General features: G+C 71.9%; 55 protein-coding genes (2 of these 55 only partly in view). 27 read left to right on the plus strand and 28 right to left on the minus strand.

The window, feature by feature from the left end:
* Window positions 1-1,256, plus strand: partial view of a GH3 family acyl-acid amido synthetase gene (locus J5Y09_RS11890; RefSeq protein ID WP_209352006.1) — the 3' portion only. It extends 322 nt beyond the left edge of the window; 1,256 of the gene's 1,578 nt are visible here — the last part of the coding sequence; its start codon lies off the left edge, out of view; its stop codon occupies window positions 1,254-1,256.
* Between the two features lie 39 nt (window positions 1,257-1,295).
* On the opposite strand, the gene J5Y09_RS11895 is transcribed toward J5Y09_RS11890, so the two are convergent.
* The 5 genes from J5Y09_RS11895 to J5Y09_RS11915 all read right to left on the minus strand — a co-directional run bounded on the left by J5Y09_RS11895 (window position 1,296) and on the right by J5Y09_RS11915 (window position 6,145).
* Window positions 1,296-1,478, minus strand: coding sequence for a (2Fe-2S)-binding protein (locus J5Y09_RS11895; protein WP_209352007.1), 183 nt, complete (start codon window positions 1,476-1,478; stop codon window positions 1,296-1,298).
* A 4-nt stretch (window positions 1,479-1,482) separates the two neighbouring features.
* Window positions 1,483-2,517 (minus strand): extracellular solute-binding protein, encoded by a 1,035-nt coding sequence (locus J5Y09_RS11900; RefSeq protein ID WP_209352008.1) that lies wholly within the window; start codon window positions 2,515-2,517, stop codon window positions 1,483-1,485.
* Between the two features lie 150 nt (window positions 2,518-2,667).
* Complete coding sequence (locus J5Y09_RS11905; protein ID WP_209352009.1) at window positions 2,668-3,453, minus strand: HpcH/HpaI aldolase family protein; 786 nt, start codon at window positions 3,451-3,453, stop codon at window positions 2,668-2,670.
* Window positions 3,454-3,509: 56 nt separating this feature from the next.
* On the minus strand, window positions 3,510-5,102 hold the full coding sequence (locus tag J5Y09_RS11910; RefSeq protein WP_245217068.1) for a cisplatin damage response ATP-dependent DNA ligase: 1,593 nt from the start codon (window positions 5,100-5,102) through the stop codon (window positions 3,510-3,512).
* A complete protein-coding gene (locus J5Y09_RS11915; RefSeq protein ID WP_342451462.1) occupies window positions 5,099-6,145 on the minus strand; it encodes a ligase-associated DNA damage response exonuclease in 1,047 nt (348 codons plus the stop codon). Before J5Y09_RS11915 ends, J5Y09_RS11910 begins: the two co-directional genes overlap by 4 nt.
* A 56-nt stretch (window positions 6,146-6,201) precedes the next feature.
* Between J5Y09_RS11915 and J5Y09_RS11920 the strand changes: the two genes are divergently transcribed.
* Together J5Y09_RS11920 and pdeM are read left to right on the plus strand one after the other, a co-directional pair.
* The gene (locus J5Y09_RS11920; RefSeq protein ID WP_209352011.1) at window positions 6,202-8,730 is read left to right on the plus strand and encodes a ligase-associated DNA damage response DEXH box helicase; all 2,529 of its coding nucleotides are present in this window, start codon (window positions 6,202-6,204) and stop codon (window positions 8,728-8,730) included.
* Complete coding sequence (pdeM, locus tag J5Y09_RS11925; protein WP_209352012.1) at window positions 8,730-9,419, plus strand: ligase-associated DNA damage response endonuclease PdeM; 690 nt, start codon at window positions 8,730-8,732, stop codon at window positions 9,417-9,419. The genes J5Y09_RS11920 and pdeM overlap by 1 nt, the downstream gene beginning before the upstream one ends.
* A gap of 69 nt (window positions 9,420-9,488) precedes the next feature.
* Here the strand turns inward: pdeM and J5Y09_RS11930 are convergent, their stop codons facing one another.
* Window positions 9,489-10,691 carry a Zn-dependent hydrolase gene (locus J5Y09_RS11930; RefSeq protein WP_209352013.1) on the minus strand — a complete coding sequence of 401 codons (1,203 nt, stop codon included), beginning with the start codon at window positions 10,689-10,691 and terminating at the stop codon, window positions 9,489-9,491.
* Between the two features lie 141 nt (window positions 10,692-10,832).
* Between J5Y09_RS11930 and J5Y09_RS11935 the strand changes: the two genes are divergently transcribed.
* Window positions 10,833-11,063: a hypothetical protein gene (locus J5Y09_RS11935; protein WP_209352014.1), complete on the plus strand. Its 231-nt coding sequence runs from the start codon at window positions 10,833-10,835 to the stop codon at window positions 11,061-11,063.
* Between the two features lie 44 nt (window positions 11,064-11,107).
* Window positions 11,108-12,043, plus strand: a complete 936-nt coding sequence (locus J5Y09_RS11940) for a Bug family tripartite tricarboxylate transporter substrate binding protein (RefSeq protein WP_209352015.1) — start codon at window positions 11,108-11,110, stop codon at window positions 12,041-12,043.
* Between the two features lies 1 nt (window position 12,044).
* Here the strand turns inward: J5Y09_RS11940 and J5Y09_RS11945 are convergent, their stop codons facing one another.
* Genes J5Y09_RS11945 through J5Y09_RS11975 form a run of 7 tightly spaced genes read right to left on the minus strand, consistent with a single transcriptional unit; the run spans window position 12,045 to window position 19,851 of the window.
* Window positions 12,045-12,578 (minus strand): carboxymuconolactone decarboxylase family protein, encoded by a 534-nt coding sequence (locus J5Y09_RS11945; RefSeq protein WP_209352016.1) that lies wholly within the window; start codon window positions 12,576-12,578, stop codon window positions 12,045-12,047.
* A gap of 14 nt (window positions 12,579-12,592) precedes the next feature.
* Window positions 12,593-13,072 (minus strand): MaoC family dehydratase, encoded by a 480-nt coding sequence (locus tag J5Y09_RS11950; RefSeq protein WP_209352017.1) that lies wholly within the window; start codon window positions 13,070-13,072, stop codon window positions 12,593-12,595.
* Window positions 13,069-14,694, minus strand: a complete 1,626-nt coding sequence (locus J5Y09_RS11955) for a hydantoinase B/oxoprolinase family protein (protein WP_209352018.1) — start codon at window positions 14,692-14,694, stop codon at window positions 13,069-13,071. The genes J5Y09_RS11950 and J5Y09_RS11955 overlap by 4 nt, the downstream gene beginning before the upstream one ends.
* On the minus strand, window positions 14,691-16,760 hold the full coding sequence (locus J5Y09_RS11960) for a hydantoinase/oxoprolinase family protein (RefSeq protein ID WP_342451464.1): 2,070 nt from the start codon (window positions 16,758-16,760) through the stop codon (window positions 14,691-14,693). The genes J5Y09_RS11955 and J5Y09_RS11960 overlap by 4 nt, the downstream gene beginning before the upstream one ends.
* Window positions 16,761-16,781: 21 nt before the next feature.
* Window positions 16,782-18,146 (minus strand): TRAP transporter large permease, encoded by a 1,365-nt coding sequence (locus J5Y09_RS11965; protein WP_209352019.1) that lies wholly within the window; start codon window positions 18,144-18,146, stop codon window positions 16,782-16,784.
* Window positions 18,143-18,784, minus strand: a complete 642-nt coding sequence (locus tag J5Y09_RS11970) for a TRAP transporter small permease subunit (protein WP_209352020.1) — start codon at window positions 18,782-18,784, stop codon at window positions 18,143-18,145. Before J5Y09_RS11970 ends, J5Y09_RS11965 begins: the two co-directional genes overlap by 4 nt.
* Window positions 18,781-19,851 (minus strand): TRAP transporter substrate-binding protein, encoded by a 1,071-nt coding sequence (locus J5Y09_RS11975; RefSeq protein WP_209352021.1) that lies wholly within the window; start codon window positions 19,849-19,851, stop codon window positions 18,781-18,783. Before J5Y09_RS11975 ends, J5Y09_RS11970 begins: the two co-directional genes overlap by 4 nt.
* Before the next feature lie 246 nt (window positions 19,852-20,097).
* Between J5Y09_RS11975 and J5Y09_RS11980 the strand changes: the two genes are divergently transcribed.
* The 8 genes from J5Y09_RS11980 to J5Y09_RS12015 all read left to right on the plus strand — a co-directional run bounded on the left by J5Y09_RS11980 (window position 20,098) and on the right by J5Y09_RS12015 (window position 26,163).
* A complete protein-coding gene (locus J5Y09_RS11980; RefSeq protein WP_209352022.1) occupies window positions 20,098-20,457 on the plus strand; it encodes a hypothetical protein in 360 nt (119 codons plus the stop codon).
* Window positions 20,458-20,503: 46 nt separating this feature from the next.
* Window positions 20,504-21,556 carry a tRNA preQ1(34) S-adenosylmethionine ribosyltransferase-isomerase QueA gene (gene queA / locus J5Y09_RS11985; protein WP_209352023.1) on the plus strand — a complete coding sequence of 351 codons (1,053 nt, stop codon included), beginning with the start codon at window positions 20,504-20,506 and terminating at the stop codon, window positions 21,554-21,556.
* Window positions 21,553-22,680 carry a tRNA guanosine(34) transglycosylase Tgt gene (gene tgt / locus J5Y09_RS11990; RefSeq protein WP_209352024.1) on the plus strand — a complete coding sequence of 376 codons (1,128 nt, stop codon included), beginning with the start codon at window positions 21,553-21,555 and terminating at the stop codon, window positions 22,678-22,680. The genes queA and tgt overlap by 4 nt, the downstream gene beginning before the upstream one ends.
* Window positions 22,677-23,150, plus strand: coding sequence for a preQ(1) synthase (gene queF / locus J5Y09_RS11995; protein ID WP_209352025.1), 474 nt, complete (start codon window positions 22,677-22,679; stop codon window positions 23,148-23,150). The genes tgt and queF overlap by 4 nt, the downstream gene beginning before the upstream one ends.
* A gap of 82 nt (window positions 23,151-23,232) precedes the next feature.
* Window positions 23,233-24,252: a tRNA epoxyqueuosine(34) reductase QueG gene (queG, locus tag J5Y09_RS12000; RefSeq protein WP_209352074.1), complete on the plus strand. Its 1,020-nt coding sequence runs from the start codon at window positions 23,233-23,235 to the stop codon at window positions 24,250-24,252.
* A complete protein-coding gene (gene queC / locus J5Y09_RS12005) occupies window positions 24,249-24,953 on the plus strand; it encodes a 7-cyano-7-deazaguanine synthase QueC (protein WP_209352026.1) in 705 nt (234 codons plus the stop codon). The genes queG and queC overlap by 4 nt, the downstream gene beginning before the upstream one ends.
* Window positions 24,950-25,507 (plus strand): VUT family protein, encoded by a 558-nt coding sequence (locus J5Y09_RS12010; RefSeq protein WP_209352027.1) that lies wholly within the window; start codon window positions 24,950-24,952, stop codon window positions 25,505-25,507. The genes queC and J5Y09_RS12010 overlap by 4 nt, the downstream gene beginning before the upstream one ends.
* Entirely contained in the window at window positions 25,504-26,163 is a 660-nt protein-coding gene (locus J5Y09_RS12015) for a type 1 glutamine amidotransferase (protein ID WP_209352028.1), read from the plus strand. Before J5Y09_RS12010 ends, J5Y09_RS12015 begins: the two co-directional genes overlap by 4 nt.
* Before the next feature lie 4 nt (window positions 26,164-26,167).
* Here J5Y09_RS12015 and J5Y09_RS12020 read toward each other — a convergent pair whose 3' ends face one another.
* From J5Y09_RS12020 to J5Y09_RS12055, 8 genes are all read right to left on the minus strand, one after another.
* The gene (locus tag J5Y09_RS12020; RefSeq protein ID WP_209352029.1) at window positions 26,168-27,133 is read right to left on the minus strand and encodes a tripartite tricarboxylate transporter substrate binding protein; all 966 of its coding nucleotides are present in this window, start codon (window positions 27,131-27,133) and stop codon (window positions 26,168-26,170) included.
* A gap of 63 nt (window positions 27,134-27,196) precedes the next feature.
* Window positions 27,197-28,159, minus strand: a complete 963-nt coding sequence (locus tag J5Y09_RS12025) for a substrate-binding domain-containing protein (protein WP_209352030.1) — start codon at window positions 28,157-28,159, stop codon at window positions 27,197-27,199.
* Window positions 28,156-30,291 (minus strand): xanthine dehydrogenase family protein molybdopterin-binding subunit, encoded by a 2,136-nt coding sequence (locus J5Y09_RS12030; protein WP_209352031.1) that lies wholly within the window; start codon window positions 30,289-30,291, stop codon window positions 28,156-28,158. The genes J5Y09_RS12025 and J5Y09_RS12030 overlap by 4 nt, the downstream gene beginning before the upstream one ends.
* Window positions 30,288-30,755, minus strand: a complete 468-nt coding sequence (locus J5Y09_RS12035) for a (2Fe-2S)-binding protein (RefSeq protein WP_209352032.1) — start codon at window positions 30,753-30,755, stop codon at window positions 30,288-30,290. Before J5Y09_RS12035 ends, J5Y09_RS12030 begins: the two co-directional genes overlap by 4 nt.
* A 7-nt stretch (window positions 30,756-30,762) precedes the next feature.
* Entirely contained in the window at window positions 30,763-31,728 is a 966-nt protein-coding gene (locus tag J5Y09_RS12040; protein WP_209352033.1) for a tripartite tricarboxylate transporter substrate binding protein, read from the minus strand.
* A 61-nt stretch (window positions 31,729-31,789) separates the two neighbouring features.
* Window positions 31,790-32,527, minus strand: a complete 738-nt coding sequence (locus J5Y09_RS12045) for a proteasome-type protease (RefSeq protein WP_209352034.1) — start codon at window positions 32,525-32,527, stop codon at window positions 31,790-31,792.
* A gap of 18 nt (window positions 32,528-32,545) precedes the next feature.
* On the minus strand, window positions 32,546-33,487 hold the full coding sequence (locus J5Y09_RS12050) for an alpha-E domain-containing protein (protein ID WP_209352035.1): 942 nt from the start codon (window positions 33,485-33,487) through the stop codon (window positions 32,546-32,548).
* Entirely contained in the window at window positions 33,487-34,938 is a 1,452-nt protein-coding gene (locus J5Y09_RS12055; protein ID WP_209352075.1) for a circularly permuted type 2 ATP-grasp protein, read from the minus strand. The genes J5Y09_RS12050 and J5Y09_RS12055 overlap by 1 nt, the downstream gene beginning before the upstream one ends.
* A gap of 185 nt (window positions 34,939-35,123) precedes the next feature.
* Here J5Y09_RS12055 and J5Y09_RS12060 point away from each other — a divergent pair, with 185 nt between their 5' ends.
* Window positions 35,124-36,749: a thiamine pyrophosphate-dependent enzyme gene (locus J5Y09_RS12060; protein WP_209352036.1), complete on the plus strand. Its 1,626-nt coding sequence runs from the start codon at window positions 35,124-35,126 to the stop codon at window positions 36,747-36,749.
* A 3-nt stretch (window positions 36,750-36,752) separates the two neighbouring features.
* On the opposite strand, the gene J5Y09_RS12065 is transcribed toward J5Y09_RS12060, so the two are convergent.
* On the minus strand, window positions 36,753-38,165 hold the full coding sequence (locus J5Y09_RS12065; protein ID WP_209352037.1) for an amidase: 1,413 nt from the start codon (window positions 38,163-38,165) through the stop codon (window positions 36,753-36,755).
* Window positions 38,162-38,368: a hypothetical protein gene (locus J5Y09_RS12070; RefSeq protein WP_209352038.1), complete on the minus strand. Its 207-nt coding sequence runs from the start codon at window positions 38,366-38,368 to the stop codon at window positions 38,162-38,164. The genes J5Y09_RS12065 and J5Y09_RS12070 overlap by 4 nt, the downstream gene beginning before the upstream one ends.
* A 106-nt stretch (window positions 38,369-38,474) precedes the next feature.
* Between J5Y09_RS12070 and J5Y09_RS12075 the strand changes: the two genes are divergently transcribed.
* Window positions 38,475-39,611, plus strand: coding sequence for a mandelate racemase/muconate lactonizing enzyme family protein (locus tag J5Y09_RS12075; protein WP_209352039.1), 1,137 nt, complete (start codon window positions 38,475-38,477; stop codon window positions 39,609-39,611).
* Here J5Y09_RS12075 and J5Y09_RS12080 read toward each other — a convergent pair.
* The 4 genes from J5Y09_RS12080 to J5Y09_RS12095 are packed head-to-tail and all read right to left on the minus strand — an operon-like array spanning window position 39,602 to window position 43,125.
* On the minus strand, window positions 39,602-40,009 hold the full coding sequence (locus J5Y09_RS12080; RefSeq protein WP_209352040.1) for a carboxymuconolactone decarboxylase family protein: 408 nt from the start codon (window positions 40,007-40,009) through the stop codon (window positions 39,602-39,604). The two genes, J5Y09_RS12075 and J5Y09_RS12080, sit on opposite strands and share 10 nt — an antisense overlap.
* A gap of 47 nt (window positions 40,010-40,056) precedes the next feature.
* On the minus strand, window positions 40,057-40,659 hold the full coding sequence (locus J5Y09_RS12085) for a histidine phosphatase family protein (protein ID WP_209352041.1): 603 nt from the start codon (window positions 40,657-40,659) through the stop codon (window positions 40,057-40,059).
* A complete protein-coding gene (locus J5Y09_RS12090) occupies window positions 40,646-41,368 on the minus strand; it encodes a DUF1194 domain-containing protein (RefSeq protein ID WP_209352042.1) in 723 nt (240 codons plus the stop codon). The genes J5Y09_RS12085 and J5Y09_RS12090 overlap by 14 nt, the downstream gene beginning before the upstream one ends.
* Before the next feature lie 53 nt (window positions 41,369-41,421).
* The gene (locus J5Y09_RS12095) at window positions 41,422-43,125 is read right to left on the minus strand and encodes a gamma-glutamyltransferase family protein (RefSeq protein ID WP_209352043.1); all 1,704 of its coding nucleotides are present in this window, start codon (window positions 43,123-43,125) and stop codon (window positions 41,422-41,424) included.
* A gap of 117 nt (window positions 43,126-43,242) precedes the next feature.
* Between J5Y09_RS12095 and J5Y09_RS12100 the strand changes: the two genes are divergently transcribed.
* From J5Y09_RS12100 to phoB, 7 genes are all read left to right on the plus strand, one after another.
* Entirely contained in the window at window positions 43,243-44,028 is a 786-nt protein-coding gene (locus J5Y09_RS12100) for an enoyl-CoA hydratase-related protein (RefSeq protein WP_209352044.1), read from the plus strand.
* Between the two features lie 133 nt (window positions 44,029-44,161).
* Window positions 44,162-45,196 (plus strand): phosphate ABC transporter substrate-binding protein PstS, encoded by a 1,035-nt coding sequence (gene pstS / locus J5Y09_RS12105; RefSeq protein WP_408904056.1) that lies wholly within the window; start codon window positions 44,162-44,164, stop codon window positions 45,194-45,196.
* 67 nt (window positions 45,197-45,263) lie between these two features.
* The gene (pstC, locus tag J5Y09_RS12110; protein ID WP_209352046.1) at window positions 45,264-46,235 is read left to right on the plus strand and encodes a phosphate ABC transporter permease subunit PstC; all 972 of its coding nucleotides are present in this window, start codon (window positions 45,264-45,266) and stop codon (window positions 46,233-46,235) included.
* Between the two features lie 4 nt (window positions 46,236-46,239).
* Window positions 46,240-47,133, plus strand: coding sequence for a phosphate ABC transporter permease PstA (gene pstA / locus J5Y09_RS12115; RefSeq protein ID WP_209352047.1), 894 nt, complete (start codon window positions 46,240-46,242; stop codon window positions 47,131-47,133).
* A 17-nt stretch (window positions 47,134-47,150) separates the two neighbouring features.
* Complete coding sequence (gene pstB, locus J5Y09_RS12120; RefSeq protein ID WP_209352048.1) at window positions 47,151-47,990, plus strand: phosphate ABC transporter ATP-binding protein PstB; 840 nt, start codon at window positions 47,151-47,153, stop codon at window positions 47,988-47,990.
* 20 nt (window positions 47,991-48,010) lie between these two features.
* A complete protein-coding gene (phoU, locus tag J5Y09_RS12125; RefSeq protein ID WP_209352049.1) occupies window positions 48,011-48,727 on the plus strand; it encodes a phosphate signaling complex protein PhoU in 717 nt (238 codons plus the stop codon).
* 17 nt (window positions 48,728-48,744) lie between these two features.
* Window positions 48,745-49,461 carry a phosphate regulon transcriptional regulator PhoB gene (gene phoB / locus J5Y09_RS12130; RefSeq protein WP_209352050.1) on the plus strand — a complete coding sequence of 239 codons (717 nt, stop codon included), beginning with the start codon at window positions 48,745-48,747 and terminating at the stop codon, window positions 49,459-49,461.
* Between the two features lie 146 nt (window positions 49,462-49,607).
* Here phoB and J5Y09_RS12135 read toward each other — a convergent pair whose 3' ends face one another.
* Window positions 49,608-50,162 carry a nucleoside 2-deoxyribosyltransferase gene (locus J5Y09_RS12135; RefSeq protein ID WP_209352051.1) on the minus strand — a complete coding sequence of 185 codons (555 nt, stop codon included), beginning with the start codon at window positions 50,160-50,162 and terminating at the stop codon, window positions 49,608-49,610.
* A 50-nt stretch (window positions 50,163-50,212) separates the two neighbouring features.
* Here J5Y09_RS12135 and J5Y09_RS12140 point away from each other — a divergent pair, with 50 nt between their 5' ends.
* The 5 genes in view from J5Y09_RS12140 to J5Y09_RS12160 are tightly spaced (at most 49 nt apart) and all read left to right on the plus strand, a layout consistent with a single transcriptional unit that may run on beyond the window.
* The gene (locus J5Y09_RS12140; protein ID WP_209352052.1) at window positions 50,213-51,028 is read left to right on the plus strand and encodes an alpha/beta hydrolase; all 816 of its coding nucleotides are present in this window, start codon (window positions 50,213-50,215) and stop codon (window positions 51,026-51,028) included.
* Window positions 51,029-51,077: 49 nt separating this feature from the next.
* A complete protein-coding gene (locus J5Y09_RS12145) occupies window positions 51,078-52,259 on the plus strand; it encodes an ABC transporter substrate-binding protein (protein ID WP_209352053.1) in 1,182 nt (393 codons plus the stop codon).
* A gap of 25 nt (window positions 52,260-52,284) precedes the next feature.
* The gene (locus tag J5Y09_RS12150; RefSeq protein ID WP_342451466.1) at window positions 52,285-53,208 is read left to right on the plus strand and encodes a branched-chain amino acid ABC transporter permease; all 924 of its coding nucleotides are present in this window, start codon (window positions 52,285-52,287) and stop codon (window positions 53,206-53,208) included.
* A 5-nt stretch (window positions 53,209-53,213) separates the two neighbouring features.
* Window positions 53,214-54,140: a branched-chain amino acid ABC transporter permease gene (locus J5Y09_RS12155; RefSeq protein ID WP_245217069.1), complete on the plus strand. Its 927-nt coding sequence runs from the start codon at window positions 53,214-53,216 to the stop codon at window positions 54,138-54,140.
* Window positions 54,133-54,422, plus strand: the 5' portion of a protein-coding gene (locus J5Y09_RS12160; protein ID WP_209352055.1) for an ABC transporter ATP-binding protein. It continues 463 nt past the right edge of the window; 290 of the gene's 753 nt are visible here — the first part of the coding sequence; it begins with the start codon at window positions 54,133-54,135; its stop codon lies beyond the right edge, outside the window. Before J5Y09_RS12155 ends, J5Y09_RS12160 begins: the two co-directional genes overlap by 8 nt.

Below are 54,422 nucleotides of genomic sequence, written 5' to 3' on the forward strand. Positions count from 1 at the left end.
CCACGAAGCGCATCCCGGTGACGCGGGAGATGGTGCGCGCCAATCGCGGCGCGGCGCTGGACACGCTGGCCTGGCACCTGGCAGCGAACCCGCGCGCGCGGCCCTTCGGCGGGCTGTCCTTCATGCTCGGCGGATCGACGGATCTGCGCGAGGTCGCGCCGGGCGTGCGGGAGGGCGACCTGTCGGGCATCGCGGCGCATGAGGTGCCCTCCGCCCTACGCCGCTGGTCCTGGCCGCCGGAAGACCTCGCGCTGCTGGCCGATTGGGACGCGAAGCTCGCGCGGCTCGCGGCCGAGGCGCCGGCGCGGGAGATCCGCATGGTCTCGGGCACGCCATCCTGGCTGCTGCTGCTGTTCGAGCGGCTCGCCGCGCGGCACGGCATGGCGCCGCTGCCCGCGCTCGAATTGCTGATCCATGGCGGGATCGCCTGGGGGCCCTATCGCGACCGGCTCGCGCCCTTCCTGCCTTCCGGCTGCGCGACGCGGGAGGTCTATCCGGCGAGCGAGGGCTTCGTCGCCATCGCCGACCGGGGCGAGGGCGAGGGCATGCGCCTCAACCTCGACCGTGGCTGCTTCTTCGAATTCGTGCCCGTGGAGGAACTCGACGCCGCGACGCCCGCGCGCCACTGGGCGGCGACGGTCGAGACGGGCGTGGAGTACGCCGTGGTGGTGTCCTCCTGCGCAGGGCTGTTCGGCTACGTGCTGGGCGACACGGTGCGCTTCGTCGATCGCGCGCCGCCGCGGCTGCTGGTGACGGGGCGGACCTCCTGGACGCTGTCGGCCTTCGGCGAACACCTGGCGGGGGAGGAGATCGAGGCGGCGATCATGCAGGCGGCGCGGGGGATCGGCCTCGCCGTCGCGGAATACATGGTCGGGCCGGAATTCGTGGGCAGCCTCGGGCGGCATCGCTGGTGCGTCGAGGCCGCGGGCGCGGTGCCGTCCGACGCCGCGCCGCGGCTTTCCGCCGCGATCGATGCCGCGCTGCGCGCCGCAAACGACGACTACGCGGTGCACCGGGACGGCGCGCAGATGGCCCCGCCCGAGGTCGCGATCCTGCCGCCCGGCGCCTTCGCCGCCTGGATGCGCGCGCAGGGCAAGCTGGGCGGGCAGCACAAGGTGCCGCGCGTGATCGCCGACCCGGCGCGCTTCGCCGCCGCGGCGGCCGCGCTCATACCGCCTGGCCAAAGGTCTGACCTTTGGCCGGGCGGTATGGCGCGCGGGGTTGGTGGGGCGGCCGCGCGCGAAACCAATGACTGATGCCCGGCCGACAAAGGTCCCACCTTTGTCGGCCGGGCATCAGCGCCGCGCCGCCGCCAGCATCGCCCGGATGACGTCGAGGCAGCGGCCGCATTGCGCGGCGCGGCCGCAGCCTTCGTAGACCTCGGTCGGGCGGCGCGCGCCGGCGGCGATGGCGCGCGCGATGTCCGCGCGCGTCAGCCGGTTGCAGTCGCAGACGATCTCCTCCGCCTGCGCCGTCACGCGTTCAGCGCCAGCCGGCGCGCTGCATGATCTGCAGCGCCTGCGGCGCGAGCGCGCCGTAGCGCTGTGCGTTCAGCACATCGGCGCGGAAGGTGCCGAGTGCTGCGAGTGCGGGATGCGGCGCGACGTCGGCGACGACCGGGTATTCGAAATTGCCGTTGGCGAACATCTCCTGCGCACGCGGACCGGTCAGGTATTCGATGAACTTCAGCGCGACCTCGCGGCGGGAGGAATTGCGCACCACGCCGGCGCCGGAGACGTTCTCATGCGTGCCGCGGTCGCCCGCGCCCTGGTTGGGGAAGATCACGCCGATCCGGTCGTAGAGCGCCTTCTCCGCCGGGTTCTGGGAAGCGCCGAAGCGCGCCAGGTAATAGGTGTTGGCGATGGCCAGCGCACCGACGCCGGCGACCACGGCCTGGAATTGCGGCGTGTCCCCGCCCTGCGGCGGGCGGGCCATGTTCTGCGCCACGCCGCGCGCCCAGGCCTCCGCCGCCTGTTCGCCGTTCGCGACCAGGATGCTCGCCATCAGCGAGGTGTTGTAGGGATGCGCCGCGGCGCGGACGAGGATCTGGCCGCGGAACTCGGGCTTCGCGAGGTCCTCGTAGCGCTCGAGCCCCACCGGGCGGCCCTTCGTCTTGTCGTACATGACCACGCGGGCGCGGCGGGAGACGCCGTACCACTGCCCCTCCGGGTCGCGCAGGCTGGCGAGCACGCGCCCGGCCAGGACATCGGACCGCGTGGGGGCGAGGATGCCGGCCGCGACCGCGCGGGCGAGCCGCGCGCCGTCGACGGTGATCAGCACGTCGGCCGGCGTGTTCGCGCCCTCGGACTGGATGCGGGCGATGAGCTGGTCGGCATCGCCCTCGATCAGTCGGATGCGGTAGCCGCTCTCGGCCGTGAAGCCGTCATACAGCGCACGGTCGGTGTCGTAGTGGCGGGAGGAATAGAGGTTGAGCGTCCGCTCCTGCCCCAGCGCCGGCCGGGCGAGGGCGCCGGCGGCGAAGGCGGCGGGCAGGGCAAGGAGGTTCCGGCGATGCATGGCGTGGTCCCGTCTGGCGTGTGCCGGCTTGCTAAACCGATTGCGAACCGCTCGCAAGTCCAATTGCGAACGCGTCGCAATTACAAACTATTGCGGGCCCCGGCGGCACGCCGCGCGACCGTCGCGCGCCATGCCGCCGGGCGCGGCCGGTCAGCCCTGAAGCCCGCGCAGGAACTTCGCCCGCGCCCCGCCGCCGGCCATCAGGAAGGCGTGGTCGGACCCGCTGAGCAGGAAGCGCGCGCCGAGCGCGATGTAGTCCGGCGCCACCTTCTCGTCGTAGACGCCGCCCATGCCCATGTGCTTCCCCGCCGCCTTGCAGGCATCGGCCACCTTCGCATAGGCCGCGCGCACGTCCGGGTGGCCGATCTGCCCCGCGATGCCCATGGACGCCGTCAGGTCCGAGGTGCCGATCATCAGGCAGTCCACGCCGGGCACCGCGGCGATGGCGGCGGCGTTGGCGACGGCCTCGGGCGTTTCGATCATCACCGTGATCAGGATCTCGGCGTTCAGTTCGCGCTGCGCGGCCGCGGTGTCGTTCACGACGAAGCCGTACTGCGCCGGCGGCCCGCCCCAGGAACGTTCGCCCACGGGCGGGTAGCGGAAGGCGCGCACCACGGTCTCGGCTTCCGCCGCGTTGTCCACATGCGGGACGACGACGCCCATCGCGCCGTTGTCGAGGCAGCGCGTGCCCTCGAACAGCGCGTCCTTACAGCAGCGCACGATCGGCGTGACGCCCTGGCTGAGCGCCGCCATGCACATGCGCGTGGCGTCGTCGACGCTCATCGCGCCGTGCTCCATGTCGATGAACAGCCAGTCGAAGCCCGACGCCGCGGCGATCAGCCCGACCGCGGGCGTGCGCAGGTGGTGCACGCCGAAGCCGAGGGCGAGTTCGCCCTTTTCGAGCCGCCGGCGGGCGAGGTTGGGTGCGATGGGCATGGATGCGTTTCCCCTGGGTTCTGGCGGGCGCAGCGCACCATGCGGCCAGGAGGCGGTCAATCGGCGGGGCGGTCGCCGATCAGCGCCATCACGGCCTCCAGCCGGTCCGCCTCCTCCGCCGGCTTGTCGCGGCGGATGCGCGCGATGCGCGGGAAGCGCAGCGCCACGCCCGATTTGTGCCGGCTGGACAGCTGCGCCGCGTCGAAGGCGACTTCCAGCACCAGGCCGCGCTCGACCTCCCGCACCGGGCCGAAGCGGTTGACGGTGTTGTTCCTGATCCACTTGTCGAGCCAGGCGAGTTCATCGTCCGTGTAGCCGGAATAGGCCTTGCCGATCGGCACCAGTTCCCCGTCCTCCCGCCAAACGCCGAAGGTGTAGTCGGAATAGAAGCTGCTGCGCTTGCCGTGGCCGCGCTGGGCGTACATCAGCACGGCATCGACCGTCAGCGGGTCCCGCTTCCACTTCCACCACAGCCCCTTGGTGCGCCCGGCGAGATAGGGCGCGTCTGCGCGCTTGAGCATCAGCCCTTCGATCGACGCGGCGCGCGCGCCGTCGCGGATGCGGGACAGCGCATCGACGCTATCGAAGGGCACGAGCGGCGAGACATCCATCCGCGCCGGCGCGGTGCGCGCGTGCCAGGCTTCCAGCCGCGCGCGGCGCGCGTCGAAGGGCAGCGGGCGGAGATCCTCCGCCCCCTCGAACAGCAGATCGTACAGGCGCACGGCGGCGGGGAAGTCGCGCTGCATCCTCGCCGTCACCGACTTCCGGTTGAGCCGCTGCTGGAGGTCGGCGAAGGGTGCGACCTCGCCATCCCGCACCACGAGCAACTCGCCATCCAGAACCCCGTGGAACTCCATCGCCGCGAGGATTTCCGGGAAGGCGGCGGAGATGTCCTCCCCGCCCCGCGACCAGAGCCGCCGCCCGCCGGGCCCGGCGGTGAGCTGCACGCGGATGCCGTCCCATTTCCATTCCGCGCGCCAATCCTCCGCGCGCAGCGCGGCGAGGTCCGGTGCCTCCAGCGGGTGGGCGAGCATCAGCGGGCGAAACACCGGCGAATCGCGCGGGTCGGGTGCGGGGGCGCGGCCTTCGAGCCAGGCGAAGATCGGCGCGTAGGGGGGTGCGACGCCGTGCCAGACCTCCTCGATCGCCTCGACCTTCTGGCCCGACCATTCGGCCAGCGCCACGCGGGCCAGCCGTGCCGACACGCCCACGCGCATCCCCCCGGTCAGCAGCTTGATCAGCGCGAGCCGCCCGCCGGCATCGAGCGTGTCGAGCCAGCCCGCGAGCAGCGCGGGGATGTCTGATTTCGGCGTGGTCTCCAGCGCCGCGACGATGTCGCCGAGCGTCGGCGGCGGCGCGTTGATGCCGGCACGCGGCTGCCAGATCAGCGCCACCGTCTCCGCCATGTCGCCCACATAGTCGTAGGAGAGCCGCCACAGCTCCGGATCGGTGCGCGCCGCGACCAGCTCCCGGATCATGGCGGGCTTGGCGGCGGCGAAGGTCAGCTCCTCGGTCAGCGCGGCGAGGCCGATGCCGCGATCCGGGTCGGGCTGGCCCGCGAACCACTGGCCGAGCAGGGCGAGCTTGGCGTTGCGGCCGGGGGTGAAGACCAGGCGTTCGAGCAGTTCGGCGAAGGCGGGCAGGCTCATGCGGCGGGCGCCTCCGCCGCGTCCGTGTCCTCCTCCTCATCGCCGCGTCCGACCAGGTGCAGCGCGCGGCCGCGGATGCCACGCAAGGACAGGGCGTGGATCAGCGCATCCTCCCGCCCATGGGTCACCCAGATCTCGGGGGCCTGGACGTCCTCGGCGGTGGCGAGCAGCTCGTCCCAATCGGCGTGGTCGGAAATGACCAGCGGCAATTCGACGCCGCCCTGCCGCGCGCGCTGACGCACGCGCATCCAGCCGGAGGCGACGGCGACCACGGGTTCGGCGAGCCGCCGCGCCCAGCGATCCGCGACCGCGGAGGGCGGCGCGAGCACGATCGCGCCCTTCAGCTCCTCCTTCTTCGCGACCGTCGCCGTGCGCAGCATGCCAAGCGGCACGCCGAGCGATTCGTACAGGCGGCACAGCGCGACATGCGCGCCGTGCAGGTGGATCGGCCGGTCCCAGCCGGCCTGCCGCAGAAGTGCTACCAGCCGCTGGCACTTGCCCAGCGAATAGCAGCCGACGACATGCGTCCGTTCCGGGAACAGCGCGACGGACCGCAGCAGGCGCGCGATCTCGGCTTCCGCCGGCGGGTGGCGGAAGACGGGCAGCGCGAAGGTCGCCTCGGTGACGAAGACGTCGCAGGGCTCGGGCTCGAAGCCCGCCGCGGTCGGGTCCGGCCGGCGCTTGTAGTCGCCCGAGACGACGGCGCGGGATCCCTGCCATTCCATGCAGATCTGCGCCGAGCCCAGCACATGCCCGGCCGGGCGCAGCCAGACCCGCACGCCGTTGACGACCAGGGTCTCGCCGAAGCCCAGCGCCTGCTGGGCAACGCCCGCCCTGCCCTCCCCCATCCTCGCGGTCATGATGGCGAGCGTTTCGGCCGTGGCCAGCACATGGGCGTGGCCCGGGCGCGCATGGTCGGAATGGCCATGGCTGATCACGGCGCGGTCCACGGCGCGGGTCGGGTCGATGAAGAAGCCGCCCGGCTCGCAGAACAGGCCGGATGGCGTGACCTTCAGCCAGGTCTCGGGGTGGGGTGCTGTCACGGGGCGTATCTGGGCGCCTTCCCGGCGCGTGGAAGCGCCGCCATATTGCCCCGCGAATGAGAACATTGCCAGAACCCTTCGCCGGCTGGTTCGCCGCGCGCGGCTGGACGCCGCGGCCGCACCAGATGGCGCTGCTCGATGCCGCGGGGCGGGGGGAGAACGTCCTGCTGCTGGCGCCGACCGGCGGCGGCAAGACGCTGGCGGGGTTCCTGCCCTCGCTCGTGGACCTGGCGGCGCGGCCGCGGGAAGGGCTGCACACGCTCTATGTCTCGCCGCTCAAGGCGCTGGCGGTGGACATCGCGCGCAACCTGACCCTGCCCGTCGAGCAGATGGGCCTGCCGATCCGCATCGAGACGCGCACCGGCGACACGCCGGTCAACCGCCGCGCCCGGCAGCGCGAACGCCCGCCGCAGATGCTGCTGACGACGCCGGAAAGCCTGACGCTGCTGCTCTCCCTGCCCGACGCGCCGGAGATGTTCCGGGGGCTCGCCGCGATCATCGTGGACGAGGCGCATGCGCTGGCGGGCACCAAGCGCGGCGACCAGTTGGCGTTGTGCATGGCTCGGCTGGCGGCGCTCGCGCCCGGCGCGCGGCGCGTGGGGCTTTCGGCGACCGTCGCGCATCCCGGTCCGCTGCGCGCCTGGCTGTCGCCGACCGCGCGGGCGGAGGATGTGCGGCTGGTCGAGACCAAGGGCGGCGCGGCACCCGTCTTCGACCTGCAACTGCCCGAAGGCCGGCTGCCCTGGGGCGGGCATATGGGCCTCGCCTCCGCGCCCGAGATCCTGGCGCGGATCGAGGGCGCGCGCGTGACGATCGTGTTCGTCAACACGCGGGCGCAGGCGGAACTGGTCTTCGCAGCGCTCTGGCGGCTGAACGAGGCCGCGCTGCCGATCGGCATGCATCACGGCAGCCTGGAGATCGGCCTGCGGCGGAAGGTGGAAGCCGCGATGGCGGAGGGACGGCTGCGCGCCGTGGTGGCGACGGCCTCGCTCGACCTCGGCATCGACTGGGGCGATGTGGACCAGGTGATCCAGGTCGGCGCGCCCAAGGGCGTCTCCCGCCTGCTGCAGCGCGTCGGCCGCGCGAACCATCGGATGGACGAGCCATCGCGCGCCGTGCTGGTGCCGGCCAACCGCTTCGAGGTGGTGGAATGCGTCGCCGCGACCGAAGCGGTCGAAGCGGGCGAACTGGATGGCGAACCGCCGCGCCCCGGCGGGCTCGACGTGCTGGCGCAGCATGTGCTGGCCATGGCCTGTTCCGCGCCCTTCCACCCGGATGCGCTGTATGCCGAGGTGACGCGCGCCGGGCCCTATGCCGGGCTGTCGCGGCGGGACTTCGACGACGTGGTGCGCTTCGTCGAGGATGGCGGCTACGCGCTCGCCGCCTATGAGCGCTTCCGCCGGCTGTTCCGCGACGCGGAGGGGATGCTGCATGTGCGGGACGCGCGCGTCGCGCGGCAACTGCGCATGAACCTCGGCACCATCGTCGAGACGCCGATGCTCAAGGTGCGGCTGCGCGGCGGCGGCGTGGTGGGGGAGGTGGAGGAGTGGTTCGTCTCCACCCTCGAAGCAGGGGACTGCTTCCTGTTCGGCGGCCAGGTGCTCCGCTACGAGCGGCTGGAGCCGGCCGCGGTGATCGTCAGCCGCGGCGGGGAAGGCGAGCCGCGCGTGCCGGTCTATGCCGGGGCGCGGATGCCGCTGACGACGCATCTCGCCGCGCGGGTGCGCGCCATCCTGTCCGACCCGCGCCGCTGGAAGCACCTGCCGGAGCCGGTGCGGGAATGGCTGCGGCTGCAGCGCCTGCGGTCGGAACTGCCGCCGCGGGACGGGCTGCTGGTCGAGACCTTCCCGCGCGGCGGCAAGTGGTTCCTGGTGGCCTACACCTTCGAGGGACGGCTCGCGCACCAGACGCTGGGGATGCTCGTGACGAAGCGGATGGAACGGCGCGGGCTCGGGCCGCTCGGCTATGTCGGGACGGACTATGTGCTGACCGTCTGGTCGGCCTTCGAGCCGACCGACATGGAGGATCTTTTCGCCGAGGACATCCTGGGCGACGAGATGGAGGAATGGCTCGCGGAATCCTCGATGCTGCGCCGGACCTTCCGCAATGTCGCGACCATCGCCGGGCTGATCGAGAAGAACCATCCGGGGCAGGAGAAGTCGGGCCGGCAGATGACGATGAATTCGGACCTGGTCTACGACGTGTTGCGCCGGCACCAGCCGGACCACATCCTGCTGCGTGCGACGCGGGCGGAAGCGGCGCAGGGGCTGACCGACGTGGCGCGCATCGCGACCCTGCTCGCGCGCGTGAAGGGGCGCATCCGGCACCGCGTGCTCGACCGCGTCTCGCCGCTCGCCGTGCCCGCGCTGATCGAGGAAGGGCGCGAATGGGTGGCGGGCGGGGCGGAGGATGCGCTGCTCGCCGAAGCCGCCGCGCTGGTCGAGGAAGCGACCGATGGCGCGGAGCATTTCTCCGAGGTGCTGGCCGAGGTGACGGAGCAGGTGCCGGTGCGCGGCACATCGGTCGCGCGGGAGAAGCGGCGTTCGAAGTACCGGCGGTCGGCGCCGCGCATGGTGACGGGCTGATGCGCGCGGCGCCGGTCCACATGGCGGGCGAGCGGCTGATGCTCGACCCGTCGGGCGTGCTGCACTGGCCGGCGCGGCGCCTGCTATGCGTGGCCGACCTGCATCTCGAAAAAGGCAGTTCCTTCGCCGCGCGCGGGCGGCTGCTGCCGCCCTATGACACGCGGGAGACGCTGTCGCGCCTGCTGCCGCTGCTGCGGCGCTACCGCCCCGAACGCGTCGTGTTCCTGGGCGATTCCTTCCACGACGATGACGGCGCCGCGCGGCTTGGCGAGGCGGAGCGAAGCGCGCTCGCCCACGCGCTGTCGGGGGTGGATGCGGTGTGGGTCGCCGGCAACCACGACCCCTCCCCGCCCGCCGGGCTGCCGGGTGCGGCAGTGGCGGAACTGGCGGAGGGCCCGCTGGTGTTCCGCCATGTGCCGCAGGCGCGCGCGGCCGGCGAGGTGGCCGGCCACCTGCATCCCAAGGCGATGGCGCCGACGCGCGTGGGCGGCGTGGTGCGCCCCTGCTTCGTCGCGGATGGGCGACGGCTGTTGCTGCCGGCCTTCGGCGCCTTCACCGGCGGCCTCGATGTGGGCGAGCAGGCCGTTGCATCCCTGTTCCCGCGCGGCGCGCGGGTGTTCCTGCTCGGCGCCGAGCGCCTCTATTCCTTCCCGATGGCCCCGCGCCGCTTCGGTGCACCCGCCGCGTAGGCGGTTCAGCGCAAATCGGAAAGGAAGGAGGGGGTCCCAATGGGGAGTTCCCTCCCCCTTGGTTCTTCTTCAGGCCTTGAGGAAATTCTGCGCCGCGCTCGCCAGCACCTGGCAGCACAGCGCGAGGTCCTCCTCCTTCGTATCCTCCGCCCAATGGTGGCTGATGCCGCCGATGGAGGGCGTGAACAGCATCGCCGCCGGCATGCGCTTGGCGATGTACTGCGCGTCGTGGCCCGCGCCGGAAGGCATGCGCGTCCAGGCGCCCGGTGCCTCGGCCTCGGCGGCCGTGGCGAGGGCGGCCATCATGCCGGGGTCGCAGATCGCGGGGGTCGCGCGGGATTTCTGGATCAGCGTCGCGGGGCATTTCTCGCGCCGGTTGCTCTCCTGCACGAGGCGGCGGAGCGTGGCTTCCATCCGTTCCAGCACCTCGGTCGAGACGTCGCGGAACTGGAAGAGCACCTCCGCGCTGCCCGGGATGATGGATGGCGCGCCGGGCTCGAGGCTGATGCGCCCCGTGGTCCAGGTGGAGCGTTCGCCGCAGACGCGCGGGAATTCGGCGTCGATGGCGGCGAGCAGGCGGACGGCGGACAGGCCAGCATCCTTGCGCTCGGCCATGGTGGTGCCGCCGGCGTGGTCCTGCTGGCCTTCGAAGCGGATAAGCCACTGCCAGATGGCGACGATGCCGGTGACGACGCCGACGCGCAGCCCGCGCGATTCGAGCTGCGTGCCCTGCTCGATGTGCATCTCGAAGAAGCCCTTGTGGCGGCCGGGTTCGAGCTGCATGCGCGGCTTGCCGGCGAGGCCCGCGGCGGCGAGGGCCTCGCGCAGCGGCTGGCCGTCGTTGCGGCTGCGGGATCGGTCGATCTCGTCTTCCGAGAGTTCGCCGATGATGGAGCGCGATCCGAGGAAGCCGCCTTCGAAATGCCCTTCCTCATCGGCGAAGGCGCAGACATCGACGGGCAGGCCGGCGCGCGCGAGCGCCACGCCGGCCACGACGCCGAGCGCGCCGTCGAGCCAGCCCGCCTGGTTCTGGCTTTCGATATGGCTGCCGACGAGCAGATGCGGCCCCGGCCCCTTGTGCCGGCCATAGACATTGCCGATGCCGTCGATGGAGGGCTCGAGCCCGCATTCGGCGAGGCGTTCCATCAGCCAGCGCCGCGACTCCATGTCCTGCGGCGAATAGGTCGGGCGATGGACGCCGGTCTTGTACGCCCCGATCTTCCGGAGGTCGTTCAGGTCCTTGAGGAAACGCTCGGCATCGATGCGCGGCATGGGTGGGGTCTCCTGTCCCTGCCATGCTGCGGCGCAAAAATTCCGTGGGCAAGCCGTTGCGTTAACCCGGTTGAAACTCACTGCGCGCTTTGCTCGTCATGCCGGAACAAGCCGGCGACATCTGGTTCAGTGAGGCCGAAAATGACCGCCCTCGCCTCCCCTCCGCCTTCGGCGGATTCCGTGCGTTCCGTGGTGCTGATCGAAAGCGCCGCCGGAGCCGAGCTTCACCTCCGGTCGCAGACCGGGGAGCTGATGCGAATTCCCCTCAAGGGGTCCAGCCGCCGCAACAGCCTGGCCGCGCTCGCGATGATGGCGGGCGTGATCGGCGGCGCCGGCGGGTCCCGCTTCCGCAACAAGACGTCCCGGGTCTAGCCTTTCCTCCATGACCCGCCACCAAGGCGGGCGGGAGGAAGCGCATGATCCGAGGGATGCTCGCCGCGGCCGCGGCGCTGCTGCTGACGTCCGCGCCGCCGGCGCGGGCCCAGGTGCAGATGATCGTCAACTTCGCGGCCGGCGGCCCGAGCGACATCGTCGCGCGGCTGATGCAGAGCGAGATGGCGGCTTCCCTCGGGCAGGCCGTCGTGGTGCGCAACGCGGTCGGCGCGGCGGGCACGATCGGCACGGCGGAAGCCGCCCGCGCGCGACCGGACGGCCAGACGCTGCTGATGACGCCGGTCGGGCCGGTGGCGATCCAGCCGCATTTCCGGCGCGGCCTGACCTACACGCTGGATAGCTTCGCGCCGGTCTGCCAGGTGGCCGACAGCCCGGTGGTGATGATGACGCCCAAGACCTCGGGCCTGCGGACCGTCGCCGATGTGGTGGCGCGCGCCCGGGCGCAGGGGCAGGGCTTTCCCTTCGCCTCGACGGGCGCGGGCAGCATCCCGCACATCTCGATGATCGCGCTGATGCGGCTGGCGACCATCGAGATGAACCACATCCCCTATGGCGGGTCCGGCCAGGTGATGCTGGCCTTCCAGCAGGGGCAGGTGCAGCTGTTCACCGACCAGACGCTGCTGATCCGGCAATACGACCTGCACCCGATCGCCTTCCTGACCGAGCGCCGCAATCCGGACTTCCCGGAGGTGCCGACGATGCGCGAACAGGGCTTCGACCTCGTCTACTCGATCTGGTCGGGCCTCTATGCCCCGGCCGGGACGCCGGAGCCGGTGCTCCAGCGACTCGAAGCGGCCTGCGAGCGGACCATGCGCAACGCGGAGGTCGTCGCCGGCATGACCCGCGTCGCGCAGCCCATCCTCTATCGCAACCGCGCGGAGTTCGCCGCCTTCTCCCGCGCGGAGAGCGAGAAGTTCCGCTCCCTGATCGAGAGCGCGGGGCTGCGCGCGGCCGACTGACCTAGGCCTCCGGCAGCGGGTCCGCGCCGTTGATGTGCAGCGCCTCCAGCACGCGGGAGACGCAATTGTAGCCGGCGATCGTCGCGGTCAGCTCCACCAGCTGCCGCGGCGGGAATATCTCGCGCACCGCGGCCGCGACATCGTCCGGCACATGGACCAGCCGCGTCATGGCATCGCAATAGGCGAGGACCGCGCGATCCGTCGCATCGAACAGCGCGCTGCCTTCCCAGGCCGGCAGCGCGTCGAGCTGCGCCTGCGTCATGCCTTCGGCCAGCGCGATCGGCGCATGCGCGGCCCATTCGTAGGAAGCGCCGTTGATCGCGGCGATCCGGCAGATCACCATCTCCCGCAGCTTGCCCGACAGGGTCGAGTTCCAGCGGATGGCGTCGAACATCGTGATCCAGCCGGCCGCGATCGGCGGGGCGTGCAGCAGCATCCGGTGCAGATGGCCGATCTTCTTGCGCGACGCGCGGATCGCCTCCGCGGCGTCGCGGTGTTCCGGCAGGGACGGGTCAGCGTAGGGGATGCGGGCCATGCGCGTGCTTCCTTTCAGGCGTTCCTCTTGCGCAGCAGGTAGCGCTGACGGCCGTCCATGACCAGCGTGCCCGCCTGGTTGTGGACGGTGCTGCGCAGTCCGAGGATGCCGGTGGTGCGCTGCGGCGTCAGTTCATCGACCTCGAGCGCCGGGTAGAGCGTGTCGCCCACGAAGACCGGGTGGAGGAAGCGGCTCGACTGGTCGAGGAAGCCCTTGAGGCTTTCCTCCACCATGTGCGGGAACAGGCCCGCGCCGGCGGCCGTCTGGATCGCCACCTGGAAGCCGTGCGCGAGCATGTGCGGCATGCCGCGCGCGCGGCAGTATTCCGCGTCGTAGTGGACGGGATGGTTGTCCCCCGACGCGGCCTGGAAGGCGAGGAAGATCGCCTCCGTCATCGTCCGGCTGGGCAGGACGAAGCGCTCGCCCACGGCGAAATCCTCGAACCAGCGCTGGTCGGGAACCACGCGATGGGTGCGCGGGTCGAAGCCCGTCATGCGTAGCCGAGGGCCGCATCCCGCGCCGCATCCGCCGCATCGCGCGCCGCCGGGTCGCCGAAGCCGCCGCCGCCGGATGTCTCCAGCCGCACGATGTCGCCCTTGAGCAGCCGGACGCCGTCGGATTTCGGCGCGATCGGCGTCTCGACACCGTCGCGGATGCGCACCAACCGCCCGAGGCTGCCCGGCCCGCCGCCGGCGAGCCCGTAGGGCGGGAAGCGGAAGCGGTCCATGTTCGCGGTGAAGACGCCGGCGGGGCTGTCGACGCGCCATTCGCGATACAGGCCGAGCCCGCCGCGATGCTTGCCCGCCCCGCCCGAGCCGGGCTTGAGTCCGTAGCGCGTGATGGTCAGCGGCATCTGGCTCTCGATCATCTCGACCGGGATGTTGGCGTTGTTGTGCATGCCGAAGGACCAGGCGTTCACGCCATCCTTGGCCGGCGACGCGCCGGTGCCGCCGATCTCGATCTCGACCAGCACCTCGCGCCCTCCGTCGGCCGCTTCCGTCTGGAAGGTCGCGACATAGGACCCGCCGTAATAGGCCGCCGGCATGCGGTCCGGCAGGGCCTGGTGCAGGCAGCCGAACATGACGTTCGCCAGGCGGTGGGAGACGGCGACGCGATGCGCGACGGACGCGGGCGCGCGGCAGGACGTGACGCTGCCCTCCCGGTGGATGATGCGGATGGGCCGGTAGCAGCCGGCATTGGCCGGCATGGCGCCATCCGTCGCGGCGATGATGGAATAGTAGACCGCGCAGTTGGACATGGCGGGGGTGCAGTTGATCGGGCCGCGCTGCTGGTCGGCGCAGCCGGTCACGTCGACCTCGATCTCGTCACCCTTCACGGTCAGCACGGCGTGCAGGCGGACGGGTTCGCCGGAGACGCCATCCTCGTCGAGGAAATCCTCGAACTCGTAGCGGCCATCGGGCATGCCGCGGATCGCGGCACGCATCGCCGCCTCGCTCATGTCGAGGATTTTTCCTGTGGCCTCGACCAGTCCCGCCGCGCCGTAGCGCGCGGCGAGGCGGCGGATGGACGCGGCGCCGACATCGAGCGACGCCAGCTGCGACTGCAGGTCCCCCAGCATCAGGGCAGGCTTGCGGACGTTCTGGCCGATCATCTCCCAGACCGCGCGGTTCAGCCGCCCGTTCTCGATCAGCTTCAGCGGCGGGATGCGCAGCCCTTCCTGGAACACCTCGGTCGCCGTGGCGGCGTAGGATCCCGGCGCCATGCCCCCCATGTCGATGTGGTGGCAGAGCGCCCCGACATAGGCGACGCGGCGCCCCTCATGCATCACCGGCTTGAACACCAGCACGTCGTTCAAATGCTGCGCGCCGCAATAGGGGTCGTTGGTCGCGACCACGTCGTCCGCGCCCCATTCGTCGGCGTTGACGAAGCGGTCGAGCAGCGTGCGCAGCGCCGCGCCCATCGAATTCAGGTGCTGCGGGATGCGCGCCGACTGCGCGACGTTGTTGCCCTCCGCGTCGAATACCGCGGTGGAATAGTCGAGCAGCTCCCGCACGATGGTGCTGCGGCTGGTGCGCCAGATGGTGATGTCCATCTCGGCCGCCGCGGCGGTCAGCGCGTTGCGGATGACCTCGATCTCGATCGGGCCGAGCGTCATGGCGTGTTCCTCCGCGCCATCAATGTGCCCGCGGCGCCGAGCGACGCCGTCCAGCCGCGGGTGATCCAGTGGGTGGCGAAGGCTTCCTCCACCACGGCGGGGCCTTCGATGAGGTCGGACGCCGTCATGGCGTCGCGGTCCCAGACCGGCACCTCCCGCCAGGCGCCGCCCTCGAAGACGCGGCGCGTGCCCTTGCGGGCGGGGCGGCCAGCCGGCGGCGGGTCGGCGGGCTCGGGCTTGTCGAGCAACCCGGTCGCGATGGCGCGCAGCGTGACGATCTCCACCGCGTCGCCGGGATTGGCGTAGGAGAAGCGCTGCCGGTGCATGGCGTGGAAATCCTCGACCAGTGCGGCGAGGTCGCCGGCATCGGGGGATGCGATCTCGCCCCAGGGCACCAGCAGCTCGAAGGCCTGGCCGTGGTAGCGCATGTCGGCGGCGATCGCGATGCGGCGCCGCCCGGCCTCGATCCCATCGGCGGCGAGCCGCGCATCGGCTTCGGCCCGCAGCGCGGCGATCGTCTCGCCCAGGCGCGGCAGGCTCCCGGCTTCCGCGCGCATCACGCGCGACCGCGCGATGTCCTGCGTCAGGTCGGAGAACAGGATGCCGTAGGCGGACAGCGTGCCGGGCTCGCGCGGGAAGGCGACCTCGGTGATGCCGAGTTCGGCCGCGACCTCCGTCGCATGCAGCCCGCCCGCGCCGCCGAAGGACAGCAGGCAGAAATCGCGCGGGTCGAGCCCCTTCTCGAACAGCGAAAGCCGGATCGCCGCGCCGAGATTGGCGTTGGTGACGGTCAGGATGCCCTCCGCCGCCTGCTCCACGCCGAGGCCGAGCGGGCCGCCCACGCGCGCATCCAGCGCGGCGCGCGTGCCCGGCATGTCGAGCTTCATCATCCCGCCCAGGAAGAAATCCGGGTCGAGCCGGCCGAGGGCGAGGTTCGCATCCGTCACCGTCGGTTCCGTCCCGCCGCGGCCGTAGGAGACGGGGCCGGGCCGCGCGCCGGCGCTGCGCGGGCCGACCGTCAGCCGCCCGCCGGCATCGACCGCGGCGATCGATCCGCCGCCGGCGCCGATGGTGCGCATCTCGACCATCGGCAGGCGCACCGGCAGCCGGTCGATCTCGCCCTGGGTGATGACGGCCACGCGCCCGTCCTGCACGACGGAGACGTCGAAGGAGGTGCCGCCCATGTCGACCGCGACCAGGTTCGGTCGCGCCAGCAGCGTCGCGAGGCGGCCGGCCGCGAGCGCCCCGCCCGAGGGGCCGGAGAGCAGCAGCCGCGCGGGCTGTTCGGCCGCCATGCGCAGGGAGCAGACGCCGCCGTTGGACTGCACGAGGAAGACCAGCGGATGGAAGCCACCTTCGCCGAGGCGCGCTTCCAGCCGATCCAGATACGCCTTCACCACGGGCACCAGCAGCGCGTTCAGCACCGTGGTCGATGTGCGCTCGTATTCGCGGATCTCGGGCGAGATGTCCGAGGACAGCGAGACGGGCAGGTCCGGCCGCGCGGCGCGGAGGATCTCGGCCACGCGCTTTTCGTGCGCCGGGTTGGCGTAGGCGTGCAGCAGGGACACGGCGACGCAGTCGGCGCCGAGGGCGGCGATGCGGTCGAGCAGCGCCGGCATCGCGGCTTCGTCGAGCGCGATCTCCGCCGTGCCGTCGGCGCGCATGCGCTCCGGCACGCCAAGGCGGCGGTCGCGCGGGACCAGCGTCGGGAAGGGGTCCGGCGACAGGCCGTAGATGTCGCGCCGGACATGGCGGTTGATCTCGAGCACGTCCTCGAAGCCCGCGGTCGTCAGCAGCACGCCGTTCGCCAGCTTGCGTTCCAGCACCGCATTGGTCGCGATGGTGGTGCCGTGCAGCAGCAACCCGACCTCCGGCAGCGCGAAGCCGAAGCGTTCGGACGCCTCCGTCACGCCGCGCAGCAGGCCGATGGAGGGGTCCTCCGGCGTGGTCGGCGTCTTCCACGCCCGCGCGATGCCGTCGCGGGCGTCGAGGATCATGAGGTCGGTGAAGGTGCCGCCGATATCGACCGCGATGCGGACGGGGCGGGAAGGCGCAGTGCTGGTCACGCGGGGCGTTCCTGGGTCGGTTCAGGCCATGAGGGCGGGCAGCCAGAGGGCAAGGCCGGGGAAGATCATGAGCAGGATGACGGCGAGAAGATAGACGCCGAGGAAGGGCAGCACGCCGACGAAGACGTCGGTGATAGGCCCGGGGCGTTTTCGCATCCCCTGCAGCACGTACATCACCGTGCCGTCGGGTGGGCTGATCTGCGCGATCTCGACCAGCATGGTCACGATCACGCCGAACCAGATGGGATCGTAGCCGAGGGCGACGACGATCGGGAACACCACGGGCACGGTGGTGATGATCATGGAGAAGCCCTCCATGAAGGTGCCGAGCGCGACATAGAGCGCGATGATGCAGAGCATGATCCCCCAGGGCGGGATCGGCAGCCCCGCGATCATGCCCGCCAGCGCCTGCGGCACGTTGATCGTCGTCAGGATGTAGTTGAGCAGGTAGGCGCCGAACAGGATCAGGCCGAGCAGCGCCGTGTTGCGCGCCGTCGCCTCGGCGCTCGCGTTCAGCATGCGGAAGGTCAGGCGGCCCTCGAAGGCGGCGAAGACGGCGGCACCGACCACGCCGAGTGCCGCGGCTTCCGTCGGCGTGGCGAGCCCGCCATAGATCGAGCCCAGCACGAGCAGGATCAGCAGCAGCGTCGGCACCAGGTCGGCCAGCGCGCGCAGCTTCATCGCCAGCGGCAGGCGCGCGGGCTTCTCCATCGGGTGCGTCAGCCCGTGCGCCAGGATCACCAGCAGGAACAGCCCCGTCACCAGCAGCGCCGGGATCAGCGCCGCGATGTACAGCGCACCGACCGAGGTCTCGGTGATCAGCCCATAGATGATGAAGGTGATGCCCGGCGGGATCAGGTTGCCGAGCGCCCCGCCGGCGGCGAGCGAGCCCAGCACCATGCGCTGGTTGTACTTGGTGTCCTGGAAATAGGGCAGCGCGACGGATCCCATCGTCGCCGCCGTGGCGACCGACGACCCGCTGATCGCCGAGAACACGGCGCAGGAGACGATGTTGGTGTGCAGCAGCCCCCCCGGCATGCGGTTGAGCCACACGTTCAGCGCGCGATAGAGCCGGTCCGACAGCCCCGCCCGCAGCAGGATCTCCCCCATCAGCAGGAACAGCGGCACGGCGACGAGCACGAAGTTGGACGACGGCGCCCAGAGCGTCTGGCCGAGGAAGGTCCACCACGGCCGGTCGGAGAACATGAATCCCGTCAGCACGCCGAGCACGCCGAGCACGGCGGCGATGTAGACGCCCGAGCCGAAGAAGACGAGGAACACCGCCATCAGCATCAGGATCTCGGGGATCGGCAGCGCCTGCCCCGTGGTGGCGGCGGCGAAGATGGTCACGCCGAGCAGCCCGACCAGGAAGACGATGGCGATCATGGGCGCGGGGCCTCGCCTTCATGCGCCATGGCGACGGCTTCCAGCGCTTCCTCCGTCTCGTCCTCCAGCGTGCGGGACCCGAGCAGCCCGTCGAGCGCCGCCCCCTGCCCCGCCACCAGCGCCAGCACGGCTTCGAGCATCAGCACCATGCAGGCGAGCACGAAGGCCGAGATGCCGAAGGCCCAGATGCCCTGCGGCCAGATCAGCTGGATGCGCAGCGCGGAATTGTCGTGCGCGTCGAACAGCGCGCTTTCGTCCACCAGTTCCCAGGCCGACCAGGCGAACAGCACGCCGAGCGCGCCGAGCAGCAGCAGCGCCAGCAGGTGCAGCGGCGCCCGCACCCGGACCGGCCAGCGATTGGCGAAGACATCGACGCGGATATGCGCGCGCCGGAACAGCGTATGCGCCAGCGCCCAGGAAATCCCGCCCGCCAGCAGGTAGCCCGTGATCTCCACCGTGGCCTGGGAGGAGAAGCCGAGGAAGGTGCGGGCGAAGATGTCGAAGGTGATGAAGAGCGCGCCCGCGATGTAGGCCCAGCCGGCGAGATGCGCCATCACCGTCGCCACCGCCGCGACCGCGCGCCGTGTGGCGCGGGCCGCGCGCAGCGGCGCCGGGACGGGCCCGATCGCGCCGCTCACCCGCCGAAGCGCACGCCGGAGATCGGGGCGATCACCTCGTTGTAGACCTCCCCGCAGCGCGCGCCGCAGCGGCGCACCCAGCCGGGCAGCACCACCTCGCGGAAGATGCGCCGCGCCTCGGCGCGGTCGGCATCCGTCGCGGGGACTTCCGTCATGGGCCGGGCGGCGACGGTGTGGATGCGGCATTCCGCGGTGCGGCCGATGTTGCAGTCGATGCCGTCGCGCGTCGCCGCGGCGCCGAGCGCCCATTGCGCGTCCGACACCTCCTTCATCGTCGCCTCCAGGAAGGCGCGCACCGGCGGGTCGAGCCGGTTCCACCAGTTCAGGTTCACCATGTAGCCGGCCACGGCCCAGGAAACCGGCAGGGCGGAGATGTGCGTCGTCACCTCCGGCCAGCGCGCCGCGGCACCGGAGCCCGAGCCGGTGATGGCGCAGTCGACCACGCCGCGTTCCAGCGCCGAATAGACTTCCGGGAAGCCGATGCTGACCGGCTGGGCGCCGAGGGTGTTGAAGAAGTCGACCAGCGAGTTGCCGAAGGTGCGGATGCGCCGCCCGCGCAGGTCGGCGAGGGTGGTGAAGGGCGCGCGGCAGAACACCACCTGCGCGGGGAACGGGTAGAGTGCCACGAGCCGCGTGCCGAAGCGCTCCAGGTCGCGGTTGGCGGCGGGGATGATGGCTTCGGCGATGCGCTGCGCGTCGCGGATGTCGGGGGCGAGGCCCGCGAGGTCGACACCGTCCAGGATCGGCACGTCGCCCGACAGCGTCGTCAGCGTCCCGGCGCCGATCTCGACCTGGCCGGAGCGGACGAGACGGACGATCTCGTTGCCCGCGAGGTTCCGTTCCGCGTGCGTTGCGAGCGTGACCTGGATGCGCCCGTTGCTGCGCTGCGCCGTCGCGTCGCGCAGGATCGGCTGGTCGACGCGCGTGTATTGCGGCTGGGTCGGCAGGGGCTGCGTCACGGCCACGATGCGCACCGGCGGCCCGGCGGGAAGGCTCGGCGCCTGCGCCAGGGCGGGAAGGGAAGCGGCCGTGGCCATGGCGAGGCCGGCCATCATGCGTCGCAGCATCGCGAACTCCTCCTGTTGCGCGGGGCCGCGTCTGGCGCGCGGCCACCGTTCCGGCACTCGACCACGCGCGGGCGGGGGCGTCGAGGGGGCCGCGTTGGCGCATCGGGCGGCGATGCGGCGCCGGGTGCCCGCGCGAATGGCAGGACGGGGGCCCGATGCCGCCATGGGCGGCAGGCGTGTTTGCGGATGCGGATCGGCCCGGCGCCGGTCTAGGCTCACCCCGGCGTGATGCCCCGGAGACCGCCCATGCGCAGCGTGATCCTCCTGCTCCTGGCCCTCGGCCTGCTCGCCCCGAGTGCCCAGTCCCAGACGACCAGCTTCGACGGAACCTGGCTCGGCCGCGGGACGCTGCTGCGTGGCCAGGCCTCGAGCCGCTGCGGAGACGCTGAACGCAACGGCCGGCTGACCATCCAGGGCGGCGTCCTCAACATCGAATACAGCACGCGTGACAATGTCCGCTTTTCCGGGCCTGTCGCGGCGGATGGCAGCTTCGACATCCATTTCGGGCAGCACCGCTTCTTCGGCCGGATCGCAGGCGGGGCAATGACGGCGCAGTACGCGCACCCCATCTGCGTCCGGGACTGGCAGTTCCGCCGCGGCGGCTGACCGCGGCCGGTTGCGCCGCGGCGCGGCGCGGGCTACCCGCCCGCCCGTGTCCGATGCCCTCCGCACCGCCGATTTCGACTTCGACCTGCCCGATGGCCTGATCGCCCAGGAACCGGCGCGGCCGCGCGATGCCGCGCGGATGCTGGTCGTCGCGGGCGGCGGGCCGCGCGATGCCGGCGTGCGCGACCTGCCGGCCATGCTGCGCCCCGGCGACGTGATGGTGGTGAACGACACCAAGGTCATCCCTGCGCGCCTGCATGCCAGGCGCGGGGAAGCGCGCATCGAGGTCATGCTGAACCGGTCCGAGGGCGGCGGCATCTGGCACGCGCTGGTGCGCAACGCGCGTCGGCTGCGCGCAGGGGACGTGATCGCCGTCGAAGGCGCGGAGACCTGCACCGCGAAGGTGCTGGAAGCGCCGGAAGGCGGGGCCGTGCGGCTCGACTTCGGGCCGGACCCGGCCCCCCTCGCCGCCGCGCTGGAACAGGCGGGGGAAGTGCCGCTGCCCCCCTACATCGCCCGTCCCGAAGGTCCGCGCGGCGCGGACCGGGAGGACTACCAGACCATCTTCGCCGCCCGCCCCGGCGCCGTCGCCGCGCCCACCGCGAGCCTGCACTTCACCCCCGCCCTGCTCGACGCCGTATCCGCCGCGGGCGTGGCACGGGCGACCGTCACGCTGCATGTCGGCGCCGGTACCTTCCTGCCGATGCGCGCGGAGGATCCCCGCGCCCATCGGCTGCACGCCGAATGGGGGGAGGTGACGGAGGAAGCGGCATCCGCCATCAACGCCGCGCGCGCGGCGGGCGGGCGGATCGTCGCCATCGGCACCACCGCGCTCCGCCTGCTGGAAAGTGCCGCGGCGGAGGACGGGACGATCCTTCCCTTCCGCGGCCTGACCGACCTGTTCCTGTTGCCCGGCCACCGCTTCCGGACCGCAGACCTGCTCATGACGAACTTCCACCTGCCGAAGAGCACGCTGTTCATGCTGGTCTGCGCCTTTTCCGGCACCGACCGGATGAAGGCGGCCTATGCGCATGCGGTCGCGCAGGGCTACCGCTTCTACTCCTATGGCGACGCCTCCCTGTTGGAACGCGCGGCATGACCCTTCACTGGCAACATCGCGCGCAGGACGGCGCGGCGCGCGCCGGCGTGCTGATGACCGCGCATGGGGAAGTGCCGACGCCGGTCTTCATGCCCGTCGGGACCGCCGGCACGGTGAAGGCCATGACGGCGGACGCGGTGCGCGCGACCGGCGCGCGCATGGTGCTCGGCAACACCTACCACCTGATGCTGCGCCCGGGGGCCGAACGCGTCGCGCGGCTGGGCGGGCTGCACCGGATGATGGATTGGCAGGGGCCGATCCTGACCGATTCCGGCGGCTTCCAGGTCATGTCGCTGTCCGGCCTGCGCCAGATGGACGAGGGCGGCGTCACCTTCCGCAGCCATGTCGACGGCTCCAAGCATCGCCTGACGCCCGAGCGCAGCGTCGAGATCCAGCGCCTGCTGGGTGCGGACGTGACCATGTGCCTCGACGAATGCACGCCCTTCCCGGCGACGGAGCAGCAGGCGGCGGATTCCATGCGCCTGTCCATGCGCTGGGCGGCGCGCTGCCGCGAAGCCTTCGTGCCGCGCGACGGGCACGGCCTGTTCGGCATCGTCCAGGGCAGCACCTTTCCCCACCTGCGCGCGGAAAGCGTGGATGCGCTGACGCGGATCGGCTTCGAGGGCTACGCCGTCGGCGGCCTCGCGGTCGGCGAGGGGCAGGAGGCGATGTTCTCCGTGCTGGAAGCGACCTGCCCCCTGCTGCCACCCGACAGCGCCCGCTACCTGATGGGCGTCGGCACGCCGGCCGACCTGGTGGGCGCGGTCGCGCGGGGCGTCGACATGTTCGACTGCGTCATGCCGACGCGGTCGGGCCGCACGGGGCGCGCCTATACCCGGCGCGGCGTGCTCAACATCCGCAACGCGCGGCATGCGGACGATCCCTCCCCGCTCGACCCGGATTGCGGCTGCCCGGCGTGCCAAAGGCATTCCCGCGCCTATCTCCATCACCTGTTCAAGGCAGGGGAGATGCTCGGGCCGATGCTGCTGACCTGGCACAACATCCAGTACTACCAGGACCTGATGGCGGAGCTCCGCCAGGCGATCCTGCAGGGCACCTTCGCGGCGACGGTCGCGCGCATCGAGGCCGGTTGGCGCGAAGGCGAACAGGAGAAGGCGGCATGAGCGGCGGACCCGACCACGAATATCACGGCCTGACGCAGCTCGGCCGTCAGACGGCGATGCCCGCGAACCCCGAGGAGGCCGTGCTGGAACGCGTGCGCGCGCCCCATCCCGGCCTGCGCTACTGCGTGCGCTTCACGGCGCCGGAATTCACCTCGCTCTGCCCGCTGACCGGCCAGCCGGATTTCGCCCACCTCGTCATCGACTACGTGCCCGCCGACTGGATCGTGGAGAGCAAGTCGCTCAAGCAGTACCTCGCCGCCTTCCGCAACCACGGCGCCTTCCACGAGGCCTGCACGCTCGACATCGCGCAGCGGCTGGTGGGCCTGCTCTCGCCCGTCTGGCTGCGCATCGGAGGGTATTGGTATCCGCGGGGCGGAATCCCGATCGACGTGTTCTGGCAGTCCGGAACGCCGCCCGAGGGCGTCTGGATTCCGGCGCAGGAGGTGCAGCCCTATCGTGGGCGCGGCTGACGCCAGCCGGAGGGGCGTCGCCCCTCCAGACCTCCCCACCAAAGGCCGAAAGGCCTTTGGAAACCATGAGCCGCGGGAAACCATCAGGCAGCACGCGCTGGGGCTGGGGTTCGATGCCGTGGGGTTCGCGCGCGCGCATCTGGCACCGGAGGCGCGCGCGCGGTTGATGCATTTCCTGGCCGAAGGCCGGCATGGGTCGATGGGGTGGATGGCGGACCGCGCGGAACAACGCGCACACCCGCGGGCGCTCTGGCCGGAGGCCGTCTCGGTCGTCGCGCTCGGGCTGAACTACGGGCCGGAGACGGACCCGCTCGAAAGCCTGAACCACCGCGACCGCGCGACGGTCAGCGCCTATGCCCAGGGCCGCGACTACCACGACGTTGTGAAGAAGCGGCTCAAGGCGCTTGGCCGGTGGATGAGCGAGACCTGGCCGGGCAGCGGCATCAAGGTGTTCGTGGACACCGCGCCGGTGATGGAGAAACCACTCGCCCAGGCGGCCGGCCTCGGCTGGCAGGGCAAGCACACCAACCTCGTCTCCCGCACGCATGGCTCCTGGCTGTTCCTCGGCGAGGTCTTCACCACCCTCGACCTGGGCGCCGACGGGGGCGAGGTCGACCATTGCGGGTCCTGCCGCGCCTGCCTCGATGCCTGCCCGACCGCGGCCTTCCCCGCGCCCTACGAGTTGGATGCGCGGCGCTGCATCTCCTACCTCACCATCGAGCATCGCGGGCCGATCGACCCGGCGCTGCGGCCGCTGATGGGCAACCGCATCTATGGCTGCGACGACTGCCTGGCCGTCTGCCCCTGGAACAAGTTCGCCCGCGCGCACAGCGAGCCCGCCTTCGCGCCGCGCGACGCGCTGCGCGCGCCGCTTCTCGCCGACCTGGCCGCGCTGGACGACGCCGCCTTCCGCGCCATGTTCTCGGGCAGCCCGGTCAAGCGCATCGGCCGGGACCGCTTCGTGCGGAATGTCATGATCGCGATCGGCAATTCGGGCGACCCTGCGCTGCGGCCCGTGGCACAGGCGCGGGCGGAGGACGCCGACCCGGTGGTTGCGGATGCCGCGCGCTGGGCTGCGCAGAGGCTGGAGGACTCGCCATGAGGGACGATGCCGCGCTCGTGCTGTTCAGCGGCGGGCAGGATTCCGCCACCTGCCTCGCCTGGGCGCTCGACCGCTTCGCGCATGTGGAAACGCTTGGCTTCGACTACGGCCAGCGCCATGCGGTGGAACTGACCGTGCGCGGGGCCTTCCGCGAGGCCGTGGCCGCGCTCGACCCCGGCTGGGCGGCGCGGCTCGGGCCCGACCACCTGCTGCGCCTGGATGCGCTGGGGGAGGTGTCGGAGACGGCGCTGACGCGCGAGGCCGAGATCACCATGACGGAGGACGGCCTGCCGAGCACCTTCGTCCCTGGCCGCAACCTGCTGTTCCTCACCTTCGCGGCCGCGCTGGCGTATCGGCGGGGGATCCGCCGCATCGTCGGCGGCATGTGCGAGACGGACTATTCCGGCTACCCCGACTGCCGCGACGACACGATCAAGGCGCTGCAGGTCGCGCTGAACCTCGGCATGGACCGCCGCTTCGTGCTGGAGACGCCGCTGATGTGGCTGTCCAAGGGCGAGACCTGGCGGCTGGCGGAGCGGCTGGGCGGCGAGGATCTCGTCGCCGCGGTGGTCGAGCATACCCATTCCTGCTATCTGGGCGACCGATCCCACCGCCACCCCTGGGGCTTCGGCTGCGGCACCTGCCCGGCCTGCGAATTGCGCGCCAGGGGCTGGGCGGATTTCGTCTCGGAGCGGCTATGACACTCACCCCGCGCGCGGAAGGCGTGCTCGCGCTGGTCGGCTTCGGCCTGTGCATCCCCGCGGCCAATTGGCTGATCGGCAATGCCGGCACGGTCTGCGTCCCGAACGGCCCCTGCCTCGTGCCCGTGGCACCCGGGCTGATGGCGCCGTCCGGCGTGCTCATGATCGGCCTCGCGCTGGTGCTGCGGGACCTGGTGCAGCGGCGGCTCGGCCTGGGCTGGGCGGCGGGCGCGGTGCTGGCGGGTGCCGCGCTCTCGGCCTTCCTCGCACCGCCGGCGCTGGTCATCGCCTCCGCCGTCGCCTTCCTGCTGAGCGAGCTGGCCGACCTTGGCGTCTACACGCCGCTGCAGCGGCGCGGCCTTGTCCTGGCCGTGGCGGCGAGCGGCGCGGTCGGGCTCGTGGTGGACAGCGTGGTGTTCCTCTGGCTCGCCTTCGGCAGCCTCGACTACCTGGCGGGCCAGGTGGTGGGGAAGGCGTGGATGGTGGTGCTCGCCCTGCCGCTGGTGCACCTGCTGCGCCGGCGCGACGCGCGGCTGGGGATCGAGCCGGCATGATCGCGGGCCGCCGCGTCCTCATCGTCCGCAATTCGGAGACCGCGCCGGAAGGCGCCTTCGGCGACTGGCTGGCGGAAGGCGGGGCGCGCATCGAGGTGACGCGCGGGGAGGACCTCCCGGCGCGGGAAGATGCGGCGCGGGCGGCCGACCTCGTCGTGCTACTCGGCTCCCCGCACGGGGTCTACGACACGCACATCCCCTGGGTCGCGGCGCAGCGCGGCATCGTCGCGCGGCTGGCCGAGGCGGGGCGCCCCATCATCGGCATCTGCTTCGGCGCGCAGATGCTGGCGGCCGCGACCGGCGGCCATGCGGAGCCGATCGGCGAGGGCCGCGCCTTCCTCGGCGTGTTTGCCAATGAGGAAGCGGCCGACGAGCGCTTCCGCGGCCCCTTCGTGCGCTGGCATGGCGACCATTTCGCGGTGCCGCCGGGCGCCGAGGTGATCGCGCGCGACGGCGGCACGGTGCAGGCATTCCGGCAGGCCAACCGCATCGGCGTGCAGTTCCATCCGGAGGCGACGGCGGAGATCGTGAAGGGCTGGGTCGCCCGCTTCGCCGACCGGGTGGACGGGCCGGCGGTGCTGGCGGCGGCGGAGCGGATCGCCCCGCCGCACGCGCTGTACGAGGAGCTGGTGCGGAGCGCGCTCGCGCCCCGCTGACCGGTCAGTCGGCGCGGATGTTGTTCGCGCGGACCACCTCGCCCCACTTCGCCACTTCGCGCGCGAGGAAGGTCGCGAGCTCGCCGGGGCTGGAGGCGACGAGGCGGGCCTGCTGCACCTCCTGCATCGTCGCGCGCACCCGTTCCTCGTTCAGCGATTCCTTCAGCGCCGCGTTCATGCGCGACACGGCGTCCTGCGGCGTGCCGTGCGGGGCGAAGACGCCCCACCAGGCCTCGGCCTCCAGCCCCGCGAGCCCGGCTTCGGCGACGGTCGGCAGGTCGGACAGCGCGGGCAGGCGCTGCGGGCCGAACTGCGCGAAGGTGCGCAGCGTGCCCGACCGCGCATGCGGATGCACCACGGCGGCCGAGCCGATCATCATGTCGGTATGGCCCGCCACCGTGTCGTTCACGGCAAGCCCGCCGCTGCGATAGGGCAGGTGCGTGATGCGCGTGTTCGTCCGCCCCTGCAGCAGCACCATCGTCAGGTGCCCGATCGTGCCGTTGCCGGTCGAGCCGAAGGACACGGCATCCGGCCGCGCGCGCGCCGCATCCACCACATCCGTGATCGAGCGGAACGGCTTGTCCGGCTTGCAGGCCAGCACATAGGGCGCGCCGCCGATCAGCATGACGGGGTCGAGGTCGCGATCCGGGTTGAAGGGCAGTTGCGGCAGCAGGGCGGCCAGCGTCGCGTGGCTGTCGAAGGTCAGCAGCCAGGTCAGGCCATCCGGCCGCGCCTTGGCGACGGCATCCGTGCCGATCGCGCCCGCGGCGCCGCTGCGGTTTTCCACCACCACCGGCGCGCCCAGCCGCTGCGTCAGCCCCGGCGCGACAAGCCGCGCGACGGCATCGGTCGATCCGCCCGGCGCGAAGGGCACGATGATGCGGATGGCGGTGCCCTGCGCGCGCAGCGCGGGGGCGGCAAGCGTGGCGGCGGCCGCGCCGAGGGCGAGGCGGCGGGTGATGCGGGTCATCTGGCGTTCTCCCGGGTGGTCTTGCCCCGAGTGATGCGGCGGGCCGGCGCCCGGCGCAACCCCTCAGGCGGCGTCGATCAGGTCGAGCACGGAAGGGTGGAACAGCGCCTCCGGCGCGATCGGCTGCGCGGCAAGCCCGTCATCCACGGCGAAGCGGATCATGGCCGCGATCTCGTCCCGGTTGCGGGCGAAGCCATAGGGCCAGGGATTGCCGCCCATGGCGGCGATCTGCGCCTCTGCCTCCGCCGCGATCCAGGGCAGGGAGACGCGCAGCACGTTCACCAGGCGCAGTTCCTCGATGGACGCCTTCTTCGCCGCGGCGAAGGCGCGGAACAGTTCGACCGGCAGCCAGGGATGCCGTTCCGCCACATCCTTCCGCACGGCGAGGCAATGCATGATGGGGAAGAAGCCGGTCTTGCCGAACCACGCCTCCTCCTCCGCCCGCGTGTCGGGCCAGAGCCGCGCGACGGGCGCGCTGCCGTCGAGGAAGCAGCGCGGCGGGCGCGGGCCGATCAGCGCGTCGATCTCGCCGGCGGCGAGTGCGGCCTCGAGGTCGCGGCCGAGCGGCTTCACGTCGAAGCCCGCCGGCAGCGTGATCGCCACGCGCTCCCCGCCCGTGCGCCAGGCGATGCCCTTGGTGTCCACGCCGTACTGTTCGCGCAGGAAGCCGCGCACCCACAACGCCGCGGTCTGCTGGTATTCCGGCAGGCCGATGGTGCGGCCCGCGAGGTCCGCCGCGGAGCGGATGCCGCGGTCGGTGCGGACATAGACCGCGGAATGGCGGAAGGCGCGGGAGAGGAAGACCGGCACGCCGACATAGGGGCTGTCGCCCCGCGCGGTGGTGACGATGTGGCTGCCCATCGACAATTCGCTGACGTCGAACGCGCGGTCGCGCAGCGCGCGGCGGAAGATGTCCTCCGGCTCCCCGGGCAGGAAGGTGATGTCGCAGCCCGGCACGCGGAAGCGCCCATCCATGAGCGGCCGCGTGCGGTCGGAGGAAGTGCAGGCGAGGGTGAGGCTGATCATGTCGCGGCGAGATTGTCCGGCGTGAAGGGCATTTCGCGCGGGCGGATGCCGAGCGCGTCGTGGATGGCGTTGGCGATGGCGGCGATGGTCGGCGCGAGGCTCGCCTCCCCCGCGCCGAGCGGCGGCGCCTCGGGGCGAGCGATCAGCCGCGTCTCGACCGTCGGCACCTCGGAGAAGCGGAGGATCGGGTAGCTCTCCCACTCGTCCGACGTCACGGCACGGCGGTCGAACTCGACGCGTTCCTTGAGCGCCATGGACACGCCGTGGATGGCGCCGCCTTCGTACTGGTTGATGACGCCGTCGGGGTTGATCGCCTCCCCCACATCGGCGGCGATCCAGAGGCGGCGGCAATAGATCTGATCGAGCGCCTCGACCTCCGCCGCCACGGCGCAATAGGCGCCGGTGTTCTTGTAGCGGGCGTAGGCGAGACCGAGGCCGAAGCCCTCCCGCTTCGTCCGCTGCCGCCAGCCGCACATCTCGGCCGCCAGCGCCAGCACGTCGCGCCCGCGCGCATCGTCCAGCTGCGCGAGGCGGAACTCGAGCGGATCGCGCCCGGCCATCGCGGCGAGCTCGTCCATCACCGACTCGATCGCGAAGACATTGGCCGGCGCGCCCAGCCCGCGCAGCGCGGAACAGCGCAGCGGCATCCGCGCGATGCGCGTCACGCCCACCGTCAGGCGCGGGATGCGATAGGCCGGCACCGCGTTGCGCTGCGCGCCCCCGCCCGCGGCGAGCGGCGGGTTGATCGCGTTGGGGATGGCGCGCGGCGGGTCCATGTATTCCACGGCCCGGAGCGTCGGCGACGGGTTGCGCCCGGGGCGGGAGGAATGGCCGTGGCTCGTCACCTCCTCCCGCCACGAAGCGATGCGACCCTCGGCGTCGAGCGAGGCCTCGATGTCGACCAGCATGGCGGAGGAGACGGGCGCCCAGGCGAGTTCCTCGGCGCGCGTCCAGAGCAGCCGCACCGGCCGCCCCGGCGCGGCGCGCGCGGCGAGCGCGGCATCGAGCGCGACGTCGTCCGCGCCATTGTGCCCGTAGCACCCCGCGCCTTCGACGTGATGGACGAGGATCGCGGCCTCCTCCATCGCGAGCGCCTTCGCGAGGTCGGCGCGGAGGTTGTAGATGCCCTGGGAGTGGCTCCAGACCTCCAGCGTGCCGTCCCGCCAGCGCGCGACGGCGCAGCATGTGCCGATCGACGCATGCGCGACATAGGGGCGGAAGAAGCTCGCGCGCAGCGTCCGCGCCGTCTCGCCGGCGGCGTCGTCGCGCTCGGCGACGACCTCGCGGTCGCCCTGCTCGGCGCGCAGCCAGGCGGGGAGGTCATGGGCGGGCGGGAGGCTGTCCTCGGCCTCCCAGCGCGCACGGGCGGCGAGGCGTTCCGCGGCGCGCTCCGCCGCGTGCTCCTCCTCGGCCAGCACGGCCAGGAACGAGCCGTCGCGCGCGAGCGTCACGCCATCCGCCAGCGCGCCGTCATCGAGCGCGACGAGCCGCGCGCGCCGCGCCGGCGGCCGCACCACGCGCGCATGCAGCATCCCCGGCAGGCGGAGGTCGTGGACGAAGCGCGGCGCGCCGAAGACCTTGTCCGGCAGGTCGAGCCGCGCGGCGGAGGTGCCGGCGATGCGCCGCTCGGAGGCAGGCTTCGGCCGCGCATCGGCTGGCGCCTCGCAGGCGAGCAGCGCGGCGTCGGCCTGCGCCCAGTAGGAGCCGACCTGCCGTCCATCGGGGGCGAGAAAGGCGCCGTCCTCGACGCGCAGCGCTTCCATCGGCACGCCGCTGCGCTGCGCCGCCACCTGCAGGTGGATCGCGCGCGCCGACGCCGCGGCGTGGCGCAGCGCCATGCCGCTTTCCTGCACCGAGAGGCTGCCGGAGGTCACCGCCTCGTTCGGGCTGCCAGGGGTGGAGGCCGCGCGCACCACGACGCGGGCAAGCGCGACATCGAGCTCATCGGCCACGATCTGCGCGAGCGCGGTCAGGATCCCCTGCCCCAGCTCCACCTTGCCCGGCGTGACCGTGACATGCCCCGCGGCGTCGAAGGCGAGCCAGCGGTCGAGCCGGCGGTTGACGTGCAGGCTGCCCGGCAGTTTCGGCCGCTCGTCCTTCCCACCCGTGGCCTGGACATAGGCGAGGTTCATGGCGCGCCCCTCATCTCCGCCGCCGCGCGCCGCACGGCGCGCAGGATGCGGTTGTGGCTGCCGCAGCGGCAGAGATGCCCGTCGAGCGCGTCGCGGATCGCGGGATCGTCCGGGTCGGGATCACGCGCGAGCAGCGCCGCGGCGGCGACCAGGATGCCCGAGAGGCAGAAGCCGCATTGCCCCGCCTGTTCATCAAGGAAGGCGCGCTGCAGCGGATGCGGCGCGTCGGGCGTGCCGAGCCCTTCCACCGTCGTGACGCTGCGCCCCGCGACGGCGCCGAGGTTCAGCGTGCAGGCATGGGCGGGCCGGCCATCGACCAGCACGGCGCAGGCGCCGCATTGTTCCGCGCCGCAGCCGAAGCGCGGCCCGGACAGGCCGAGCGGCCCGCGCAGCGCGTGCAGCAGCGGCGTCGCCTCCGGCAGCTCCGCGCTGGCCGCCGCACCGTTGAGCGTGAAGGCGACCATGCCGGGCTCAATTCGCCTGGATGCGGGCGAGGCGGATGCCCTCGGCCTGGCGCGCGATGTCCTCCCGCAGGAAGCGGTCGAAGGCCTCGACGCTCATGGGGTTCACCAGCGCGCCGGCGCGCTGCTGGGCGGCGCGCGTCGCCTCCAGCCCCATGACGCGGTTGACCTCGGCGGCGATGCGCTCGCGGATCGGCAGCGGCGTCGCGGCCGGCGCCATCAGGCCGAGCCAGATGCTGGCCTCGTAGCCCGGCAGGACTTCCGCGACCGTGGGAATCTCGGGCAGCAGCGGGCTGCGCTGCGGCCCGGTCGTGGCCAGCGCGCGCACGCGCCCGCCGCGCGCCTGTTCGGCCATGGTCGGGATGGCGTCGAACATCATCGGCACCTGGCCGGCGATCAGCGCCGTGCGCGCCTCGTTCGACCCGCGGAAGGGGATGTGCGTGATCTCGATGCCCGCCATGGCGCGGAACACCTCGCCGGCGACGTGATAGGGCGTGCCGGGGCCGGAGGAGGCGTAGTCGAGCCTGCCCGGATTGGCCTTCGCATAGGCGATCAGTTCCTGCACGCTCGACACGTTCAGCGAGGGATGCACCGCCAGCACGTGGTGCGCGACGTTGATGAAGGCGACCGGGGCGAGGTCGCGCATCAGCACATAGGGCCGGTTGGGCAGCAGCGTCTCGTTCGCCGTGTGGGTGTTGGACATCAGCAGCAGCGTATGGCCATCGGGCTGCGCCTTGGCGACGGCGTCGGCGCCGATGGTCCCGCCCGCGCCGGGGCGGTTCTCGATCACCACGCTCTGGCCGAAGGCCTGCTGGAGCGGTTCCTGGAGGAAGCGCGCCGCGACATCGGCCGACCCGCCCAGGCCGAAGGGGACGATGATGCGGATGGGCCGGTTCGGCCAGCCCTGCGCGGCGGCGCCGCGCGCCCCGAGCCCGGCCAGCGCGCCGAGCGCGAGCGTGGTCCTGCGTCCGATCATCTTCTTTCCCTCCCGGTGCGTGGCGCCATTTGTGGCACCGAAGCCGGGACGCGCAAGGGGTTCAGCCCGGCACCCAGTCCGGCACGGGCATGGCGCGATAGGCGTCCCGCAGGCTGTTCGACCAGCCTTCCCGGACCGACCGGAAATACGGCTCGTCCTCCGTGATGCGCTTGCGCAGCGTCACGCGCTGCGTGCCTTCCCGATAGACCAGCAGGTCGAGCGGCATGCCCACGGTGAGGTTCGAGCGCAGCGTCGAATCCATGCTGATCAGCGCGAGCTTCACGCCATCGACCAGCGTGGTGTCGGGGGTCACGACGCGGTCGAGGATCGGCTTGCCGTACTTGTGCTCGCCCACCTGCAGGAACGGCGTGTCGGCCGTCGCCTCGATGAAGTTGCCCGCGGCGTAGATCATGAACAGCCGCTGCGGCTGCCCGCCGATCTGCCCGCCCAGCAGCAGCGCCACGTCGAAGGTGATGCCCTGCGCGCGCAGCGCCGGCCCGTCCGTGTCGAACACCGCGCGCACCGCCTGGCCGGCCAGCTGCGCGGCGCGGAACATGGTGGGGACGTCGCGCAGCGTGTGCAGCTGCCCGTCGAGCCAGACGCCTTCCTGCATCCGGTTCCACACCGCCTGGCTGATGGCGAGGTTGCCGGAGGTGAGCATGGCGACCATGCGTTCCCCGGGGATCTCCTCGACATGCATCTTGCTGAAGGTGGAGATGTGGTCGACGCCCGCATTGGTGCGGGTGTCCGACAGCAGGACGAGGCCCTCGTTCAGGTAGAGCCCCACGCAATAGGTCATGGCGCGCCTCCGCGGCGCTCAGGCCTGCAGGTAGAAGTCCTGGATCTGCCGGCCGAGCTGTAGATTCCGGTCGATGGTAGCGGTCAGGAAGTCGTGCAGACCGCCCGCCATGATATCCTCGATCCGGCCGAAGCGCAGCCTGGCATGCATCTCCCCCGCCAGGCGGTGGCATTCGCCGCGCCGCCCGCCATGGGCGGCGGCGATGCCCTCAAGCGTCTCCTCGATCCGGGCGTAGCAGGCGATCATGGATCGCGGCAGTTCCGGGCGCAGGATCAGCAGTTCCGCGATCCGCCGCGGCTCGAGCCGCGCATGGAACACCCAGTGATAGGCCCGCAGCGCCGAGACCGAGCGCAGGATCGCCTGCCACTGCACATAGGCGACGGCGCCGTCCTGTTCCGCATCCGCGATCGCGTGATGGTGCACGTCGAGCACGCGCGCGGTGTTGTCCGCGCGTTCCATCGTCGTGCCGAGGCGGACGAAGCGCCAGGCTTCCTCGCGCAGCATGGTGTCGGCATAGGCGCCGTTGAACTGGACCGTGCGGCTTTTGACCCAGTCGAGGAAGCCCGGCAGGTTGTCGGGCGCGAAGGTCGCGGCGGTGGTCCGGCGCGCCTCCGACCACGTCTCGTTGACGGCCTCCCACATGTCGACCGTCAGCGCGGTGCGCACCGCCCGCGCGTTGCGCCGCGCCGCCTCGATGCAGGACAGGATCGAGGACGGGTTCGACGGATCGGCCGCGAGGTAGCGCACCACCGCTTCCTGCGTCGGCTCCGCCCCCGTCGCGGCGAAGCCCGGCGCGCAGCCAGAGGCGATCAGCAGGGCCCGCCAGGCGCTGTCGCGCACCGCGGCGTCGCGCGTCAGGCTCGCCATGCGCAGCGCGACCTGCAGGCCGCGGGCATTGTTGCCCGCCCGCTCGATGTAGCGGCCGAGCCAGAACAGGCTGTCAGCGGTGCGGCTCAGCATCAGCCTGCCTCCGCCGGCTTCGGGATGTCGGCGGGATCGTCCTCCAGCACCCAGGTGTCCTTGGTGCCGCCGCCCTGGGAGGAATTGACCACCAGCGAGCCTTCCCGCAGCGCGACGCGCGTCAGCCCGCCGGGGACGATCCGCACCTCCTTCCCGCACAGCACGAAGGGGCGGAGGTCGACATGCCGCGGCGCGATGCCGTTCTCCACCAGCGTCGGCACGGTGGACAGCGAGAGCGTCGGCTGCGCGATGTAGTCGGCGGGCCTGGCACGGATGCGCGCGGCGAATTCGGCGCGCTGTTCGGCCGTGCTGTGCGGGCCGATCAGCATCCCGTAGCCGCCCGAGCCATGCGTCAGCTTCACCACGAGTTCGTCCAGGTGGTCGAGGACATAGGCGCGGTCCTCCTCCCGCTCGCACAGATAGGTGGGGACATTGGCGAGCAGCGGTTCCTCGCCCAGGTAGAAGCGCACCATCTCCGGCACATAGGGGTAGATCGCCTTGTCGTCGGCGATGCCCGCCCCCGGCGCGTTGGCGAGCGCCACGTTGCCCGCCTTGTAGGCCGCCATCAGCCCCGGCACGCCGAGCACGCTTTCCGGGCGGAACACGCGCGGGTCGAGGTAGTCGTCGTCGATGCGCCGGTAGATCACGTCCACGCGCTGCGGGCCCGTGGTGGTGCGCATGAAGACGACGTCGTCCTCGACGAACAGGTCCGGCCCCTCCACCACCTCGACGCCCATCTCGTCGGCCAGGAAGCAGTGTTCGTAATAGGCGCTGTTGTAGGACCCGGGCGTCAGGATCGCGACGCGCGGCAGGCCGCGGCAATTGGGCGGGGCCACGGATTTCAGCGTCTCGAGCAGTTCCTCGGGGTAGTGCCCGACGGGCGCGATCCGGTGGCGCGCGAACAGGTCGGGAAACAGCCGCAGCATCGCCTCCCGCCCCTCCAGCATGTAGGAGACGCCGGACGGCGTGCGGCAATTGTCCTCGAGCACCCAGAATTCGTTCGGCGAAGTGCGCACCACGTCGATGCCGGCGATATGCGTATAGACGCCGCCGGGCGGCACGAAGCCCTTCATCTCCGGGCGGAAGGCCGCGTTGTCGCGCACCAGCCCCGCCGGGATGCGGCCCGCGCGCAGGATCTCCTGCGCGCCATAGACGTCGAGCAGGAACAGGTTCAGCGCCTTGACCCGCTGCACCAGGCCGCGGGACAGCGCCTCCCATTCCGCGCGCGCGAGGATGCGCGGGATGATGTCGAAGGGGATCAGCCGTTCCGGATCGCCGCCTTCGCCATAGACGGCGAAGGTGATGCCGATGCGCTTGAACAGCAGCTCCGCCTCGTGGCGCCGTCGCTCCAGCGCCTCCTGCGGGGCGGAGGCGAGCCAGCGCGCGATCTCGGCATAGGGGCCGCGGACCAGGCCGTCGGTCGTCATCTCGTTGAAGGCTGGGCTGGGCATGGTCACCGGCGAAATATCCTCCAATGGCGAGCCTTGCCGGGGCGGCGCGCCGGACGCAAGGGCGACGGCGGCCCATCCCGCGCCCCGGCCGCGCTTTCTGCCCAGGAAACGGGCGGCGCCTGCCCCCTTATGGGCAGCGGCGGGGGGCGCGCCTATCCTCCGCCCCCCGCTGCCGGAGAGCCCGCATGACCGATGCCGTCCCCACCACCACCGCCGCCGACGCGATCGCCGCCGCCTTCGCCGCGGCCGGCACGAAGCGCATCTATGGCGTGCCGGGGGGCGGTTCGAGCCTCGACCTGATCGCGGCGGCCAAGGCGCGGGGCCTCGCCTTCGTGCTGGCGCGGCACGAGACCTCGGCGGTGATCATGGCCGCGACCGAGGCGGAGCTGTCCGGCACGCCGGGTGCGGCGCTGTGCACGCGCGGCCCGGGCGTGGGCAATGCCGCGAACGGCATGGCGCATGCGGCGCTCGACCGCGCGCCGGTGGTGCTGCTGGCCGATGGCTTCGCGCCGGCGGAGCGCGCCTTCGCCACGCATCAGTATTTCGACCATGCGGCCATGCTCGCCCCGGTCACCAAGGCGCAGCTCTCGGTCGGGCAGATGGCGGCGGCGGATGCGGCGACGCAGGCGATCGGCGCCGCCATGGCGGCACCGCGCGGCGCGGCGCTGATCGAGCTGTCCGGCGGCGCGGCGAAGCAGCCCGCGGCGCTGCCGGCGCGCGTGGCGCCGTCCGTCCCGCCGGTGCCGGAGGCGGCGGCGATCGCCGCCGCGCGCCGCGTGCTCGCCGCCGCGAGGAGGCCGGTGATGATCGTGGGGCTGGAGGCGGTCGACGCCGCCCCCCAGGCGCGCGCGCTGGCAGCGGCACTCGGCTGCCCGGTGCTCGTCACCTACAAGGGCAAGGGCGTGGTGGCGGATGCCGATCCGCTGTTCGCCGGCATCTTCACCGGCGGCGCGGCCGAAGGGCCGGTGCTGGACGCGGCCGATGCGGTGGTGATGGTCGGCGCCGACCCGGTCGAGTTCATCCCCAAGCCCTGGCGCTGGGAGGTGCCGGTGATCGAGGTCGCGACCGCGCCGCGCGCCCTGCCCTATCGCCAGCCCGCCGCGGCGGTGACGGGCCGGATCGCGCCGGCGCTGGCCGGGCTTGCGGAAGGTGCCGCGCGGTCGGCCTGGGACGTGGCGGAGATCGCCACGCTGCGCGAAGCCTGGCTGCGCGCGCTGGGCAACGACCCGCGGCGCGGCGCCGGGCTCGGCCCGCAGCGCGTGGTCGAGATAGCCCAGGCGGCCTGCCGCAAGGCGGGCTTCGACCCGCGCGTCGCGGTCGATGCCGGGGCGCACATGTTCCCCGCCACCACCTATTGGCAATGCGCGCGGCCGGTGGACCTGCTGATCTCGAACGGGCTCGCCACCATGGGCTTCGCCGTGCCGGCGGGGATCGCGGCCGCGCTGCACGACCCGGCGCGCGGGGCGCTCGCCTTCACCGGCGATGGCGGGTTGCTGATGGGGCTGGGGGAATTGGCGACGGCCGCCGTGCTCGGCGCGCGGCTGGTGGTCGTGGCGTTCAACGACGCGACGCTCTCGCTGATCGACATCAAGAAGGATGCGCGGGACCTGCCCGAGGGTGCGCTCGGCTGGCCGCGCGCGGATCTCGCCGCGGCGATGCGGTCGATGGGCGGCCTCGGCCTCTCGGCCAGCACCGAGGAAGACTTCGCGCAGGCCATGGCGCAGGCTTGCGCGGCGAAGGGCCCCGTGCTGGTCGACGTGGCCGTGGACCCTTCGGGCTATCCCGCGCAGATCAAGGCGCTGCGCGGGTAGCGTTCAGGCGAGCACCGGCGCGCGCGTGTGCCAGCCGGTGTCGCGCTGGTATGCGTCGGCGACCATCAGCGCGCGGCCTTCACCGAAGGGTCGCGCGCTGATCTGCAGCCCCATCGGCAGGCCGCGATCGTCGAAGCCGCAGGGCAGGCTGACCGTCGGCAGCCCCAGGTAGTTGAAGGGCCGCGTATTGGCCGAGATCGCCATGTGCCGCGCCCAGTTGGCCGGATCGGCGTCGATGTCGGTCTCGGCCAGGGTGGGGACGCGCATGCGCAGGGATGGCGTCGCCACCACATGGTGGTCCGCAAGCGCTTCCCGGCAGAATTGCCGCAGCAGCGGGCCGCGGGCGGACAGCGCCTCGACATACCAGGTGCCGGGGATGGCGTAGCCGCCATAGAGCCGGCCCGACAGGTGCTTCGCGTAGTCCCCCGCCTTCTCCCGCATCCATTGCGCGTGGATCGTCGCCGCCTCGACCCGGCTGACGACCGCCACATAGGTGCCGATGGCGCGCAGCGAGGGGCAGGAGACGCGCGCGACCTTGGCGCCGCGCGCCTTCAGCACCTCGAGCGACGCCTCGAAGCCCTTCACCACCACCTCGTCCGCGCCCTCGAAGAACCATTCCTGCGGCACGGCGACCGACAGGCCGCGCAGGTCGCCGGTCAGCGCGGCCTCGTAGTCCGGCACCGGTTCCGGCGCGCTGGTCGCATCCGCCGGGTCGTGGCCGGAGATCACGCGCATGATCCGCGCGCAGTCCCGCGCCGTGCGCGCCAGCGGCCCGACATTGTCCATCGAGAAGGACAGCGGCATGACCCCGGCGCGGGAAACGCGCGTCTGCGTCCCCTTGATGCCGGTGACGCCGCAGATCGAGGCCGGCAGGCGGATCGACCCGCCGGTATCCGACCCCAGCGCGGCGGCGAAGAAGCGCGCCGCGACCCCGGCGCCGGAGCCGGAGGAGGAACCGCCGGTGCAATAGGGCAGGTTCCATGGGTTGTGGCAGTCGCCGAAATGCCGGTTGTGGCCGGTCGGGTTCTGCGCGAACTCGGCCATGTTGAGCGTGCCCATGTCGATCGCGCCGGCGGCGTCCAGCCGCAGCAGCGGCGTCGCGGTGCGCGTTGGGCGGAAGTCGCCGCGGATGCTGGACCCGCAGGTCGAGACCTTGCCCGCGCGGTAGTACATGTCCTTGTGCATCATCGGCACGCCGGCGAGCGGGCCGGCGAGGATGCCGGCCGCGCGCGCCTTGTCCTGCGCGGCGGCGGCTTCCAGCGCCGCCTCGCGATCCAGGCGGATGACGCTGTTGACCTTGCCGTCATGCGCGTCGATGCGCGCGAGGCTCGCGCGGACCAGCGCCTCGGCGGTCGCTTCGCCCTTGCGGAAGGCGTCATGCGCCTCGGTCGTGGACAGGTCGGTGAGGTCGGTCATGTCCCCGGCTCCTTCTCCGCCCGCAGCGCGGCTTCGAAGGTGGAGGGTTCGTCCTCGAAGACGATGGTGCCGCGCACGGCCTCGAACTCGCGGATCAGCGCGGGGAAATCCTCCATCGCGCGCGCGGCTGCCGCGTTCGGGCAGGCGACGCCGGTCCAGAGGCGGATCGCCTCCTTCGCTGCGTCCATCGGGTCGGTGGCCATGCGGCGTCTCCTCGGCTGGGGTGGGCGATCCTTGCCCGCGGGGCGTGGTTTGCAAACCCCGTGCCCGGCTGGCAGCCTCCCGCGCAACGCAGGAGGAAAAGCCGCCATGAAGATCGTCGATGTCCGCGCCTTCCCGACCTCCTTCCCGCTGCCCGCGGGCGGGCCGCGCCTGGGCATCGGCCAGGCGGTCAAGCGCGACGCGGTGATGGTGAAGGTGACGACGGAGGACGGCATCGTCGGCTGGGGCGAAAGCCACCATGGCCGCGCGCACACCGCCGTCGCGAAGCTGATCGAGACGACGCTGCGCCAACTGATCCTCGGCATGGACGCCTTCGACACCACGGGGATCAACGCGCGCATCTACAAGTACCAGCTGGCCTCGCACGGCATGGGCGCGGGCTGCGCGATGGCGATGTCGGGCATCGACATGGCGCTGTGGGACGCCAAGGGGAAGGCGCTGAACCTGCCGCTCTACAAGCTGCTCGGCGGCGCATCCCGCCCCGTCGCGGCCTATGCGGGCGGCGTGGCGCTCGGCTACCAGCCCCCGGCGCAGCTGATCGACGAGGCCGGGCCGCATATCGAGGCCGGCTACCGCGCGCTGAAGCTGCGCGTGGGCGACACGGTGAAGGACGACATCGCGCGCATGGAGGCGGTGCGCGACGCCTTCGGCAAGGACATGGCGATCCTGACCGACGCCAATATCGGCTATTCCATCGACCAGGTGCGCCAGGTGATGCCGGAGATGGACCGGCTCAACATCGGCTGGCTCGAGGAACCCTTCCCCGCCCACGACCACCACCTGTACGCCCAGGCGCGGGGCTATGGCGTGACGCCGCTCGCGGCGGGGGAGAACCACTTCACGCGCTACGAGTTCACCCGCGTGCTGGAAGACGGCGTCATCACCATCTGGCAGCCGGACCTGTCCAAGTGCGGCGGCATCACGGAAGCGCTGCGCATCGCGGGGATGGCCTCCGCCTTCAAGATCCCGATCCACCCGCATTCGTCGATGACGGGCGTGAACCAGGCGGCCTCGATCCATTTCCTCGCCGCGATCGAGAATGGCGGCTATTTCGAGGCCGACATCTCCAAGGCCAACCGCTTCCGCGACGAGCTGGGCAGCACGCCCTGGACGATCGGCGCGGACGGCAATGTCCGCCCGAACGAGGCGCCGGGCATCGGCGTGGAGGTGGATGAGCGCTTCCTCGAAGCCTTCCCGGCGATCGAGGGGCCCGGCTACGTCTGAGCCGGCGGCCCGGCCAGCGCGGCGGCGTGTTCCAGCACCGCCCGCCCGCTGCGGTTCCAGGTGGTGATGCCGCCCACCAGGATGCAGAGGACGAGCCCCTCGGCCAGCTGCGGCAGCGTCAGCCCCTGCCGCAGCGCGTTCGCCGCATGGGCCTTCGCACCGTCCGTCGCGCCCGCCAGCACGTCGAGCAGGACGAGGCAAAGCTCCTTGGTGCGCAAATCGAGCGCGCCGCCGGCCTCGGGCGCGCGCATCGCCGCTTCCCGCAGCAGCCCGTAGCCGGCGAAGGCGCCGGGCGCGTGGGCCAGCAGCAGGCGGAAGCCGTCGGGCACCTGGCCGCTCGTCGCCTCGAAATTCACGATGCCGCGGGCGACCGCCGCGTCCAGAAGTTCATCCGCCATGCCGGGCCTCCGTGCCGCGGCAGCCTCGGCGCCGCGCCCGCGCCGGGTCAAGCGGCGGCGGCGAGGATCTCCTCCGGCCGCAGCACGCCGAGCACGGCGAAGCCCGGCGGGCGGGGTTCCACCATGGCGATCGCGCCTTCGGGGAATTCCTCCTGCCGCAGCATCCGGCCCATCGCGGCGGGGCCGAATTTGTGGATGTGGCCGACCAGCAGCGTGTTGCGCCCCGGCGCCGGCGGCGTGGCCAGCGCGCGGCGCAGCGATGCCATCGCGGCGGGGATGTCCGCCGTATAGTCGTCCGCCACCAGGTCCATCGTCACGTCGACCGGCAGGCCGCGCGCCATGATCCCGGCGGTGTCCACGGCGCGGAAGACCGGGCTGCTGCGCACCGCGCCGAGCGGGATGCGCAGGCGCCCGAAGGCGGCCGAGATGTCCCGCGCCTGGGCGATCCCGGCGGCCGAGAGGTTGCGCTGCCCGGCACGGTCGCCGAGCCGCCCGGTATCGACCTGGCTGCGGTCGGTGATGGCGTGGCGCATGTAGAGCACATGCCCGCCGCCGCGCAGCAGCCCGACCCAGTCCGGTACCGCGCCCTGCGCCATGGCGGGCGACGCCACCAGCGACGCGAGCAGCGCGCGCCGTTCAACCGACGCCATGCGGCACCCCGGCGATCTCGCGGATCAGCTTCGCGCGCATGGCGCGGGCGAAATCCTGCCGCGTCTCGGCGGCGATGACGAAGGCGCCGGGGCCGCCGATCACCTCCCGCTCGTAATGCACGCGCAGCGGCTCCCCGAAGCGGGTGACGGGGGAGACCTCGATGGCCAGCGCATTCACCGTGATGCCCTGCGCCACCGCCGCGTCGCGCGCCTCGGCCGCGGGCAGGTAGGACCGCATGTCGGGCCCGTCCCCCGCCACGTCGATGACGCGGTCCTCCGACCGGAAGGGCGCGGCGGCGATCAGCGCGGCGGAATGGGCGATGGCGTCGCCGATCGCGTTGTAGGATTGGCGGGACCGGGGTGCCGCGCGGATCGCCCCGGCCAGCGCGGCGGCGGAGGCCGCGTCGCGCACCGCCATCCAGTCCACCACCGTCGCGGCGCCGCCCGGGCTGCCCCATTCCACCATGGCCACGGCGACCGCGCCGTTCGGCTTGGACGCGATGGCGGCGAGGATGGCGGGATGGGTCAGGCTCTCGGCGAGGCCTTCGCGCTGCAGGCGGAACTCGTCCGCGTCGATGGAGCCGGAAGCATCCATGGCGAGGACAAGAAGCAGGTCCACCGACGGCGCCGCCTGCGCGGCGACAAGGCCGGGCGCCAGCGCGCCCGGCAGGCCCAGCACGGCGCGGCGGCGCAGGCGGTTCCGTTGCATGATCGCAGAGATGGCGCGCGGCGCGGCGGCGGCAAGGCTCGCCCCCGCCGCGCTCACCCGGCGATGGCGTAGGCTGGGCGGCGGGGATCGGCCCCGGCGCGCACCAGGCCGGCCTTCGGGTCGGACAGCACCGCCTCCACGCTGCCGGCGAGCCAGGTGATGTCCGGCCAATCCTTCACCTCATGCCCGCGGGCGGCGAGCGCGTCCCGCGTCGCCTTGGGGATGCGGGATTCGACCGCGACGCGGGCGGGGAAATAGTCGAAGGGTGCGAAGGAGGAGGGGAAGGCGTAGGAGGCGACGCGCGGCGCCTCGATCGCCTCCTGCAGCTCCATGCCGAAATGGAAGACGTTCAGCATGACCTGCAGCATGGCCTGGATCTGCACATCGCCGCCCGGCGTGCCGAAGGGCATGACGCCGCCATCCTCGGTGACCAGCATCGCCGGGTTGGGCGTCAGGCGCGGCCGCTTGCCCGGCGCGACGCCGGACGGGTGCGACGGATCGGGGCGCGACTGGCTGCCGCGGTTGGAGGGGATGATGCCGAGCCCCGGCACCACCGGCGAGTTCCACGACCCGTCGGACGGCGTGGCGCTGAAGGCGTTGCCCCAGCGGTCCACCACCGCGACGTAGGAGGTGTCGGCCTCCACCTTCGGCAGGTCGGCGCGCTGCGGGCCATCGGCCGGAATCCCCTGCCCGAGCAGCGGCGGGTACATGGACGGATGCGCCCGCGCCGGGTCGATCTGGCTGAGCCGCGCGTCGAGATGCGCGGGGGAGAGCAGCGCCTCGAGCGGCACCTCGGTGAAGCGCGGATCGCCGAAATGGTATTCGCGGTCGGCCATCGCCGCCTTCACGCATTCGACCAGCAGATGCAGGTAGTCGGGCGAGTTGTGCGCCATGCCGTCGAAGCCGGCGCGTTCCATCAGCAGCAGCGCCTGGGCCAGCGCCGGCCCCTGGCACCAGGGGCCGCAGGTGAGAAGGCTGTGGCCGCGCCAGGGCCGCGCGACCGCGGGTTCGAGGCGGGAGCGGAAGCCGGCGAGGTCCTCCATCGCCAGGAAGCCGCCCTCGGCCTGGATGAAGCGGACGATCTCCCGTGCGATGTCGCCGCGGTAGAAGGCGGCGTGGGCGGCGGCGAGGCCCGCCATGCGCCCGCCGGTCGCCGCGGCGCGGCGCTCCTCCTCCACCATGTAGGACAGGGTGCGGGCGAGGTCGGCCTGCACGAAACGGTCGCCCACCTTCGGCGGCTGCCCGCCGGGGAGGAAGATCGCGGCGTTGGACGGGTACTGCGCGTAGTCGTCGCGATGCGCGGCGACCGTCTCGGCCAGCAGCGGATAGACCGCGAAGCCTTCCCCCGCGTAGCGGATCGCGAATTGCGCGACATCGCCGAAGCCCATCGTGCCGTGCCGTTCCAGCGCGGTGATCCAGGCATCGGGCGCGGCGGGGACGACGGTGCGGCGCACGCCGTTGGGGATGCGTCCGCCGTGTTCCCGCATGAAGACGTCGGGCGGCAGGGCGCGCGGCCAGTGGCCGAGGCCGGCGATGGTCTCGACCGTGCCGTCCGCCATACGGACCATGATCGGCGCGACGCCGGCGACGTTCACGAGGTCCGGCAGCAGCACGCCGAGCGCGATGCCGGCGGCGCAACCCGCGTCGATGGCGTTGCCGCCGGCCTCCAGCACCGCGATGGCGGCGGTCGAGGCGAGGTAGTGGCCGGCCGAGGCGGCGTGGCGCGGGCCGGACAGGGTCGGGCGGGTGGCGAACATGGGCGGCGTCCTTCGCGTGCCGGGCCAGCCTTCCGCGCGGCGCGGCCATGCGTCAACGGCGGCTTGGCGCCCGCCGGGCCGGGGCGGAGGATGCCGCACCCCGAAAGGAGACCCGCCATGTCCGATCCCGTCCTGCTGTCCGTCGATTCGCGTGGCATCGCGACCGCCACGCTGAACAAGCCGGCCAAGGGGAATGCCTATGACGAGGACCTGCTCGGCGCGCTGATCGCGGGGCTGGACCGGCTGCGGGACGACCCGGCGGTGCGCGCGCTGGTCATCCGGGGCGCCGGCAAGCATTTCCAGGCCGGCGCGGACCTCGACTGGCTGGCGAAGGCCGCGACCTACGGGCCGGAACAGGCCTATGCCGCGTCCATGGCGACGACCACGGCGATGCAGAAGCTGAACGAATTCCCCAAGCCGACCTTCGCCCTGGTCCATGGCGCCTGCTTCGGCGGCGGCTGCGGCGTGGTCTGCTGCGTCGACGTGGCCATCGCGACGCCGGAGGCGATCTTCGGCCTGACCGAGGTCCGGGTCGGCGTGGCGCCGACGCCCATCAGCACGCACATGGTCCACGCCATGGGCCTGCGCCACACGCGCCGCTACGCGCTGACGGGGGAACGATTCGGCGCCGAGGAGGCGCTGCGGATCGGCCTGGTGCACGAGGTGGTCGCAGCCGACGCCGTTGATGCCCGGCTGGCCGAGATCATCGACCAGACCATGCTCTCCTCCCCCACCGCCATCGCCATGACCAAGGATTCGTTCCTCGGCGCCACGGGGCTGAAGCTGAGCGCGCGGGAGATGTCCCTGCTGGCGCATGAATCGTGGATGCAGCGGGCCTCGGCCGAGGGGCGGGAGGGGCTGGCGGCGTTCCGGGAGAAGCGGCGGCCGGCCTGGTACCGCTAGGAATAGGGGCGGATAAGCGCGAATCTTGTCCGCAACCCTGTCATCGAACTTTCATCGAACTGCAATCCGGGCGACTTTCCCGGCGCCTAGAAGCCGCGACGAAGCCGCCCCGACCGGAGCGGCAATAACGAAGATGCGGAGAGACGCTGTGAACAGGCGGTCCATCCTTCTCGGCGCCGGTGCGGCGCTGGTCCTGCCGGCCTTCGGCGCGCGCGCCCAGGGCGCCCAGATCACCGGCGCGGGGGCGTCCTTCCCCAACCCGATCTACCAGAAGTGGGCCGAGGCGGCACGCGCGGCGGTCGGGATCCAGGTGAACTACCAGTCGGTCGGCTCGGGCGCGGGCATCAACCAGATCCGCAACCGGACGGTCGATTTCGGCGCGACCGACGCGCCGCTGAACCAGCAGCAGCTGGCCGAGGGCAACCTGCTGCAGTTCCCGACGGTGATGGGCTCGCTCGTCGCCATCGTGAACATCCCCGGCATCGAGAACGACCAGCTGAAGCTGACCGGCCCGATCCTCGCCGACATCTACCTCGGCAAGATCACGCGCTGGAACGACGCCCGGATCACCGCGATCAACCCGGGCGTGAACCTGCCGAACCTCGCCATCGCGCCCGCCTACCGCGCGGACGGGTCGGGCACGACCTTCGTGTGGGCCTCCTACCTCGCCGACGTGTCCGAGGAGTGGAAGACGCGCGTGGGCGTGGGCACCTCGGTCCGCTTCCCCGCCGGCACCGGCGCGCGCGGCAATGAGGGCGTGGCCGGCACGGTACGCCAGGTGCGCGGCGCGATCGGCTATGTCGAGAACGCCTACGCCATCGCCAACCGGCTGATCACTACGCAGATCCAGAACAAGGACGGCAACTTCGTGAAGCCGGAGCACGACACCTTCATGGCCGCCGCCGGCGCCGCGGACTGGTCCGTGCCGGGCTTCGCGGCCAATGTCGTGAACACGCCGGGGGCGAATTCCTGGCCGATCGTGGCGCCGACCTTCATCCTGCTGCCGACCAACCCGACGGATGCGGCGCGCAGCGCCAATGTGCGCCGCTTCTTCGACTGGGCCTTCAAGGATGGCGACCGCCTGGCGCAGGAGCTGGAATACATCCCGCTGCCGCAGGCCACCAAGGATGCGGTCCGCGCCGCCTGGGCGCGCCAGTTCGGCGCCTGATCGACCGGATGGGGGCTCGGCGCCGTGCCGGGCCCCTTCTTCTTCTTCCTCCTGACGGGCAGACACAGTGAGCCAGGCCGCGACAGCCTCCCCCCCGGCCCCCGCGCGCACGGCGCGCGGCGCGGGCAATCTCGGCGACACGATCTTCGAATGGGCCTGCAGGGGCGCGGGCGTCTTCGTCCTGCTGCTGCTGGGCGCGATCATCGTCGAGCTGTTCATCGCCGGCCTGCCCGCCTTCCGGGCCTTCGGCCTCGGCTTCATCACCTCGACGGACTGGGATCCGGTGCAGGAGGTGTTCGGCGCCGGCGTGTCGATCTACGGCACCATCGTGACCGCGCTGCTGTCGATCGTGCTGGCCGTGCCGCTCGCCTTCGGCATCGCCTTCTACCTGACGGAGCTAGCGCCGGTCTGGCTGCGCCGCCCGGTCGGCACCGCCATCGAGCTGCTGGCCGCCGTGCCGTCCATCATCTACGGCATGTGGGGCTTCTTCGTCATCGTCCCGGCCTTCGCGACGCATGTGCAGCCGACGCTGATCGACGTGCTCGGCGAATTGCCGGGGGTAGGCTTCCTGTTCCAGGGCGCGCCCTTCGGGACGGGCATCTTCACCGCCTCCTTCATCCTGGCGATCATGATCCTGCCCTTCATCGCCGCGACCATGCGCGACGTGTTCGAGCAGGTGCCCCCGGTCTACAAGGAAAGCGCCTACGGCCTCGGCGCCACGACCTGGGAAGTGATGAAGGGCGTCGTCATCCCCTACACCCGCGTCTCGGTCGTGGGCGGCATCATGCTGGGCCTGGGCCGCGCGCTGGGAGAGACGATGGCCGTCACCTTCGTGATCGGCAATGCGAACCGGATCAGCACGAGCCTCTTCGGGCCGGGCAACACCATCGCCTCGCTCGTCGCGCTCGAATTCGGGGAAAGCCAGGAAGGCAGCCTCAAGCTCGCCTCGCTGCTCGCGCTCGGCTTCATCCTCTTCGTGCTGTCCTTCATCGTACTCGCCACCTCGCGCTACCTGCTGCGCTCGCGGCTGAAGGCCTGATCCCATGAGCATCACGCTCTCCGCCGGCGCCGTGCCCGGCCCGCGCAAGGACCCCGCGGTGGCGCTGGCGCTCGGCCGCCGGCGCAAGCGGGCCGACATGATCGTCCGCACGCTTTGCGTGCTGGCGACGCTGATCGGGCTCGTCTTCCTCGCCTCGATCCTCGCCACGCTGTTCTACCGCGGGTTCGAGGCGATGAGCCTGCGCGTCTTCACCCATGTGACCGCGCCGCCGGGCTCCGAGGGCGGGCTGCTGAACGCCATCGTCGGCAGCCTGATCCAGGCGATGCTGGGCACCGCCATCGGCACGCCGATCGGCATGCTGGTCGGCACCTACCTCGCGGAATACGCCCGTGAATCGCGCTTCGGGAACATGGTGCGGTTCGTCTCGGACATCCTGCTCTCGGCGCCCTCGATCCTGGTCGGGCTGTTCGTCTACCAGATCCTGGTGCTGCCCTTCGGCGGCTTCTCGGGCTGGGCGGGCGTGGCGGCGCTGGCCATCATCGTCATCCCGGTGGTGGTGCGCACGACCGAGGACATGCTCCAGCTGATCCCGAACACGCTGCGGGAAGCGGTGATCGGCCTTGGTTCGCCCAAGTGGAAGATGATCGTCTTCGTGTGCTGGAAGTCCGCGATGTCGGGCATCATCACCGGCATCCTGCTGGCCGTCGCCCGCGTGGCGGGAGAGACCGCGCCGCTGCTCTTCACCTCGCTCGGCAACAACACCTGGTCGACCGACCTGTCCAAGCCGATGTCGAGCCTGCCGGTGACGATCTACTCCTTCGCGGGCTCGCCCTTCGAGGACTGGATCGCGCTCGCCTGGGCCGGCGCGCTGCTGATCACGCTGAGCGTGCTTCTCCTCAACATCCTCGCGCGCAGCCTCCTGCGCACCCGCAAGTGACCGGAAGGAAGGACCCGATGTCCACCACCACCGAGAACGGCACGACCGAAGCCGCCAGCCAGAGCTTCGGCGGCGTGCAGGCGCGCTCGGGCGCCACGCTGAACGCGCCGCGCATCGCCATCCGGAACCTGGATTTCTTCTACGGCGACAACCGCGCCCTGAAGTCGATCGACTTCGACATCCCGGACCGCCAGGTGACCGGCATGATCGGCCCGTCGGGCTGCGGCAAGTCGACGCTTCTGCGCGTGCTGAACCGGATGTACAGCCTCTATCCCGGCCAGCGCGCGACGGGGGAGGCGATGATGGACGGGATGAACATCGTCGCCCCCGACGCCGACCTGAACGCGCTGCGCGCCAAGATCGGGATGGTGTTCCAGAAGCCCACCCCCTTCCCGATGACGATCTACGAGAACATCGCCTTCGGCGTCCGCCTGCACGAGAAGATGTCGCGTGCGCAGATGGACGAGCGGGTGGAATGGGCGCTGTCGCGCGCCGCCATCTGGGACGAGGTGAAGGACCGGCTGGACAGCAGCGCGCTCGGCCTTTCGGGCGGGCAGCAGCAGCGGCTGTGCATCGCCCGCACCATCGCCGTGCGGCCCGAGGTGATCCTGTTCGACGAGCCGACCTCCGCGCTCGACCCGATCAGCACGCTGAAGATCGAGGAACTGATCGACGAGCTGAAGCGCGACTTCACCATCGTGATCGTGACCCACAACATGCAGCAGGCCGCCCGCTGCGCCGACCAGGTCGCCTTCTTCTACCTGGGCGAGCTCATCGAGGTGGCGCCGGCCGCGCAGATGTTCACCGCGCCGAAGCACCCCAAGACCCAGGAATACATCACCGGCCGGTTCGGCTGAGCGGCGGAAGGAACAGGACCATGCCGACCGAACACATCGTCCGCAGCTACGACGAGGACCTCCGCCGCCTTCGGGACATGACCGGGCGGATGGGCGGGCTCGCCGAGCGCCAGGTCGCGGACGCGACCCGGGCGCTGGTGCGCCGCGACACCGCCCTCGCATCGGAGGTGGTGCAGCGCGACGCCCAGATCGACCAGCTGGAGCGGGAGATCGAGGCCTTCTGCGTGCGCCTGCTCGCGCTGCGCCAGCCGGTCGCGCAGGACCTGCGCGTCGTCATCGCCGCCATGAAGACCTCCAACGACCTCGAGCGCATCGGCGACTACGCGCGCAACGCGGCCAAGCGCGCGATCGTGCTCGCCTCCCTGCCCTCCATCGGCAGCCTCGCGGGCTTCGAGCGCATGGCGCAGCTGGTGCAGGAGAACCTGAAGGCCGCGATGGACGCCTTCGTGGCGAACGACGCCGAGGCCGCCCGCCGGGTGTGGGAGGCGGACGAGCCGGTCGATGCCATCTACAACGGCATCTTCCGCGAATTGCTGACCTTCATGATGGAGGACCCGCGCAACATCAGCGCGGCGACCCACATGCTGTTCATCGCCAAGAACCTCGAGCGCATCGGCGACCACACGACCAACATCGCCGAGCGCATCCACTACGCCGTGCTCGGCGACAGCCTGCCGGACGACCGCCCGAAGGCGGACCAGTCCGCCTTCGCCGTCGTCCGCCCGGCCGGCGAATAGGCAGCGGGGACCCCGACATGGCCGAGGCCTATTCCTCTCTCGCCAAGCCCACCATCCTCGTGGTGGAGGACGAGGCGCCGCTGCTGACGCTGCTGCGCTACAACCTCGAAAAGCAGGGCTTCCGGGTGGAGGAAGCGGCCGACGGGCAGGAGGCGCTGCTGCGCGTCTCCGAAGCGCGCCCCGACCTCGTGCTGCTCGACTGGATGCTGCCCGCGCTCTCGGGCATCGAGGTCTGCCGCCAGCTGCGCCGCCGCCCCGGCACGCGCGACCTGCCCATCATCATGGTCACGGCCCGCACCGAGGACCAGGACGCGGTCCGCGCGCTCGACACCGGCGCGGACGACTACATCGCCAAGCCCTTCGCGATGGACGCGCTGCTCGCGCGCATCCGCGCCCTGCTGCGCCGGTCCGGCGGCGCGGCGACCAAGGGTGCCATCTCCTACCGCGACCTCAGCATGGACCAGGATGCGCACCGCGTGACCCGCAACGGGCGCGCGCTGCATCTCGGCCCGACCGAATACCGCCTGCTGGAATTCTTCCTCTCCCATCCCGGGCGCGTCTTCACGCGCGAACAGCTGCTCGACGCGGTCTGGGGGCGCGACATCCATGTCGAGCCGCGCACCGTCGACGTGCACATCCGCCGCCTGCGCAAGGCGATCAACGGGCCGGGGGAGATCGACCTGATCCGGACGGTGCGCTCGGCCGGCTACGCGCTCGACGCCGAGGGGCACTGAAGCCTTTTTTCGCCCTCAGGCGCCGGGCGCCGCCTCCGGCGGCTTGGCTTTCGCGCCCTGCACTGGCGCGCCGGGCACAACTGATGGGCTGGGCGCGGTCGCGCCGTGCGCTCCCGGATCGTGCGGTCGCACGATCCGCCGGTCTCTCACCGCCGCGCGATCCAGGCGCAGCAGCGCTCGAATGCCGCGAGGTCGCGCCATCGGTCGCCAGGCGAATCCTGCCGCTCGAACACCCCGCCGGCGGCCGCGATGCCGCCATCGATCATCAGGTTGTCGGCCAGGCCGAAATCCTCGAGGCCCATCGCATCGGCGTCCTCCCAGCCGCCATCGGCGCGCGGGCGCGCCTGCCCGCCCAGGAAGGCACGGGTGCGGTCGAGGAAATCCGCCGCCAGGTTGGAATAGCCCGCGACCGGCCGGCCGAGCGCGCGCATGAAGCCCAGCTCGTAGACCGTCCCGGCATCGGCCGAAGGCCCGCGGAAGGGCGTGAGGTTCGCGATCAGCGCGCCGCAGGATCGGATATGCGCCTCGTTGCCGAGGTAGATGCGCATCCAGTAGGGCCGGTCGGCAGGGGCGGCAGCCGGCGGGGGGTCGAGCGGGAAGACGCCCTCCAGCCCATGCGCCGCGCAGACGCGCTTCTTCGCCGCCGCGACCTCGAGCGCGTCGGGCAGGAAGACCTCCGGTCCGGCCAGGTAGACCCGCATCGCCCCATCCTGCCTTGCACGGCCGCCCCGGGCCATGCGCAATGCGCCACATGGACGCCGAAGCCGAATACAACAACCGGGCGCGGGTGCCGGAGAGCGCCGCAATCCTGGCCCGATGGATCGCGGATGCCGCGGCGTTCCGCGAATCCTGGCCACGCGCGCGGCTCGACATCGCCTATGGGGAGACGGAGCGCGAGGCGCTCGACCTGTTCCTGCCCGAGGCCGAGGGCCCCTGCCCGCTCGCCCTCTTCATCCATGGCGGCTACTGGCAGGCGCTGGACCGCAAGGCGGTGAGCCATTTCGCGCGGGGGATGCTGCTGCGCGGCGTGGCGGTCGCGGTGCCCTCCTACGGGCTCTGCCCCGAGGTCAGCATGGCGACCATCGTCGCCCAGCTTCGGCGCTGCGCGGCCTCGCTCTATCTCGGCGCGCGGCAGCGGATTCTCGCCACGGGGCATTCGGCGGGCGGGCATCTCGCCGCCATGCTGCTCGCAACCGACTGGCCGGCGCTCGATGCGGCGCTCGGGACGGATGTGGTGCCGGCCGCACTCCCCGTCTCCGGCGTCTTCGAGCTGGAGCCGCTGCTGCCCACCAGCATCGCCCGCGCCCTGCAACTGACGCGGGAGGAGGCGCGCGCGCTCTCGCCCCGCCTCATGCCCTCCCCCGGCCTGCCGTTCCATGCGGTGGTCGGCGGCGCCGAGAGCGACGAGTTCCGCCGCCAGACGCGGGACTTCGCCGCCGCCTGGGGTGGCACGGCCGAGGAAATCGCCGGGGCGAACCACTTCACGGTGCTCGACCCCTTCACCGATCCCGACCACCCCCTGACCGCCCGCGCCGCGGAGATGGCCACCCGGCTTGCGTCCCTGTGACGCTTCGCGCTTAACAGGGGCCGGAATCCGAACATACGGGGGAGCTTCCATGACCGGGATCGCACGGCGCCTGCTTCTGGGCGGCACCACGGGCTTGCTGGCCGCGCCGGCCATCCTGCACGCGCAGCCCGCCGGCGGCGTGAAGATCGGCCTGGTCGCCGTGCAGACCGGCCCGCAGGCGGCCCTCGGCACCCAGCTGCGCGACGGCTTCCTGCAGGGGCTGCGGCACCTCGACGGCCGGCTCGGCGGGCTGACGACGGAGGTCGTGCACATTGACGACGAGCTGCGCCCGGAAGTCGCCGTGACCAAGGTGCGCGCGGCACTCGAGCGCGACCGCGTCGACTTCGTGGTGGGCGTCGTCTTCTCGAACATCCTGCAGGCGATCATCCGGCCGGTGACGGAAGCCAACACCTTCCTCATCAGCACCAATGCCGGCCCGTCCACCTTCGCCGGCCGCGGCTGCAACCCGTTCTTCTTCACCACATCGTACAACAACGACCAGGTCCATTCGGTGATCGGCCAGGCCTGCGAGGACCAGGGCTATCGCCGCGTCTTCGTGATGGTGCCGAACTACCAGGCCGGCCGCGACGCGGTCGCGGGCTTCAAGTCCCGCTTCAAGGGCCAGGTGGTGGACGAGGTGTACGTGCCGCTGACGCAGCTCGACTTCTCGGCCGAGCTGGCGAAGATCGCCGCCGCGCGCCCGGACGCCATCTTCACCTTCATGCCCGGCGGTCTCGGCGTGAACCTGGTGCGGCAGTACCGGCAGGCCGGGCTCGCCAGCATCCCCTTCCTGTCCACCTTCACGGTGGATGAGGCGACGCTGCCCGCGCAGGGGGAAGCCGCGCTCGGCTTCTTCTCCGCCGCTTCCTGGGCGCCGAACATGGACAACGACCAGAACCGCCGCTTCGTCCGCGACTTCGAGGCGCAGTTCAACTACGTCCCGGCCTCCTACGCCGCGCAGTCCTATGACGGGGCGATGCTGCTCGACAGCGCGATCCGCAAGGTGGGCGGCAACCTGCGCGACAAGGACGCGCTGCGCGCTGCGATCCGCGCGGCCGATTTCCGTTCGGTCCGCGGGCCCTTCCGCTTCGGCGTGAACCACTACCCGGTGCAGGATTTCTGGCTGCTCAACGTCGCCCGCAGGGCCGACGGCAAGTTCCAGACCGAGACGGTCCGCCGCGTGCTCCAGGCGGATGTCGACCCCTGGGCGGCCGAATGCCGGATGCGCTGACGCGGGCGGCGCCGAAGTCCGGGGCGTGACCACGCAGCTGCTGCTGGTGCAGGCGCTGAACGGCCTGCAGCTCGGGGTCCTGCTGTTCCTCGTCGCGGCGGGGCTGACGCTGGTGTTCGGGGTGATGGACTTCATCAACCTCGCGCACGGCGTGCAGTACATGCTGGGCGCCTATCTCGGCGCGGCCTTCGCGGCCGCGACGGGGTCCTTCTGGCTGGGGCTCGCGCTCGCCCTGCCGGCGGCGCTCGCCGCGGGGCTGCTGCTCGAAGTGCTGGTGTTCCGACACTTGTACGATCGCGACCACCTCTCCCAGGTGCTCGCGACCTTCGGCGTCATCCTGGTGCTGAACGAGGGCGTGAAGGTGATCTGGGGCGCGGCACCGCTGCAGGTGCCGATCCCGGCGCTGCTCGAAGGCGGCATCGAGATCATGCCCGGGCTGCAATACCCGATCTACCGCGTTGCCGTGCTCGGCGCCGGCATCGCGACGGCGGGGCTGCTGTGGTGGCTGGTGGAACGCACCCGGGCGGGGATGCTGGTGCGCGCGGGCGCGACCAACCCGGCCATGGTCTCGGCCCTCGGCGTCGACGTGCGGCGGCTCTTCACCATGGTCTTCGCCTTCGGCGCCATGCTGGCGGGCTTCGCCGGCGTGCTGGCCGGGCCGATCTTCTCGGTCGAGCCGGGCATGGGCGACAACGTCCTGATCCTCGCCTTCGTCGTCATCGTCATCGGCGGCATCGGCTCGATCCGCGGGGCCTTCGTGGCCGCGCTGCTGGTCGGGCTGATCGACACGCTCGGCAAGTCGCTGATGCCGGACCTGATGCGGCTTTTCCTCGATGCGTCGGCGGCGCGGCAGGCTGGGGCGGCGCTCGCCTCCATGCTCGTCTATGTCGCCATGGCGGCGATCCTCGCCTTCCGGCCGGCGGGCCTGTTTCCCGTCCGCGCGGGCTGAGAGCGATGGCGCGCGAGGCCTGGCTGCCGCTCGCCGTTCTGCTCGCCCTCGGCGCCGCGCCCTTCCTCGGCCTCGGCGGGTCCTACGAGACCACGCTGATGGCGCGCGCCATGATCCTCGGCATGGCGGCGGTCTCGCTCGCCTTCCTGGTGGGCGGGGCGGGGCTGGCGAGCCTCGGCCACGCCGCCTCGCTCGGCATCGGCGCCTATGCCGTCGCGATCCTCGATGCGCATGGCGTCACCGATGCGGCGCGCGTGCTGCCGGCCGCGATCGGGGCCGCGGCGCTCTTCTCCCTGGTCACGGGCGCGATCTCGATCCGGACCTCGGGCGTGCATTTCATCATGATCACGCTCGCCTTCGGGCAGATGGCCTTCTTCACCGCCTCCTCGCTGGCCGCCTATGGCGGCGATGACGGCTACACCCTGTACCGCCGCACCGAGGTCTGGGGCGCGCGGCTGCTGGAAGACCGGCTTGCCTTCCACTTCATCTGCCTCGGCGCGCTGGCGCTGACCTGGGGCGGCTGCGCGATGCTGCTCGCCTCCCGCTTCGGGCGCGTGCTGCGCGCGGCGCGGGAGAACGCGCAGCGGGTCGAGGCCGTCGGCCTTTCCCCCTACCCCTTCCGGCTGCTCGCCTATGTCATCGCCGGCGCGATCGCCGGCGCCGCGGGGTTCCTGCTGGCCAACGCGACCGAGTTCGTCTCCCCCGCCACCCTGTCCTGGCAGCGCTCGGGCGAACTCCTCTTCATGGTCATCCTGGGCGGCGTCGGGCGGCTCTGGGGCGCGATCCTGGGCGCGCTCGTCTTCGTGGTGCTGGAGACCTGGCTCGCCCAGCAGATGCAGCACTGGAAACTGGTGTTCGGGCCGCTGCTGATCCTCGCCGTGCTGTTCCTGCGCGGCGGCCTGTCCGGCCTGGTGGCGCGCCGCCATGGCTGACGCGCTGCTGCGCCTGGTCGACCTGCGCAAACATTATGGCGGCCTCGCCGTGACCGATGGCGTCTGCCTCGATGTCATGCCGGGCGAGATCCACGCCGTGATCGGCCCGAACGGCGCGGGCAAGACGACGCTGATCCACGAGATCACCGGCATCGTCGCCCCGGATTCCGGCCGCGTGGTCTTCGCCGGGCGGGACATCACGCGCCTGTCCCTGCCGCGGCGCGTGCGGGCGGGGCTCGCGCGCACCTTCCAGATCACGAGCGTGGTCGCGGGCTTCACCGC

It is taken from the genome of Roseomonas nitratireducens, from assembly GCF_017813355.1.
GTDB lineage: Bacteria > Pseudomonadota > Alphaproteobacteria > Acetobacterales > Acetobacteraceae > Neoroseomonas > Neoroseomonas nitratireducens.

Excerpts from the sequence above, each read along its gene's own strand:
- pstS (WP_408904056.1), top strand. The coding sequence starts at position 44,162 with ATGCGGAGAGACGCTGTGAACAGGCGGTCCATCCTTCTCGGCGCCGGT.
- J5Y09_RS12095 (WP_209352043.1), bottom strand. The coding sequence starts at position 43,125 with ATGTTCGCCACCCGCCCGACCCTGTCCGGCCCGCGCCACGCCGCCTCG.
- J5Y09_RS12145 (WP_209352053.1), top strand. The coding sequence starts at position 51,078 with ATGACCGGGATCGCACGGCGCCTGCTTCTGGGCGGCACCACGGGCTTG.
- queF (WP_209352025.1), top strand. The coding sequence starts at position 22,677 with ATGAGCGGCGGACCCGACCACGAATATCACGGCCTGACGCAGCTCGGC.
- J5Y09_RS12140 (WP_209352052.1), top strand. The coding sequence starts at position 50,213 with ATGGACGCCGAAGCCGAATACAACAACCGGGCGCGGGTGCCGGAGAGC.
- J5Y09_RS11945 (WP_209352016.1), bottom strand. The coding sequence starts at position 12,578 with ATGGCCCGCATCCCCTACGCTGACCCGTCCCTGCCGGAACACCGCGAC.
- pdeM (WP_209352012.1), top strand. The coding sequence starts at position 8,730 with ATGCGCGCGGCGCCGGTCCACATGGCGGGCGAGCGGCTGATGCTCGAC.
- queC (WP_209352026.1), top strand. The coding sequence starts at position 24,249 with ATGAGGGACGATGCCGCGCTCGTGCTGTTCAGCGGCGGGCAGGATTCC.
- J5Y09_RS12080 (WP_209352040.1), bottom strand. The coding sequence starts at position 40,009 with ATGGCGGATGAACTTCTGGACGCGGCGGTCGCCCGCGGCATCGTGAAT.
- J5Y09_RS11965 (WP_209352019.1), bottom strand. The coding sequence starts at position 18,146 with ATGATCGCCATCGTCTTCCTGGTCGGGCTGCTCGGCGTGACCATCTTC.
- J5Y09_RS11980 (WP_209352022.1), top strand. The coding sequence starts at position 20,098 with ATGCGCAGCGTGATCCTCCTGCTCCTGGCCCTCGGCCTGCTCGCCCCG.
- J5Y09_RS12040 (WP_209352033.1), bottom strand. The coding sequence starts at position 31,728 with ATGATCGGACGCAGGACCACGCTCGCGCTCGGCGCGCTGGCCGGGCTC.
- pstA (WP_209352047.1), top strand. The coding sequence starts at position 46,240 with ATGAGCATCACGCTCTCCGCCGGCGCCGTGCCCGGCCCGCGCAAGGAC.
- J5Y09_RS12035 (WP_209352032.1), bottom strand. The coding sequence starts at position 30,755 with ATGGTCGCCTTCACGCTCAACGGTGCGGCGGCCAGCGCGGAGCTGCCG.
- J5Y09_RS11930 (WP_209352013.1), bottom strand. The coding sequence starts at position 10,691 with ATGCCGCGCATCGATGCCGAGCGTTTCCTCAAGGACCTGAACGACCTC.
- J5Y09_RS12045 (WP_209352034.1), bottom strand. The coding sequence starts at position 32,527 with ATGACCTATTGCGTGGGGCTCTACCTGAACGAGGGCCTCGTCCTGCTG.
- J5Y09_RS12085 (WP_209352041.1), bottom strand. The coding sequence starts at position 40,659 with ATGGCGTCGGTTGAACGGCGCGCGCTGCTCGCGTCGCTGGTGGCGTCG.
- J5Y09_RS11905 (WP_209352009.1), bottom strand. The coding sequence starts at position 3,453 with ATGCCCATCGCACCCAACCTCGCCCGCCGGCGGCTCGAAAAGGGCGAA.
- J5Y09_RS11935 (WP_209352014.1), top strand. The coding sequence starts at position 10,833 with ATGACCGCCCTCGCCTCCCCTCCGCCTTCGGCGGATTCCGTGCGTTCC.
- J5Y09_RS11975 (WP_209352021.1), bottom strand. The coding sequence starts at position 19,851 with ATGCTGCGACGCATGATGGCCGGCCTCGCCATGGCCACGGCCGCTTCC.
- J5Y09_RS12100 (WP_209352044.1), top strand. The coding sequence starts at position 43,243 with ATGTCCGATCCCGTCCTGCTGTCCGTCGATTCGCGTGGCATCGCGACC.
- J5Y09_RS11950 (WP_209352017.1), bottom strand. The coding sequence starts at position 13,072 with ATGACGGGCTTCGACCCGCGCACCCATCGCGTGGTTCCCGACCAGCGC.
- J5Y09_RS12065 (WP_209352037.1), bottom strand. The coding sequence starts at position 38,165 with ATGACCGACCTCACCGACCTGTCCACGACCGAGGCGCATGACGCCTTC.
- J5Y09_RS12050 (WP_209352035.1), bottom strand. The coding sequence starts at position 33,487 with ATGCTGAGCCGCACCGCTGACAGCCTGTTCTGGCTCGGCCGCTACATC.
- J5Y09_RS11910 (WP_245217068.1), bottom strand. The coding sequence starts at position 5,102 with ATGAGCCTGCCCGCCTTCGCCGAACTGCTCGAACGCCTGGTCTTCACC.
- J5Y09_RS12030 (WP_209352031.1), bottom strand. The coding sequence starts at position 30,291 with ATGAACCTCGCCTATGTCCAGGCCACGGGTGGGAAGGACGAGCGGCCG.
- J5Y09_RS12010 (WP_209352027.1), top strand. The coding sequence starts at position 24,950 with ATGACACTCACCCCGCGCGCGGAAGGCGTGCTCGCGCTGGTCGGCTTC.
- J5Y09_RS12135 (WP_209352051.1), bottom strand. The coding sequence starts at position 50,162 with ATGCGGGTCTACCTGGCCGGACCGGAGGTCTTCCTGCCCGACGCGCTC.
- J5Y09_RS11900 (WP_209352008.1), bottom strand. The coding sequence starts at position 2,517 with ATGCATCGCCGGAACCTCCTTGCCCTGCCCGCCGCCTTCGCCGCCGGC.
- J5Y09_RS11955 (WP_209352018.1), bottom strand. The coding sequence starts at position 14,694 with ATGACGCTCGGCCCGATCGAGATCGAGGTCATCCGCAACGCGCTGACC.
- J5Y09_RS12060 (WP_209352036.1), top strand. The coding sequence starts at position 35,124 with ATGACCGATGCCGTCCCCACCACCACCGCCGCCGACGCGATCGCCGCC.
- phoU (WP_209352049.1), top strand. The coding sequence starts at position 48,011 with ATGCCGACCGAACACATCGTCCGCAGCTACGACGAGGACCTCCGCCGC.
- J5Y09_RS12155 (WP_245217069.1), top strand. The coding sequence starts at position 53,214 with ATGGCGCGCGAGGCCTGGCTGCCGCTCGCCGTTCTGCTCGCCCTCGGC.
- J5Y09_RS12090 (WP_209352042.1), bottom strand. The coding sequence starts at position 41,368 with ATGCAACGGAACCGCCTGCGCCGCCGCGCCGTGCTGGGCCTGCCGGGC.
- J5Y09_RS12055 (WP_209352075.1), bottom strand. The coding sequence starts at position 34,938 with ATGCCCAGCCCAGCCTTCAACGAGATGACGACCGACGGCCTGGTCCGC.
- J5Y09_RS11940 (WP_209352015.1), top strand. The coding sequence starts at position 11,108 with ATGATCCGAGGGATGCTCGCCGCGGCCGCGGCGCTGCTGCTGACGTCC.
- J5Y09_RS12020 (WP_209352029.1), bottom strand. The coding sequence starts at position 27,133 with ATGACCCGCATCACCCGCCGCCTCGCCCTCGGCGCGGCCGCCGCCACG.
- J5Y09_RS12070 (WP_209352038.1), bottom strand. The coding sequence starts at position 38,368 with ATGGCCACCGACCCGATGGACGCAGCGAAGGAGGCGATCCGCCTCTGG.
- J5Y09_RS11920 (WP_209352011.1), top strand. The coding sequence starts at position 6,202 with ATGAGAACATTGCCAGAACCCTTCGCCGGCTGGTTCGCCGCGCGCGGC.
- J5Y09_RS12025 (WP_209352030.1), bottom strand. The coding sequence starts at position 28,159 with ATGATCAGCCTCACCCTCGCCTGCACTTCCTCCGACCGCACGCGGCCG.
- tgt (WP_209352024.1), top strand. The coding sequence starts at position 21,553 with ATGACCCTTCACTGGCAACATCGCGCGCAGGACGGCGCGGCGCGCGCC.
- phoB (WP_209352050.1), top strand. The coding sequence starts at position 48,745 with ATGGCCGAGGCCTATTCCTCTCTCGCCAAGCCCACCATCCTCGTGGTG.
- pstB (WP_209352048.1), top strand. The coding sequence starts at position 47,151 with ATGTCCACCACCACCGAGAACGGCACGACCGAAGCCGCCAGCCAGAGC.
- J5Y09_RS12075 (WP_209352039.1), top strand. The coding sequence starts at position 38,475 with ATGAAGATCGTCGATGTCCGCGCCTTCCCGACCTCCTTCCCGCTGCCC.
- J5Y09_RS12015 (WP_209352028.1), top strand. The coding sequence starts at position 25,504 with ATGATCGCGGGCCGCCGCGTCCTCATCGTCCGCAATTCGGAGACCGCG.